This is a genomic window from Paenibacillus sp. J22P90 (assembly GCF_059692195.1).
In genome coordinates this window covers 115343-173013 of the sequence record NZ_JCAUAY010000010.1, presented here as the reverse complement: position 1 = coordinate 173013, position 57671 = coordinate 115343, and the positions used below count along the sequence as shown (strand labels likewise).

Here is a 57671-nt window from a genome sequence, read left to right as displayed (position 1 = left end):
GATTCCATATTTGCAGATGTCCGAAAGGGATCATATCTAGATCCAGCCAAAAACCCGGCACACGCACACTGCTATACTTCTCCCAAGCGACGAACGCCTGCTCTAAATCCTTGCGGTTATCCCATACGTCACGTGTCGTACGGACCAGATTAGCCCCTTGGTACACGTCCATTTGCTCCATGACCGTCTGCCCTCCAGGGGACAGGCTGAGCAGCATGGGCCTACCGCACCGTTCGATAGCAAGCAGCAAAGCTTCGATTTCACGGGGATGACCCGTGATATCGTCAGCTTTGATAAAATCGACACCCCATTCGGCAAACTGATCGACGACTGACTGGTAGAAAGCCTGCGCCCCCGGCTTCGTTGTATCGACGCCATAGTTATAGTGGCACCACTTGCACGTATCAGAGGTGTTGGCGATATCACGCGCTCGGTAAGAGGTACCCAGAATCGGGGTATTCAGCTCTACAGCCTTGCGGGAAATACCTCTCATGAAATGAATGCCGAATTTGAGCCCCAGCTCATGCGTACGGTCGATAATAGACTGAAGTCCATTAGGAAAATAGCAAGCGGACGGGATATATCTTCCGTATTCGTCCAATCGGGTGTCCATGGCGTGCTTTACTCGTGGATACATCTGGCCCGGTTCAAGATCGTATTCCGCAAACCACCCATTATCCACAACGAAATACTCGTAACCGAACGGCTTTAACCGTTCAGCCATCATTTCAAGATTAGGCAGCAGTGTTCTCTCCGATGCGGAGCAGCCATAGCTGTCATAGCTGTTCCAGCCCATAGGCGGGGTAGCTGTACGCTGTGCCAATTTATTTTTGGAAATATTCATCCTTTATTCCCTTTCTATTGTCGATCACAACATTACTGTGACACGACAACATCGTTAAAATAAGTTTTTTGAAACTCTAAGTACAGACCAGGATAACCGCTTGTCAAACTGCTGTCTGTCCCGCTGGCGACCAAAACGCCGTTCAGATACGCGTTGATTGTACTGCCACTGACTTCCAACGTAAATGTATGATATACGCCAGTCGAAAGCGCAGATACCAAAGCCGAATCGAGGGTCGTATTCACACCGCCTACTCGCTTTCTAATAATCACATTATTGTTCGCCTTGTTGTAAAACAAAATATAGCTGTTGCTATTATCGATATATCTAGCCATCAATCCTACCTTGGAATTCGTTGTATCCCAAGCACTAACCTTGAACTTGGCCGTAACCGAATAATTCGTCCACGTGCTTGCACCCGCATAAGATCGTCCGGTAGCACTGCTGTCCGAATTATAGTAAGACTTCGTACTGCCGTCCGTTACAACACTCCATGTGCCTCCGTTAACAGACCAGCCATTTGCATTGCCATCCTCGAAGTCATCACTTAGTAAAATCGTCACCGAAGAGGTGGTTGCACTGGCTGTATTGCTTGCTGAAGACAGATTACCTGCTGGATCGAATGCTTTGACGGTGTACGTATAGGTGGTTCCTGCTGCCAGCCCTGTATCGCTATAAGACGTACTAGTTGCCGAACCCACTTCTGTGCCGTTCCTGTAAACCTTATAACCGGCTACTGCTACATTATCGGTTGATGCTATCCAAGCTAGATTGATTTGGCTCGTGGACGCGGCTGTTGCCGCTAGACTCGCTGGTGTACTTGGCGCCGTTGTATCAATCACTTTCCCGACGACAACCCCTTGCCCGAAGGTAGCAACATAGATATAACCGTCTGGAGCTACGGAAATGTCAAGCGGGAAGCCGCCATTCGCTCGGTAATACGTATCTGAAATCTCGGTAAGCGTCGCTCCTTGATTGGTAGACTTATACAAGCGTCCAGCCCCGCTCGCTCCAGCAATGCTCGTGACGTACAGCGCTCCGTTAGCATCGACAGTAATCGCTGCCGGATCGGTTACCGACAAAGTGGTCACACCAATCTGTCCGCCTTCAACCGTTCCGGTATTAGCGTTATCAAGTCGATACAAGCCATCGTAAGCAGAAACATAAATACGAGAGGATAACGTTGGATCCGCTGCGACAAAGCCTCTCATGTCCTCGACTGTTGTGGCTGTTTTGGCCCAGATCTTCGTCCAGGTAACGCCCGAATCACTGGAGCGCCATATGCCCGTATGACGATCATACAAATAGACCATGCTCGTGCCTTTCACCCAAGAAAGCGTAGCAGTCTTTGTCGTTTGCGCCCCCATCACGGAGGATGACTGCGCCACCTGCGTCCATGTACCTGATGCTTTGCGCCAGATGCCGCCCTCTTGTACAGCCGCTATAATAACCGGGGATCCGCTAATGCGGTTCACGGCGATGGCCAGAGGTCGCTTGCCCCCGGTTTGTGCTAGCAAGCCTTCTGCTGTCCAGACATTCGAGGGATTGGTAGGGTCGGGATTCGAATAAATCTCGCCGTCTGCGTTCGTTTGCTGGTCGCCAATGGACGTATAGACAACGGAAGGTGAAGTCGCCGTATCCAAGGCAATAGCCAGCCCATTATCGACAGCGGCCTTATTCATATTCACATGGCTCATCCGATCCGCGGAATAGACGAACGTCCAGTCCGCATCTGTCGAGTAGACTCTGCCGGCTCCATTCGGATCTGCAGCAATAGCTCGATTAAAGGTGACGTTCAGATTACGACTGTACGGATACCAGTTCCCTCCGCTATTTGCCGATTTCCATACCCCTTGCACCCCTGCCGTATAAATCACATTGGTATGGCTTGGATCGATTGCAAGTCCGGATACTTTGCTCCGCTTTTTCCCCAGCATGGTCATCACTTCACTACTATGCTGGCTTAGCCACCAAGTCGACCCTCCAGCACCGCCAACCGAATAATCAATGTTACTTGCTGTCGTGGTGACAGGGGTAAACGTAAGGCCACTATCCGTTGATTTCAGTACACTTTCGTACATGCTGGTGTCGACAACGTCCTGTGAAGGCTCCCAGACAGCTCCGATATAGATGACATCTTCTGTAGAAGCTCTGTACCCGTTCATCGCATGATAGACGGCTTCTCCGGCAGCGGACCATCGCTGAATCCATGCCCCTGAAATCAGCTTATAGAACGTCGCCGCATTCCCGGAGTTGTTCGTCCCAACGGCGTAGAGCGTGCTTCCGATAAATTTCAGCTCCTCGATCCTTTGAGGAGTTGGATTGCTATCTCCGCTAGCGATCAAGCTCCAAGTCGGAGTCGTGCTTTTGGCATTCGTTGTCTTATAAACGCCTTCTCCATAAACTGCCGCATATAGGGTCTCTACATTGGCAGGATCGAGCGCGATGCTTCGTATATATTTGCCTGCAAGTCCGATCGTTGTCCAGGTTAGTCCATCGTCACTAGACCTCTTAATCCCTTGGTCGAAGGTTCCCGCATAAACACGCTGGGCTCCGGTCGTTTCATCCAGAGCAATCAATGTTCCAGTGGATCGGGGATGCGGTACGGGGAGACTGCCTATATCTTTGTTGTTTCCACCGGAAAACATAGGGGAGCTGGATCCCCCACGTAAACTCCAGGTCTGCCCACCATCTGTCGAGACATATAAGGCTCCCTCCGGCAAGCTTCCGCTCTTACCTACGCCGATATACACTTTATTCGGGGTAACTTTGGAAAATACGATCGAAGCAATGACTAAGTGCGCTTTATTCGTTAAGCCGGCGTTGGAGGGACTCCACGTCGTCCCTGAATCGGTAGAACGCTGAATGCCCCCGGCATCTGCCCCGGCTAACACCAAGCCGCTGTCGAAAGGATCTACAGCAATAACATTATGGAATCCGCCTCCATCATAACCACTGGGACCAAATGAATTTGCAGCTTGAGCGCTTGCGATGCCGGTGATGAAAAACACCATAGCGCACAACATTCCGATCAACAAACGAACCTGCTTTCTCCATGTAAAAGACGCAATCTGACTGGAATATACCCGATCAACCATTAGCTACTCCCCCAATAATCGTATTAGGCTTTCAGATCAAACTTCAACTTCTTCGGACAGTACCCGACGCTGACCGCTTCCCTTCGTAACCGCAGGTATAATTTCAGCTTCTTCTTCCCCAGCCTCAGCCATCCTTCGAAGCAATCGCTCGCGCATCCGCTCCGCTACCGCACGATGTGACTCGAATCCAATCAAGTTGGTCAGCTCATACGGATCGGATTCCAAATCATACAGGAACTCCTCTATGTACCTGTCTGATCCCGGGACTTCAGTGCCATCCTGACCCGGCGCGCTGACAGCATACTTCCAACGCTGCGTACGAACCGCCCGACCCAGTTGAACGCCGCTAATTTGAACGTAAAGGTCGTCTGGCCACTCCATCTTCTCCCTGCGCAGCAGCGGCATCAGCGATCGCCCTTGCATGTTCTCGGGAACTTGTATCCCCGCCGCATCAAGCAACGTTGGCGGCAAATCGATCAAGCTTATTAACTCCGGCAGTCGGCCCCCCCGCTCAAAGCCTGGGCCCCCAACAGCCATCGGCACACGAATGGAGCTTTCGTGGCATGATTGCTTATAGAGCGCATTTCTGGTTTTGAAGTGACACGCATGATCGGAAGTGAACAGGACAATTGTATTTTTATGAATATTCAGACTTTTCAACACATCCAGGAGCCTTCCGAAGTTCTCGTCAAGCCGTTTCACCATTCCGTAATAGCCTCCGAGATGCTGATGGGCCGTGCCTCCGAGCGCAGCCAAGTCCGGGGGCACATACCGCGATTGAAAGCGTTCGCGATAACCATCCGGCGCCACATAATCGTCGACCCGGTTTTGATGATGCGGCTCAAGAAACGAAAGAAACAGAAAGAAGGGCTCATTCTGATGCTCATCGACGAAACGAACGGCCGCATCGGTCAAGGCATCCACACGGTAGCCTGGCAGCTTGACACGGCGGTTCTCATCATCCCAAAGTATGGTGTTATATGGCTCAGAGCTCAGTTCCAGTGCATTCGCACCTAGCCAATACTGGTATCCGCCACGTTTCGATGCGGGGACCGGATTCTCATCAGCCAAATGCCACTTGCCGATATATCCGGTCTTATAACCTGCATCGTTAAAATAATGAGCCATCGTTCTCACATCAGAGGGCAGCGGATTTTTGTTCCGGTAACATCCAGTCACTGTAGGATACAATCCGGTTTGTAAGGAAGAGCGGGCTGGACCGCACAAAGGCTGGCAGGTGAAGGCATTTTCCATGTGGGTGCCACTGTGAGCAAAACGATCTAAATTCGGCGTAAGCCCCAGCGGATTTCCGTGAATGCCTGTCGTATCCCAGCGCTGTTGATCTGTAAAAAACACGATAACATTCGGTTGATTATTTTGTTGCCGTTCCAACGGAGCATCTACCTCTTCCTAACATCAATATTTATAAAGTCAATCTCCAAATAGTCCTGGACCAAACTCAGCCGTAGCTACGGTGACATATTGATTGAAAATGGTATCTTCACTCTCATAGGCATGCTTCCACATCTTGCCATACATTTGTCTGACAACGTCCTGCATATCCGGCCGATCGATCACATTGTTAAGCTCATGTGGGTCTGTCTTCAAATCGTACAATTCGTTGATATCCGTTGCATGATAAACGAATTTATAATCCTTCGTCCTCACCATCCGACTCGTATAGTACACTTCAACACCATTGCACTGGGCATACTGGCTATCGCGCCAATTGTCCGGCTGCTTATTTAACATAAAGGGTATCAAGCTTTGACCTGCGCATCTGTTCAACACCGGCGCTCCGGCGGCTTCCAGAAGTGTTGGAGCGATGTCCATTAGTGTAACAAACGCCTCAACTTGGCGTCCCGGATTTGGAATGCTGTTAGGCCAGCTGACTACAAGCGGGATCCGGTAGCCTTCATCAAACATACTGATTCCCTTGCAGTATAAGCCATGCGCTCCAGCATGTTCTCCATGATCGGAGAGAAATACAATCAGCGTATCCTCCTTCTGACCATTTCGCTCCAGCGCTTGCAGCACTTCGCCGAACATATCGTCCATCATCGAGCAATAGCCCCAGTAATGCGCGATTGATTCCTTCACCTCATCTTCGCTAAGCTGGTCGAAAATGTTGCGCATCTTTCGATATACACCCGGTTTATCCTTCAGATCATCATGATAATTGGGAGGGAGCGGAACGTCCTTAGGGTCGTACATGCTGGCATAAGGCTCTGGAATGATGAACGGATCATGAGGCCCATTCACCCCAATGTAGACACACCAAGGCTCTTGGCTGTCCTTGAGCTGATCTAGCTTCTCGATGCCACTGCGGACGACCTGATAATCCTTCAGGTCCTCATAGGCTTTATCCGTCGCGCCATACAGCTGCTTGTTTCCCCAGCCAGGACGAAGGAGTTCGCCACGACGGCGTTCCACCTTACTTTCAGCTAGATACTTCTCACGATCCGCGTGAAATCGGTCACGACTTATTCCCATATAAGTACCTACGCCAGCGCTAACCTGAAGCTCCTCCCAACCTCGGTCCTTCGGGTTTTCGGTGGCAGATACATGCCATTTTCCGCTGTAATATAAGCCGTACCCAGACTCCTTTAATTTCTCGGAGAACGTCTCTACCCCAGGGTGGAGCGAGCGCCGGATCGCTTGGTCGTTCATATTATTGTTGTATATACCGTGCTGGGACGGATATAACCCCGTCATGAACGATGCTCGCGCTGGACAACAGTGTGCCATGGGCGGATAAGCTTGCGTAAACTGAACGCCCTCCGCAGCGAGCTGATCCAAGTGGGGCGTCCGACATGGATGCCCAGGCATGGCTACCTGCGCCTGCTCTTGATCGGTCATAAAGATCAGGATGTTCGGTCTTGCTTTTTTCAATATAACTACCTCCCGGAAACTAGCTAGCCTACGTGATGCTCCTACCCTTTAACCGAACCGATCAGCATGCCTTTGTTGAAATATTTTTGCAGGAACGGATAGATAATGAGCAGGGGCAGTGCCGTCAGCAGAATAGCCGCCATTTTGGCCGCAGGCGTATAATTGACGCTTTGTTCGATTGAAGCCGCAGTGCTCGATGCATCATCGATCAGCATTTGGCGCAAGTATACCTGCAACGGCCATTTGGTTGCATCGTTCAGATAGAGAATCGCATTAAAGTACGTATTCCAGTTGTGAACGAGATAAAATAATGTGAAGGTCGCAATAGCCGGAAGCGACAGGGGGAGAACGATACTCCAGAGAGTTCGCCATTCCCCACAGCCATCCATATTCGAAGACTCTAACACTTCGTCCGGAACGGATCGAAAAAAGCTGCGCATTACGATCATATGGAACGGCGCAATCGCACTTGTCAGCCACAGCGCCCAATAGCTGTCTAATAGCCCAAGCCCTTTGACCACCATGTAGGTCGGGATCATTCCGCCAGTGAACAGCATCGTAAATAACACCATGAAGCTAATGATTGAGCGTTCTTTCAGCCAAACCTTGGAAAGTCCATAGGCCATCAGTGTTGTCAGTACAATATTGATAAGCGTACCGAAGATGCTGATGATCAGTGCACTTTTAAAGGCGTTGATAAAACCCGGATGCGTAAGCAAATACTGATAGCCTTCCCATGTCCACTTATGGGGAAAAAGAAAGAATCCGCGAGTCAGATACTCTTCTTCCGGCGCAAACGAAGCGGTGATCACATAGAGAAGTGGAAGAAGGATCGCAGCCGTTACGAGGATCAACAGAGCATAAACGATTACATCTACATATCGCTCCGACTTAGAGACCGTCTTGTTCATCTGTCAATACACCCCTTCCTGTCCCATTTTTTTAGCGATCGTATTCGCTCCAATTACCATCATAAGGCCAACAATTGACTTGAAAAGCCCGACAGCTGCCGAAAAACTAAATTCTCCCTTAACGATCCCGTTACGGTACACGTAGGTGTCAAAAACGTCCGACACGCTAAGATTGAGCGGGTTTTGCAATAAGTAAATATGCTCGAATCCGATATCCATAAAGTTCCCTAGACGAATGATGAATACGATGACAATAACATTGCGAAGTGCGGGTAGCGTAATATGCCAGATTTGCCGTAATCGGCCGGCCCCATCGACCACTGCGGCCTCATATAGCGTAGGATTGACAGCTGCGAGCGCCGCCAGAAAAATAATGGCGCTCCAGCCTACACCGTGCCAAATATTTTGAAGAACCCATACCAAGCGAAAGTAGACTGGATCCGTCATTAATTCGATTCGTTCGAAGCCCCAAGCAGCAAGCTGTTGATTGATACTGCCCTTCTGCGTGGCAAACAATAACACCGTCATGCCCACAATCACAACCCATGACAGAAAGTGCGGAGCATAGACGATCGTCTGCACGGATTGCTTGAACCACTTGAGCCGAACTTCGTTCAGCAAGACAGCAAACAGGATCGGGGCGGGAAAAAAGACGAAAATGTCGAGCAAATTGAGAAACAGCGTATTTTTAAGCAGTAAGAAAAATTGTTGCTCTTCAAACAGCCTTTGAAAATGCTCGAATCCTACCCAATCACTCTTCCAAAAGCCTTGAAACGGATTGTATTCCTGAAAGGCGATCGAAATGCCGAACATCGGCACATACTTGAAGATCACAAAGAATAGAACGCCCGGGAGCAACATGAAATAGATCGGTAGTGCCCTTCTAAGGTAGCGTAAGGAATATTCTGTCTTGTACATAGCGACTACACCTTTCTGTCTCCTATTTCCCGCCGTTCTTGTTCGCTGCGTATGCCTCGGTTACTTCTTTCACGATTTGGTCGCCGCCGTTCTTCTTCCAATCATCCACGGCCTTCTCGATACTGTCTACAGGTTCGCGTCCCATGATAATTTTCAACATGGCCTCTTTAAACTTGGCATCCAGATCCGTCGATTTCTTCATATATGTCGAAGACAAATTCGTATATCCAACGGATGGATCTGCTTTCGCTGCATACTTGGCATTCTCAGTCTGGAACTTAACAAGCGCTTCTGGCTTCTTCTGATCGTCCCATTCGCGAGTTTCATATTTCATGGAGGAATTACGGAAGAACCAGTTATTTAAAATATTAACACTGTCTTGTTCCTTCTTGCCCCGCTCCGTCAGCTCAACTTTACCGTCCGCAGTTTTCGAGTAGAAGACCCCTTCCGGTCCGCTCTTGATGATCTTTGTACCTTCCTCGGTCGACCACCAATCGAGAAGGCTCAGAATGCGCTGACGCTTCTTCTCATCCAGTTTAGCGTTGAGCACGATTTTCGTCGTTCCGCCAACACGGGTCGGATTTCCGCGAAGACCAGTCGGCCCTTTTGGCGGCGGTAGTTGGATGAGCTCTGCATTCGGCGCGATCTTTTTCAATTGCGCGATGCTTCGCTCAGCAAGCTGATGCTGTACTACGGCAAGGCCGAGCTGATTAGCGCCTACTTTATCGTTTACGATCGTGCCGGAATTGGTCATAAAATCGCGATCTAGCACGCCTTCCTCGTAAGCCTTGCGCATATAGGCAAGGTACTGCTTTAACTCATTGGTCTGCATGTGACGCGGAGTTAGCTTCCCATTCTCTTCTTTCCATAGATCAGCAAGACCGAAAGCAAGTTCAATCGGCTGGCCACCGTTAAGCAAGCTAATGCCCGGATCGCTGCCCGATGCCGAAAACCCTACCGTGTCGGCCTTCCCATTACCGTCCGGGTCGTTCTTGGCGAAAGCTTTAGCAATGTCATAGAATTGCTCCAGTGTAAACGTATCTGCTGTCGGTACAGGGAGGTTCAGTTTAGTAAGCCAATCCTTCCGCACGACGACCGACAACTGATTGGCCGGCTGGAATTTACCAAAGCCGTACACCTTGCCCGGCGGGTTAAGCACCTCCATCATCTCTTGCGGGATCGCTTTCGCCAGATTCGGATACTGTTTCAAGTATGGCGTCAGCTCAACGAAAACACCTTGTGACTGCCATCTTAGATATTCGAGCTCATTGACAACAAAGAGATCCGGCAGTTGACCTGCTGCTGCCATGACGTTGAGCTTCTCATCATAGTTAGCACCCGGTACCCATTGCATGCTGAAATCAACATTAAACTTCTCGTTAATGTACTGGATAATAGGATGATTGTTATCTGGCCAACCTCCTCCTTTAAAGGAACCAGCCATAGAGTTGATTGTTATTTTGTCTTTGCCGTTATCTACAACTGTCGGCGTATTCGGTGTTTTCGGTGTATCCCCCTGAACAGTCTTCGTGTCATTCGAGCATCCTGCGACTATAGCGGTTGTTACGCATGCGGTCATAGCAATAGCGATCCATTTTTTCATGTGTATCCTCCTCGGAGCTTCTTATCACTGATTGCTTTTCATTATACCGCTCGGAATACCCTTAATAATTTCACGATTCCACGATTATTTATCCGATTTTATGAAGTTATGATCTGAGTATCCTTAATTTGGAATGGAATCCTTATCGATACAACCGTGCCCCGCCCCGGAAAAGAAACGACAGACAACCCATATTGATTACCATATTGCAGCACAAGACGGGTATGTACATTGGCAATACCAAGAGACTGCTGTTCGGCGAACCGATCATCCGCATTTTCACTAATCGCATCCAGCCTTTCTTGCAGCTCTTTGAGCTTGTCTGCTGGAATTCCCGGACCGTTATCGACGATTTCAATAACCAGATCCTCACGCTCCTGATACGCGCTCACCAGAACGGCTGCTTTCCCGTATTTCGGCTCTACAGCAAATTTCACTGCGTTCTCCACCATCGGCTGCAAAGACAGCTTGACGATCATGCAATCCATATATTTGGGATGGATATAGATCTCGCTTTGAAAATGCTTGGAGAACCGCACATGAATAATGTCCAAATATTTTCTCAGATGATCGATTTCCTCTGACAACGATACTTCCAATTCAGCCATTCTCGCCGTATACCGGTAAACACTGCCCAAATTGCCAGCCATGGTAGCAATCCTAGGATTATCTTCCAGATAGGCGATGCTCTTGATAATATCCAATGTATTATAGAGCAAATGGGGATTAATTTGATTTTGAAGAGCTTGTATGGTAGCCTCCTTCTGTTTCAACTGGAGCTTGACTTCCCTCAGTTTCATTCCATATAACGTTTCCCGCAATTCCTTCAGCCGGAATGTCATTCGGTTGAATCTGCGATTCAATTGCTGAATTTCATCGTTCCCGGGGTAAACGTCAGCCTGCACGGATAAGTCATCGTTCTCAACGCGCAGCATCAAGTCCTTCAGCTTCGAGATCGGGCGGGTAAACCAACCAGATAGCCAAGGAACCGTAATCAGCACAAAGATAGAGACCAGGATCATGACAACGATCATGGATTGACGAACGATGGTTAAACCGCTGGCCATTTCATTCAGAGGGACTAACGCAACCACATTCCAGTTCGTAAATTCAGAATGGTTATAGGAGACTAGGTAGTCTTTTCCTTCCCATGTTTGAACATCATTCGGCTTGTCCAGACGCAGCCAACTTAATTCCGTCTCTGACATAGGTAAGCCTGCCAATCCGGTATTTGGATTATATACGATGGTTCCGTCCGAGGAGACGATAAAAAAATACCCCGTTTCGCCAAGTGTAGATCGGCCCAGGATTTTCCCTACTTCGTTCAACGCGACATCAATCACCAGATTTCCAATCAATTTAACCGTTTTTGTGCTAAAAATCGGGACGCTCACGGCCATAACCGGATAGCCAACCGAATTCCTGTACTCGGAAATATAGGTTGGAAATATTTTCGATGTGTCCGATAACGGACTCTGATACCAGGGCTCTTTAATGAACCTGCTTTCGTCGGGGGATAGATAGTCTTCTGTTGAAATAATTCGTTTGTCCAATGAAACGAGAAACATGTCGACGATCTCCGAATAGTTCATCGCTATGGTTTGATTCAATGAATTCTCAATCCAAAATAAATTGTCCCGAGTTACAGAAAGATCCCCCTGCAACCAGTCCTGAATTACGCTGGTGTCATTCCGGGTGACGAGCGGATTCCGCGAAGGCAGCGGTCCCGCTATCGTTGCATGGGTGGACTGAATCAACTGGGTGAAATACGAGTCTGTCTGATGATTGATTCGGGAAACAGCTTGCTGGGCGATTTCAAAGAAATCGTGTTTCGCAGATTTGGCGTAATAGTAATTGGCGAAGCCAACCATGATAAACAAGGAAAAGAAGCTGACCCCGAGAAAAGCTGCGACCATTTTGGTTCTGATCGAAAAGCGGTACTGCCACTGCCACCAGTTCATAGGCCCATGCTCTTTCTATATTCAGATGGCGTTAATCCAACAATCGCCTTGAATACTCTAGTGAAGTAGGGCAGCGACCCAAATCCGACCAACTCGGCAATCAGATATGCCTTATGATCGGATTCCAGAAGCAGCTTTTTCGACTCAGCAATCCGAATTTCATTGATATATTGAATCATCGTGCAACCTGTCTGCTGCTTGAACAAATAGCCGAAGTGCGAGATGCTCAGATTGGCCATGTCGGCCAACTCCGACAACGTGAAATCGTCTCGATAATGAGTACGAATATGGTCGCACGCCTTTTGAACGACAAATTTCAGATTTTGGCTCACCTGAGCCGGACGATGAATGATCCACTGATCAAGAATAGATTGAAAATATTGACGGATTTCGGAATCTTCACCCCAGCCGACACCGTTGTTCCTTTTGACTTTCAGTTGCAGCTGATGCCTTTCTTCTAAAAGCGACTTCAGCTTCCCTTCATATACGGACAATAACGACTGATGTGCGCTCGGGTTCAAATATTTCATTCGGAGGATGGAATCAAGAAGATCCATATGCTTGCGGAGAAGTGTCTTCGATTCCATCGCATAGGCCTGCTCCATAAGTTCTTGAATACGCATCAAATACGCGTTCAATTCCTTGATCGTGGCCAGTTTATCCACCGACTTCAGCAATGCCGTGGATACATGCTCGAATTGAACAGGCTTGAGTAAATATTCGGTTACCCCATAGCTCATAGCCTCTCTAGCGTATTCAAAATTGTCATAACCGCTGATAACCACATGAATCATCGGTATTTTGTCCTCCGTCAAACGGCGAATTAGCTCAAGACCGTCCATTTCGGGCATACAAATGTCCGTTAAAAGAATCGTCGGCCACAGTTCGTATATCAATGCAAGCGCTTCCTCGCCGTTATTGGCTTCTCCAACAACTTCGAATTCCTCCCCAGCCCTCTCCACCATTTCCACAATACAATCCCGAATCCACGGCTCATTCTCTGCAACCAATACACGGTACATCGATAGTCTCCCCTTCAGTTTCATGCGCTTTATCGCTCGTTATTTATCATCGCATTATGATACAAAAAAAACTAGCCCCTGCTATTGTTGCACTAATAGCTAATTCCTTCGCGGAAGAGGGTGAAAATTGGTGTGGAAGAACTAATAGGATAATATAAAATTGTAATTCAAATAACTCTTTTAGGGGGTGTTTGTTTGAAAAACTTGAAGAGGATATTACCGAGGTAACAAATAGGGTTCATAGATTGGGTAACACTTAAGTTTTCTCTTTACTTAAGCGAAAAGCTGAACTGATGGGCATTGAAAAGATGAGTTGGTTTGATCTCCAAACTTCCGTTTCCGCTGCCTCATCCATCCTTAATTTCACCGATGGAGTAAACTTTATCTTGGAGCGATTCAGGGGCTTTCCTTATCCTTCTTATTTTTAATTTTTCTATAAATGATAGTTGGTGCAATCCAAATAAACGATATCAATTGCACTGCAATTAAGAAAGTAATTTCATAATTCTCCAATAAATTGAACTGGATAATAAAAAACCAAAGCCCTGTACCGAACCACCAAAAAACCATACCAACTGCCCCAAATTTGCTTCCATCAGGTTTAAGGCGTCCTTTGATGATATAGTTGACCAGCCAAATAGCACCCAATATCGGTAAAATTCCAGCGATAAAATAGGGCTTCGAATCCATGCTCTTCATTACAGCAGAAGTTAATACAAAAGCAAATGTTGACGCAATAAATACAAGTGATTTTTTCTTCATAATTCCTCCTAAAAAATTAAACTTCAGCCCGTTATTTTAACGAACTAAAGAGGAGCCGCCGCGATTTGAATAAATGGATAATGGTACTTCCTATACATCTCACCTCACTATTCGTTCAGCAGTGCTATTTTACCTGCAATCTGTTTTCTTTTCGATGCTATTTGTAGTGGGGCCACTTAACAAAAAAATCCAGCCATAGGCTGGATCACTAACTCCTTATTCATTTGTCTGAATCAGGACACCAAACTATCCCTGACGATTGAAACCATTTCCAATGCCAGGGAAAGAGGATTGCCGCGCCCCGTATACCGGGTAAGAAACCTGCGTATATGGCTCTGCCTGTGGTGGGTAGCTGTCAGTTCGAGCCTGATGATGCTTCGGGCAATCGACCGGAGGACCGATCGTTGTCGTACTCTTGATCGGCGCTAGCGCCTGTGTCACTGTTGCTTGATCCAAGCAGTACGTATGGGCGAGCATGCTTCTCGGGATCAGTCTGAGGAAGTCGGATACCGCGATGAATTCCGGTACTGGTGCGTCGAAAATAGCGAGCAAATGCGTATCGTCTTCCGTAGCGATCTCCCAGTGGAACCACCCCTGAGGAATATTTGCCACCTGTCCGGGCGTGATAGTGAAGTTAAGTACGGTTTTGGTGAACGGATTCAGGATCGACACCACGGCTGCTCCTTGAATGCAATAGACCAACTCAGAAGCGTTCTGATGAACATGAGGCTCGACAACATTTCCTTTCGATAAGTAGATGTCGAGCAGAGATACATTGCCCAGCGTATTCAGTTGCTGAATACCCAGTGCGTTAATAAAATTGTTCCCATCCTTCGTGAACGAACGATTGTTCTTCAGATCGAAGAAATATTGTACGTTCGGAGAAGTGAAATCCATATAGGATACCGCCATCCGCTCATCCTCCCAAATTTTTTTCATCTTTACTAAACCTATTCCAATGCATCTGTAGGCATGACTATACTCCTAATTTCTGGACAACTGCAACCTATTCGCGACAACCTCCGTCTGGTAATTTGTCAACATGATTGACGATAAACTTTTAAAAATCGGAAGGAGTTTTTTGAGATGAAGAAAAAACTAACTGTTATATTAACTTTGGCTGGGATACTCGGCACAACTGCCGCAGTCGGAGCTGAGGATTTCGTAGAAAAGGTTACAGGTTACTTACAAAAAGATGTAAAGATTGTTGTTAATGGACAAGACAGTGCGCTTACGCCTGTTTACATCGATGGCAAAGCGTACCTCCCTGTACGCGACGCTGCAACTAAGCTTGGATATACAGTAAATTACGATGAAGCGAACAAAGAGATTGAATTGGACGAAGCAGAAGTTGCTGACCTGATACGTGCAACTGGTGTAATCGTAAGCGTACAGACGAAGGATGACGGGAATACTCGCATCGAGCTGCTCGGCAGCACATGGGTGATTTTAAACGTGGACAAATCAACTGTCATTAAGAGCCTAGATGGTAAAACGTTAACTGCAGCCGATCTGAAAGCCGGAACTCAAATCGACGCTGGGTTCGGACCAGCTATGGCAATGAGCTATCCAGGTCAAGCGCAAGCCGTAAACATTAACGTTCACGCAGACCGCTCTGTTAAAGAAGATACAATTAAAGAAGTAAAACATACAGATGATGGCTGGCAAGTTCAGTTAGACAATTTGGTACTTAACGGCGGTAAAGAAACTCGTGTCATGACGTCTCAAGGCGAATCCGTAAATTGGGAAGACTTGAAAGCTGGCACGAAAGTAAAAGCTTACTATGGTCCTTTTGAAACGAAAAGCCTACCTCCACAAAGCCCTGTGTTCCTCCTCGTTGTTCAGGGTCAATCGGCTGTAATCGGTACTCCGAAAATGTCGCCAGAGTCAGCACAGGAATACCGCAACTTGGCATGGGCACAAGTGAAGGAGCAAGTCTCCCATATTACAACGAAGCAAGACGAAGCAACCGTTCAAATCGTCTCCACTAGCGAAGTAGGCGTAATGGGCTCCACAGACGAGCAGAAGAAATTGCTAGCAGACATTAAAGCTGCGAACGGCAATGTCGTAACGGTTACTTACAACACCGACCAAGATGAAATTCTTGGACCATTAACTGCTGTGTTCGATTTTAATACAAAAGCTTTTGTTGGATTCAACATTAGAAAATAAATGAATACTAAAAAGCCATGAAATTCAACCTTAAGTTGATTTCATGGCTTTTATTATTTTTCAGGTGTAGAGCTAGGAAGAACCGCATCAGTAACGATGTCCCACTCGTGAATTTCATACCCTCTTGCCTGATGAATTACGTAGGGATCTTGCTTTACGATTTCGAGCACTTCCTGCTCAGTTTGGGCCATATAGATGACGAGCCCCCCTGCACCATCAACAAACCGTCCGTTGGCAAAAATCTTTCCTTCACTGCGACGTTGTGCCAAATAATCGAGGTGCTGCTGACGGAAGTCCTGGCTTTTCTGCACATCGAGCATAGGTAGAAATACGGCAAAATGTTTCATCTTTACACTCCATCCTTCTCTAATAAGTTACATCACTATATTTCCTATTTATAACACAATATACGCCCAAAAATTGTGTTATGCTTGAACTAAATTAACTTCAAGGAGAGATGCCAGTGTCTGAGCTTTCTTTGACTTTTGCATGCGGCGATTATGACCGGATGCAGGCTTTGGCCGATGGAACTGTAAAACCCGAAGGGATTAATTTAAACTTCTTGAAATTGTCCCCCGAGGATATATTCTTCAGAATGATGCGGTTCGAGGAGTTCGATGTATCCGAGCTTTCCGCTGCTTCTTATCTGATTGCCAAGGATCGTGGATATCCAGAATTTACGGCAATTCCTGTTTTTCCTTCCCGTACGTTTCGTCATTCTGCTATTTATGTCAGTCCTACTACTAGAATTCGTAAACCAGAAGATTTAAAGGGCAAACGGATTGGAGTTCCAGAATATCATGTTACAGCATTAGTTTGGGTTCGGGGGATGTTAGAACATGAATACGGCGTTCTTCCCTCTGAAGTTCAATGGTATTGGGGAGGTGTGGATACCCCCAATACTCAGGGAGCAAGGGTTACTATTCAATTGCCCGAAAACATCAGCTTGAAAGCAATTGCGCCAAACCAATCCTTGAACCAAATGCTTTTGGATGGTGAGCTTGATGCGATTATTTCACCACGAGCTCCATTAGGATTTACTGAGGGTAGCGGGAAACTCGTTCGGCTATTCGAGGACTACGCCACAGAGGAAAAAAAGTATTACCAGGAAACGGGGATTTTCCCGATTATGCACGTAGTAGTTATTAAGAATGCTGTACTTGAGAAACATCCATGGGTGGCATTGAATTTACAGCAGGCTTTTACGAAAGCGAAAGATAAGACCTATGAAGCATTAAATCAAGTTGGATCTCTGCGGGTTACTCTTCCTTGGCTTGCTTCGGAAGTAGAGCGCACCAAAAAACTAATGGGTGATGACTTCTGGCCTTATGGTGTCTCCAAAAATCGAAAGACACTGGAAACACTGGTTCAATACGCATATGAGCAAGGGATTATTTCACGAAAGCTGCCTATTGAAGAACTTTTCTCACCATCTACAATTACGGCTCCTTATTAATGTAATAAGGCAGCCGTCAAATTCAGCAAATCATTCCACACGAAATACGATACTATTCCCTCTCGGTTTATCCTTCAAGGGAGAATCGATCTCCCTAAAGACAAAATCCGTACCAGATAAATCATCAGGTAGTGCCGGCGAGACAACGTAGGTAAAGGAAAAATGACCTGAACTACCGCCTCCACTATCCATCCGGCATTGGTAATTTTCTCCCAGATACAACTCGAAATGTCTTGTATTATTCGGCTTTGTTAAGGGATCACTCCCCATATCCCAATCGATAGTAAAGATAATTCTGCTAGCGTTACTATATTGTCGCATAGCGGTCACTGTATAGAAAAACTCTTCGTGTTCCATCGATTTCAATATGGGGACGTGTTTTCTGAATCCAACAGGTTCAACAATCGGTTTATAATTCTCCTCATTCCTCAGAACGTGGAAAACAGATTTCAAGTAATCTTCGTAGAGGTCAAAAGAAACTGCCCATTTCTCAATATATTCGAATGGAGGATAGCCTGGATGATTGTTGGAGATATCTTTGCGTTGTTTTAGCAATTCGCAAATTTTCTCATCAATAGGGAATAGGCGCTCATCATAATGCTCAGTTGGACGTTCAAATGGCATCCGTTTCACTTACATTCCTCCTCACAAATTCCTCTTCATAACTAAACCTTCGGATAATCCACAACAATCACATCCGCCAAAATGCCATCCAACGATTTCACAAACGCCTGATGAACCGGATGAGGACCGTAGGCACGCAACGAATCCAGATCTTCAAAAGTAACGCGTAGTCCGAGCGTGAAACCCTTGATATTCTCTGTCTCTTCCGTTACATTGAGGCCTGCGCTTATATCACAGATCCCAGGAATACGATCCCGAAAGTCTAGCAATTGATTAACCAATTCCTGCTGCTTATCTTCACTGACATTGGCATTGAACTTGAATATTACAAGATGTTCGTACATGGGACATAGCTCCTTTTTGGTTTTACATGAATTAATTCTCAGTTTACACACTATTCATCATTTCAACGCTTTTCTGTCCAATTTACCTAAATTCGTATACGGCAGGTGATCCACAAAAATGACTTCTCTCGGCAACTGAAACCGTGCCAATCGTGTGCGCAGCCAATCCATCAGTTCATCTATTGTCAATTCCGCTTGTGGTGCTAGGAGGACGTAAGCCATCAACCGCTGTCCAAAAAGTTCGTCCGCGACTCCAATGACGGCTGCATCCTCAACTTCAGGATGAGTTCGCACGATTTGTTCCACTTCCAGAGGATAGACGTTCTCCCCGGCAGAGACAATCATACTATCCGTTCTCCCGCACAAAAAGTAATAGCCCTTCTCATCACGATAGCCCAAATCTCCACTTTTGATCCAAACATTTGCCTTGTTTTTCATAGACCATCTGTTTTTCATACACAATTGACCTATGCGACCAGCCTCAACTTCTTCCATCTGCTCATTCATGACTTTAACATGGACACCTTTCATCTTCCGGCCAATCGTATGCGATGCGTAAATCAAATCCTGCGGCACCGCGATCATATTCAAACCCGCTTCTGACGTACCATACAGATTGTACAACACTTCGCCCAATTGACTCATCGTCTCTTGGACCAACCTAGGATGAAGCTCTGCTCCGCCTGAAGCGATACAAGTGAGCGATTTCAAATCGTCAGCTTTGGTTTTTAACATTTTATGCAGCATTAAAGGAACAACGGTTACAATATCAACTTGATGCTTTCGAATTAAGGAGCATGCTTGCTGTGCATCGAAACCACGATGAATCACAACTTTTTTTCCCAGCGCGCAGAATAAAAGCAGCACAGCTACACCATACCCATGATAGATGGGGGTTGCAATATAGGCAGTATGCTTTTTCACCACTTGTAACCGTGATAGAAATCCCGCAAAAGGATCCAAATAATTAAACAGCGAGGGTTGATGCGCCGCTTCTTTGGCCTGTCCTGTGGTTCCGCCTGTCAGCAGAACTAGCTTTCCTGAAGAGGCTCGGCGTTGTTTTTTCTTTTCAAAATGGGTTGTAAAAAGTAAGTTATTTATCGCTGGCAAAGTTTCATGATAACTCAGTAATTTGGCATTCGTGTACGTTGTTTGCTCAAGCATTGAGCTTAACTCGTGATCATAGATCAAGAGATCCAAATCTTTTCGCTCCACAATCGCTTGCAATTGCCCCATGCTCATCTCTGCATTCAGGAGATAACTATCCGCCCCTGTTGCAGATACTGCATAAATCGCTTTGACCAAAGAAGCGTGATTCTTGCCCCAAATGCCCACCTTCTTGCCGCGCGCTAATTGATACCTCATTCTCAATACAGCAGCTAGCGCATCAGATTGTGCAAACAATTCGTTGTAGGTAAGGGTTTCTGTTTCATCTACAACAGCGATTTTGTCCCCGTAGGTTCTAGCTGCAAAATGCAGCAGAGCCATCAGATTGATTCCTGAACGATAGATAGCTGCAGCTAATCGGAACATCGCAAACGGCGAGAGCAGTCGAATTAAATAAAGCACATAGATCAATTTAAATATGCTCATTGCTATTATCCTTTTTCCGCAACATGCTCGGCATCGCTTTGTCCCAATATCTGCTGAACATGACGGAAGCGAGTTGTCCAAAAATCAACCACCACGGCTTTACCGTGTGCCTACGCGTATAGATCGCCTTTCCAATCATCTTGGCAACGTGCTGAGGCTGCATGGCAGGCACTTTACGATATGCGATAGTTGGCAGAATCATAGGTGTTCGAACGAGTGGCAGATAAATGGAGGTCGTGGCGATCCCCATTCCGTTAAACTCCGGAGCTGCCGAACGAAACCAGGTGTCAAAAGCCGTCTTCGATGCTTGATACGCCGCCCAATAAGGCAAAGGAAGCAGCTTCACATTGATCGTTGAGACATTGATGATGTGGCCTTGGCTTTTTTCAAGAAGGGGCAGGGCCCACAGCAGCAGTTGAACTGGGGCAAAATAATTGATCGCCATCGTGCGCGTAAAATCATGATAACGTTCCGTCGAATCCCGAATTGAACGCTTAATCGAGTGGCCCGCATTGCTGATGATCATATCCAACCCATCTGGAAGCTGATGAAGAAAAGCCAACAATCCCGCCATCTCATTCTGATCTCGAAGATCAGCAGGAAACACACTCACTCGGGCTGCTGCTTTCGTTTCGATTTCATTTTTCATCGCTAGCAACCGTTCCCCTCGTCGTGCGACCAAAATAAGGTGGACCTTTGTATCGGAAAGCAGATAAGCAAGCTGTTCACCTATCCCTGAACTCGCACCTGTGATAAGCACCGTCTTTCCTACAAGCTGCTTCTCCAGCTTTTGTCTATTCAACAACGTAGGTGGAAATAAAAGATACTCAAGCAAGCTGTAAGTCTGCATGGGGACTCCTTTCTAGCCTGAAGGAAACGTGTTACTATAATGAAATGAAAAGGCTGCAAGGGGATACAAACATGAAAATTTCAAATGAAGCTTTAAACGGATTAAGAGGATTTCTAGCTTTATCCGTACTTATTTATCATATCTACCATTCCGGCGTTTTGGAAAGCTATATCGTTGAAAGCCCTATGAACTCGCTGCTCTACCATTTAAACTATGCGGGGCCGATATCTGTTAATTTATTTTTCGTCATTAGCGGTTACTTAATCATCAAGAGCTTGGTCAAGAAAAGAACTCTAAAAGAATTCGTTCTTAATCGGATTTTGCGTATCTATCCTGTATTTTTAACCATACACTTGATTATTTTCGGGGTTGGTCCCCTCATTTCATATAAATGGATGCAGGATATCTCGGCAGGCCAGTATGTCATTCATTTCTTCTCGAATTTATTTCTGTTACCAGGGATTTTCCCATTACCAATCGCACAAATTGTGGCGTGGTCATTAAGCTATGAATTTGCCTTTTATTTGCTGGCGGGATGCTTGTTTTTTATTTACAAACACGCTTTACCAAAATTCTGGAAATATTCACTTTACGCGCTAGTTACTTTCATTTGTCTGATCACAGTCTACAAGTATCCTAATACATTATTTTTCATTGTCGGTACCGTTATTTATCTAGGCGAAAAGAAAATCTACCAGCTCTACAGGCCTAATGCGCTATTATACGTAACGAGCACTCTATTCCTTATTTTGATCTACGTATCCTACGGCATGGAAAATTTCCACATTATCATCCCAACGCTGTTGGCCTTCCCAGTCTTCATACCACTCATCATGGGACATGGATTGTTGGCCGATTTCCTAAAGCTTAGACCCTTCAGATACTTAGGCAAAATCAGCTATAGCTTGTACATGTGGCACACGTTCATTATGTTTCCATTGAAAAGAATAATGCCCAAAATTCATGTATATACAAACAATTCGTTCCTTACTTTTTTCCTGTATGGTTTGTTAACTCTCGTTTTATCATTAATTATTTCACATCTCTCGTATCAATACATTGAAAGTAAATTTACAAACTATTTGAAAGCTAAGCTGGTCAGCAAAAAAATCAATAAATCAGCTGTTTCTGTTGCTCAGTAACTGCCTTCAACCCAATGTAAACACCGTTATCTCAGGTCGGCACATGAACCGAATAGGTTGCACGGACACACCGATTCCTCGATTTGTATAAAGGGTAAGCGACTTATTCGTCCCTACATGATACAGTCCGGCTGGATATTTGACACCATAGGGCACGGAAGCCATTGCACCGAGGATCGGGAGTCTGACTTGACCACCGTGGGAATGTCCTGACAACTGCAAGTGAATAGGTTCAACAGCAGCAAAATCGGCGAAATCTGGGGCGTGGGATAGCAGGAGCACCCACTCTTCTTTTTTTACCGACTTCATGGCTGCTTTAAGATCAGGTGTCCCCTCCCACATATCCTCTATGCCCGCAAGCCAGATAGATTGGTTGCCTTTTTGTATCCGCATGCCCCTATTACGCAGACAGTGGAAGCCACCCCCCTCGAGCACTTCCGCTACTTCATCCGCATTCCCATAGTAGTCATGATTGCCGAGCACGGCATAACAGCCGTATGTTGTTTTCAACGTACGCAGTACGTTTTGTATTTCTTGACCGTACTTACCTACCTCATAATCAACTAAATCACCTGTAAAACACACAATGTCCGGTCCTTCTGCCTGAATTACCTCAACGACGTGTGACAACTGCTTCACATCCAAATGAAAGCCAAAATGAAGGTCGCTAAATTGCACCACACGCAGTCCTTTGAATGCTTCCGGCAGTGTAGGAAAAGACAGCGAAATCCGCTCAACTTGCAACCAGCGAGGCTCCACCCATGTGGCATACCCATAACTTAACGGGGGGACTGCTATTAAACTACCGCCAACTATAAGACTCTTCTTCAAAAAGGAACGACGACTCATTTTATCCATATTTTTCATAATCCTATCATATATCAAAATGGGTAATAGTAGCTATTTTCAGCCTCGCAAAAATATTTTAAAATGGGTGAAACAAATTTGCCATGCGATCCGTTAAGTGGATACAGATTAAAATATTGGAAACGAACACTAACTAAACAAAGGATGAGATCGATGAAGAAAAAGGTTTGGGCCGCTGGCCTCCTGCTTACCGCGATAATCTTAACATCCGCTTTTACTCCTGTGACTACGAATGCTGGTCAGGGAACTGTCGTCAAGCTTGAAGGCCAACCGATCTCGTTCTCCATGCAGCCTCGCATGATAGACGGGACTCTCATGGCATCTGTGCGGGAACTTGCAAACGCTTTAGAAATGGATGTGACCTGGCAAGAAGCTGAACGAGCAGCCCTAATCACTGGCAACGGCTACGAGCTGAAAATGCCAGTAAAATCAGACTATGCGTATGTAAACGGAAAAGTAACCACTATGCACGGCATCACTCAAATCGTGGATGGCTCTCTTTACGTACCGCTGCGTTTCTTCATGGAAAGCGTCAATCATGTTGTACGCTGGGATTCAGCAACTAGCTCGGTGAACATTACGAAGCAAGCAGACAGCTTGCCGGTTGTGGGCACCTATGACCACTTGGTTACTTTGTTGACGCAGAATGAAAGCAACGGATTCCGTGTCGGTGGCTTCATGGGCAACGAATTCAAACAATCGCTAAGCGTCACTTCCGATTCTGCTGTAGCTGGAAATGCTACTATCGCAGTCCAAGATTCGGCCAAGTCCGTATCACCGGAATACTCTGGCACGAACGTGCAAGTTCAAGGCGTGGATGAATCCGATGTCGTCAAGTCAGATGGAAAATACATCTACACCGTGAACAAGCAGCGAATTGTCGTCACAGAGGCTTATCCAGCAGAGCAGATGAAAGTGCTGAGTGTCCTCAATTTCCCTAAGACACAAGACACACAATTCCAACCTAGCGAAATCTACGTGGACGACAAGCACCTAATTGTGCTGGGCCATTCTTATCAGAACCTGAAGCCGATCCCTTATAATGAGGCAAGCAGCAGCGTCGGTATCGCGGAAAAGAAAATGATTGCCCCCTTCCGCTCGCAAGCTACTACGAAGGTGATGATTTACGATCTCACAGATCGGAGCAACTTAAAGCTTGTGAAAGAAGCTGAACTTGAAGGAAGTTACATGTCTTCTCGGAAAATCGGATCATCACTCTATTTTATCGCCAATAAATATGTTAATTACTATCAATACAGGGAAATGCCTGATAAGGCTGCAGCTCAAAAAGAACTAGCCCCATCTTATCGGGATTCCTCAGCTGGTGATGCCTTCACTTCGATTCCGTTGGATCGGATCTATTATTTGCCCAAAGCCCTAGAGCCTAACTATGTGCTTATCGGCGGCATTAATCTGGATGATTTGACACAGACGATGGACGTTACGTCGTACCTCGGATCCGGGCAGAATGTATATGCTTCTGAAGAGAACCTATATGTGGCAGCTAGAAGCTATGAACAAATGCGTATCCAACCGATGATTATGCCGATAGATGCCTCTGCACCAGCTGTCCGCGCAGGCGATTCAACCGTGGCTAGTCCACCTTATGAAGCGCCAAAGCAGGAGACCATCGTCTATCAATTCGGACTGAACACAGGAAAAGCCGTGTACAAAAATACAGGAAAAGTGCCTGGACATCTACTCAATCAATTTTCCATGGATGAGCATAATGGCCACCTGCGTCTTGCTACGACAACCGATCTGGGATTGTGGAAGAACCACGTGTATATTCTGGATGGGAACCTTAAGGAAGTAGGCAAAATCGAAGACATTGCACCAGGTGAGCGCATCTACTCCACCCGTTTCATGGGTGACCGGGCTTATATGGTTACTTTTAAAAACACCGATCCACTCTTTGTTATGGATTTGAAGGACCCTGCTGCGCCTAAATTACTAGGAGCCTTAAAAATTCCTGGCTACAGCAACTATCTGCATCCGTATGATGAGAATCATATCATTGGCTTCGGAAAAGATACCGTCGAGGTTGACACGAAAGGCTCGCAATCCATCGCCTATTATCAAGGCATGAAGGTGGCGCTGTTCGATGTTTCCGATGTGAATAATCCGAAGGAAAAATTCAAAGAGTTGATCGGTGATCGGGGAACCGACTCGGAGCTGCTCCACAATCACCGTGCGCTGCTCTTTTCCAAGGAGAAAAATCTGCTCTCCTTCCCAGTCAACGTCATGAAGCTCGATCCGAATCAGGCAGCGAGCAATCCGAAAAATTCGGCAGCCGCATACGGAAGTTTTGCTTTCCAAGGGGCGTACGTCTACAACCTCGACTTAGAAAAAGGTTTCCAGTTCCGCGGCGGCATCACACATCTCACTTCGGATGAGCTGAAGAAAGCGGGCCAGCATTTCTACGCCGGTGACAAACAGGTGCAGCGCGTTCTCTATATCGGCGATACGCTGTACACCGTCTCGAACGGTTTGATCAAAGCGAACGACTTGAGCACGCTGCAGGAGAAAAATGCGGTGGTTATGCCGTAGGAGCGTAAACGCCAAAAAGCCTCGATTCCATTATGGATCGAGGCTTTTTCACATACCCTTTATATAGCTAATACGCTCCTCAAATAAACAGCCAGCGAATCAAGCTGGTTCCCAACGGAACGATTAGCTTGCTTTCCAGCAGCCTGCGCAGCTGGCACCATCGAAAGCTGGGCGGCCATCACGCGCTTCGTTGAGTTTTGCTCCAGCATATGGATCAAACCTTGAGAGACAGCTTGGATGTACGCACTTTTTTTACCTTGCATAATAAGGTCAAACGTATTCTCCACAAGGAATGGCTCAACATCCAGCGTAATACCCTTCTTTTTCGCGTAGGCTGCTAATTGATTCATCGTGCCTTGAACGGTGCTCGGATTCGTAAAAGCCACAAGTGCAGGCTGATTCAGCTGACAAATGTCTTCGAACAGCGGATCATCGATTTTGATGATCGGGATCGGAAAGCGATGAACTTCTTCATCGTAGATAGCTGTAAAAAACGTACACGTAATCAAGATCGCATCCACATGACAATTGGCTATCCAATTGAGGGTTTCCAGCACTTTCTTAGACGCGGTTTCATCCGTGAAATCCGCATCCTTCTTGATCCGATCCAGACCTGGATCGACAAAGTGAATCAATTCCACTTCCAAGCCGCTTAACGCTTGTTCAATATGTTCAATATTCGAGTGATGGGCGTGGAAGCATCCAATTTTTTTCATCGTTATTCCTCTAAAATGTATGTTTTTAAGAATGCATTGCGGAACTTTCCTTGGGGGTCACATTGACGGAGCAGCTGCTGAAAATCTGGCAGCCTCTCGTAGAGCGACTGTACGCGTTCCGGCGGCGTCGTGAACAGCTTGCCCCAGTGCGGGCGGGCTTGAAATGGCTGCAACTTCTCCTCGATGACGTGCAGCAGCTCCCGAACAGCCTCCCAATTCGGCTTCCACGTAAAATGGAACGCAACAGACGGCTGTTTGTAGCAAGGGCTCATCCACAAATCGTCTGCATCGATTGTACGTACCTCAGAAACATACAGCAGCGGAGATATCTGCTCCTTGATGCTGTCGAGCGCACATAATGCCTCGTAAGCATGTTGACGGGGAACGTAATATTCACTCTGCAATTCCTCCCCGGCACTCGGGGTAAAATCCATCCGGAAGTGCGGCATCCGCTCATGCCAAGGCCCTGGAATCCCTAGCTGTTCGCTGCAATTTTCGGATGTGTGACCTGGCACAGGATGACGATGCACATCGGCAAGATTTGCTCCAAAGAACGCTGGAGCCATTTGCTCGGTGACGGAACCAGCACCCTCATCTTTTCGTTTTACCCATAGTTGGTTAAACGTCGATTCCTTCCAGTCCGTGAACAAGCTCACACTATAGCCGCTTGAATATATATCATCGAAATGCGCCTCCAGCTGGGCCAAAGGCAGGTTATCGTAAACGTATTGTTTCATCTGAAACGTCGGAACGACATCCAAGGTGATTTTCGTGACTACGCCTAGTCCGCCTAAAGCAACAGCTGCTCCGGCAATAGCCCCGTCTCCAAGCTCGCGGGAGAATGAGACGATCTGTCCATCTGCCTGGACGATTTCCATCGCATAAATCGCTGTCGCCAGATTGCCGTTGCGATCACCGGATCCGTGTGTAGCGGTTGCGCAAGCGCCTGCAACTGTAATATGAGGTAACGATGCCAAGTTATGCAGCGCATAGCCATTCTCGTGAAGATATTGGCCTAGCTCGCCATAGGTAATGCCTGCTTCAACTGTGACTCTATGATTCGTACGATCCAATGCGATTACGCCATTCAGCTTCTGAAGCGAGATCAAGCTTTCCGTACAATCGGCGATGCCATTAAAGGAATGGCGCGTACCAAGCACCTTGATCTGGCTGCTGCGAGCGACCAAAGCTTGTATCTCTTCCACGCTCTCAGGAACATGAAATTCCGACGCGCTGTACGTATAGTTGCCTGCCCAATTTCGATTATTCTTCACCGATAACACTCCCATCGCATCTAGTCTACTATCGAATTTTACCATAACCAGCCAACGAAAGGCTAAATCTGCCCCGCTCCCGTGCTCCCTGATCCAACAAAAAAGACACCCTATAGCGAACTATAAGAGTGTCCTCGCAAGTTAAACTTGATTTAATTGATACACGAGCCCATCGAGCATTTCATCTGTAAATGCACCTTGGCTGAATGCAACAAAATTGCGCAGCGGCATATACTTCATCATTTCAGCGAACATTTCACCCATACCCTCCGCAGATTCAAGCGAAGCCATCGAAGCGCCCATACCCTCCTGAAAATTCCGAATCAAAGCATGCACGATCGGAGCTCGCTGCGGGTCACTCAATAGATCGAAGAGCATTGTGTTTCTGTCGCATTGGATTTTCAGCCTAACGGTCGACTCCACGTGAATCTTAGCGCTCAAAGCAATGTCCTCCGAAGAGCGCCCGATCATAATGTCAAAATCACCCGTTTCCACGTGCCAATCTTTAAGCTCGGCATTGTAATAGGCGAAGGAGCGTTTATCCAGCGTAAACGTTACCGTCTTCTTCTCTCCTGGCTGAAGCTCCACTTTGGCAAAGCCTTTCAGCTCTTTGTGTGGACGAATGACCGTGCTTTCCACGTCGCGGACGTACAGCTGGACAATTTCTTTTCCAGTGCGAGCTCCTGCATTTTGCACCGTAACATGAATGTTAACTGTATCTATATCCTTGATTTCATTGCGCTCGATGACAAGATTCTCATAGGTAAACGTCGTATAGCTAAGTCCGTAACCGAAAGGGAACAGCGGCTTCACTTGTTTCGTATCATAATAACGGTATCCGACAAAAATTCCCTCTCGGTACTCAACCCGATTGCCTTCTCCTGGGAAAAAGAGGAACGATGGATTGTCGCTCAGTTTCATCGGGAATGTCTCCGCCAGCTTGCCGCTTGGATTCACTTCGCCGAACAGGATATCGGCAATGGCCCCGCCTACCGCTTGACCGCCTAAATACGCTTCGAGAATCGCGCTCACCTTGCCCACCCAAGGCATCTCGATCGGTGAACCGTTCATCAAAACGACAGCCACATTGCTTTGCACGCATGCCACCGCTTCAATGAGCTGAGTTTGATTGGCCGGCATTTGCAAATGCTTGCGATCGTACCCCTCGGACTCGTAACGGTCGGGCAGACCTACGATCACGATGACGACATCCGCCTCACGAGCCGTCCTCTTCGCTTCTTCGATCAGTTCCTCATCGAGGTCATCTTTATTCGCATGATAGCCTTGCGCATACACCACCGATGCGGAGTCTCCCGCCAGCTTCCTTATTTCATCAAACGGTACATCCATTTGCGTCGGTTTAATATGGGAGCTGCCACCGCCTTGGTAGCGCGGTTTTTGCGCGAACTCACCAATAACAGCCAACTTCATCCCTTTAGACAAAGGGAGTAAGCCGTCTTCGTTTTTTAACAGCACCATCGTTTCACTTGCCGTCGAACGGGCCAATTGGTGATGCTCGTCACGGTCATACGTGGCATTTGGTTTTTTATTGTCTACACTCATAAAAATAATGCGCAAAATCCGTTCAACCGCGCGATCCAGCGCCTCCACGGATAAGTCGCCATTTTGAACGGCTGCCACGATTTTACGGTCGCCAAGCCCGCCGCTTGAAGGCATTTCCAGCTCTTGTCCAGCCGCCAGACCGTCTACCCGATTGTTGGTAGCGCCCCAATCCGTTACGACAAAGCCTTCGTGGCCCCATTCTTCTTTTAAAATATCACTGAGCAAATATGTGTTCTCGGAAGCAAACGTTCCGTTGACTTTGTTATACGCGCTCATGACCGTCCATGGTTGGCCATTACGCACAGGACCCTCGAAGCTTGCCAAATAAATTTCTCGCAGCGTGCGTTCATCCACAATGGCATCCACACCCATGCGTCGGTGCTCCTGGTTGTTCACCGCAAAATGCTTCAGCGACGTTCCGACGCCTTGGCTTTGCACACCTTGAATATGGCTAGTTGCCATTTCAGAGGAGAGGTAGGGATCCTCCGAGAAATACTCGAAGTTGCGTCCGCACAACGGCGAGCGTTTTATGTTAGCCCCAGGTCCCAGAAGAACAGCAACGTCTTCGGCCTGACACTCTTCGCCAAGTGCCACGCCTACCTTGCCTATCAACGCTCGATCCCACGAGCTAGCCATACCTGCCGCCGAAGGATAACATGTCGCGGGTACGCTATCGAAGATGCCCAGATGATCAGTGCTGCCTTGTTGCTTGCGCAGCCCGTGTGGGCCATCCGTAACCATAATACTTGGAATGCCGAGTCGCTCCACACCTTTTAACCGCCAAAAATCCAACCCCGAGCACATCCCGGCTTTTTCCTCTAATGTCATTTGAGCTATGAGTACTTGAATATCCCGTTTCATTGACCGTATCCTCCTTGTGAAAAGCGAAGTATGTACACTTCGTATTATTTCATGGATACGCTTACTTATATGGTAAAATTCATAGATAAATTGTACAAATTCTTAAAAACAAAAGGATGCCCCCTCCCTTTAGGAGAAGTCATCCTTTTATATCTTACTTACGCTTCGTGCTGTTGGTCATATTCCATTTCTTTTTTTATTTTGTTCGGCATCATGGTAGGTTTGCCCCCGAACCACTTCGTATACAATTGTTCATAAGTGCCGTCCTTGGATACGGATTGGAGCGCTTCGCTGAGCTTCCCGAGGTGCTTGTTTTTCTTTTTGGCAACGATCGCAAGATTATCTTTGTTGAACGGATCTCCTACAACTTTCACCTTGCCTTGACCGGCGTTCTTGATGTAATCCTGCGCACTGTGTTCATCTACAACAACTGCGTCTGCGGTATGATTCGTTAATTCAGCGTAAGCATCGGCAATGTTGGAGAAGCTATGGATTTTCACGCCTGGAATTGCACTCGCATAGTAAAAACCCATAGATCCGTTTTCAGTAGCCACTACCTTTTGCGCTAAGTCATCCTTCCCCTTCATTGTCCCGTTCTCGGCAGCCGTCACCATGACTAGATTAGTTTTTAAGTAAGGATCTGAGTACTCCAGATCGTTGCTCTTCGCATTTATAACGGTCTTCCCCGCAATGGCCACGTCGATTTTGCCGTCCTTTAGCGCTTTCGTCATTTCGCCCATTTCCATTGGGACCAACTCATACGTAAGCTTTGATTTTTTGGCAAGCGCTTGCCATAAATCGACCTCAAAGCCCTTCTTCTCTCCCCCATCCACATATGTAAAAGGACGATCACTGGGATCCATGCCGACTTTAACCGTTTTATTCTGCGAGCATCCTGACACAATCAGAGCTGCCGACAGGGTGATGAACAGGACGATGCCTCGTTTGCTTTTAGCTCGTACATTCATTGCTTCCATACCCTCCTCAATAGATAAACATAGGTATTATTTGTTAATGTTGTTATGGTTATGCAAAAAGAAGGAAGGAGCCACCCTTAGAGTAAGGATTTAGCTGGTCTATTCTCGGCCCGCAGAGCTCCTTTTCTCTTGCGTAACTCGATTTTTTCGAGTTGCGCGACCGCGGAGTGTCTTATCTCTTGCGTAACTCGATTTTTTCGAGTTACGCGACCCGCGGAGTGCCTTCTCTCTCGTGTAACTCGATTTTTTCGAGTTACGTGACCTGCGGAGCGCCTTTTCTCTTGCGTAACTCGATTTTTTCGAGTTACGCGACCCGCGGAGTGCCTTCTCTCTCGTGTAACTCGATTTTTTCGAGTTACGTGACCTGCGGAGCGCTATTCTTACGAGTCCCCTTCTATCCCTTGCATCCAAAACCAAATACATACGTATACGATATGGAAAGGAGTTGCACAGCATGAATGATCTTGAACGCAATCACCATCCGGAAACAAGAAATGAGCTGCAGAAAGCACTTCATGAGATAGAAGCCTGGGAAGCTGAACAGAAAGACCTGTGGTTTTGGGAGAAGCTTGGACGGCTGCCCTTCCAAGTGCTGGATCGCTTAACGCCGAAGTTTTTGAACAAAAAAATAGGTGAAGCCTTGGACGAGCTCGGGAATTATTTGCAAGCGGGAGGACGGTATTTGATTTCGGAAAAGGGGACCTTGCGGCGCCTTGAGGAAGTGTCTGAGCGCAATAGAGGTGTGCGAGATGAGGGGCTTACGATTGCATCCGTGGGCACATTGCCGCTGCAAGTGTTGGATCAAACCGCCGATGAGATTGTCCTGAATCGGTCTAAAATCGCTACCCTGCAAGGCGCAACGACGGGGATTGGCGGGATTTTGACCCTCGCAATCGATATTCCAGCGATCCTTGGCCTGTCCTTGAAAACCATTCAGGAAGTCGCCATCTGCTATGGCTATGATCCTAAAGACAAGCAGGAGCGGATCTTCACGATCAAAGTCCTGCAATTCTCCTCCTCCGACATCGTCGGCAAAAAGGCCATTCTCGAAGAGCTGGCCAACTACGCCGCTGCGGATAAAGAGAAGGTCCAAATGATCTCACAGCTTCAGGGCTGGCGGGAGGTGTTCGCCACGTACCGCGATAATTGGGGATGGAAGAAGCTGTTCCAGCTCATCCCGATCGCGGGTATCCTCTTCGGCGCGTGGATCAATCGCGGCACGCTGAAAGATGTCGGCGAAGCAGCGAAAATGCTGTATCGCAAGCGACGCATCCTTGAACGGTTGCACGCCCAAGTGGATGGCTAGCTGAAACCACCTGCCCCCTTTTTCGTATGTAAAGTAACAACAAAAGGAGGAATACAAGGTGATCAAATATTTATTGCGCAAACTGCTTGGATCTCTTCTCCACTCTAAAAGAGGCCGACATTACCGACATAGCAGCTCTAATCATAGAGTCGTACACGTTACACGACGCTACTCTTCAAGTGACCGTGGAGGATACGGACACAGACACCATGGACAGCGTTATTATCAACATAGAGGTGGCAGCTCCAGCTAACCTAAAGCCGCGAAAGTGGCTTTTTTCTTTTTATACGGCAAGTACTGCATCTAGCTCCTCCATACAGGCCTGTGTACTCGCGTAAGGTGGATCGATTTGCAACAATTTCCGAATCATCTGCTTCGTCTGCGCGGAAATCGACAACTCCTCCTCCCATCCCCGTACAGCTTCCTCCTGATCACCACTCGATTCGTAGGTCGAATACAGCATATATAGTAAAAAATGACCGATAGCGTATAGATCTGAAGTAACCGCTACAGTTCTTCTGAGGATCTGCTCCTCATCGGCATCTTCCGTTAACCGAGCAGGTTCTCCTAACCGTGCGGCCAAGCCAAAATCAATCAAACACATGCGCTCTCCATCTAGAATGACATTCGGAATGCGAATATCCAAGTGAACAATGCCATGCTCGTGAATGAAGTGTACGATGTCTAGTAAACGACGTATGAGACTTAGGGCATCCTTTTCCGCAAATCGAGCTCCCTGTTCAAATATTAAATCCTCCACCGTCTGGCCTTGGATATATTCGGATATCAAGTATAGTCGTTTCGATTCTTCAAAGGATGTGTAGCACTTTGGAATAGCGGGATGTGCCAATTCGCTCATAATCGCTGCCTCCCGGCGCAGTAGGTCTCGCCCCAGCTGCCCTTTACTCGGTTTCGCCTGCTTCGCAACGACCTCCTGGTTGGTCTTCCTATCCTGACATAAATAGGTTAGACCATAGCTTCCCATCCCCAAGAAACGCTCAATCTGATATTGATCCCGTATGACCTCGCCCCGTCTTCGCGGATAGTCAATCCATGCTTCATATACTTGTTTTAAATAGGCTATCAAGATATGAGGTCCTCCTTTGTCGTATTAATTTACACCTGCAGCCGAAATGCCAGTGGTCCTGTACCATGATGCTTGCGGAATACGCGATAGAAATAGGTAGAGTCACAGTAACCAAGCTCTAATGAAATCTCTTCAATGCTGCGATCCGTCGTCAGCAGCAGTTCTTCGGCTTTAACCAGCCTTAGCTTATGCATGAATTGCAGCGGTGGACAGCCAAATGCTTGTGTGAAACAAGTGATGAGATAAGAAGGCGTCTTGCCAACTTGATCTGCTAGCTCCTTCGACGTTAGCGCAGAACGGTAATGCTCATAGATATAGTCCCGAACCTGATACACAAAATGGGGGTGCCGCCCCTGTAAGCCTCTGTTAAGTTCAAGACTCACCTGCGACAAAATTTCCAGCATGATCCCCCTGCACATCGGCATATAGTACATGTCCTTCATTTTCCATTGTTGAAGTAATGCGGAAAACCGCTCTTCCAAGAAAGGCAGCCGTTTTGAAAAGAGCTTCATCGGTTTGCCTGACTGCAGGATGCTAAAATCGTCATCTCCTGCATCTTGAATGAACCGGATACCGTATTTGCTATGGGAATACTCCTTGTCCTGCAGCCCGATCCTTACCGTTCCGTTCGGTAAATATAGAACATCCCCTTTTTCCAAGACGTACAAGATGCCGTTTACGAGATATTTGAGCCTGCCGTTCGTGATGAGCAGAAGTAGATCATAATCTTGTACGAATTGATCATGATGCCATTCTGGCCCCGATTCGTAGTGCATCGACTGTGTTATTTTCATCTACCTTACATCCCCTGATCCTATATCATTGTGATTCATTAATTATAGTTAAAAATCGTAATTTTGTTAATGTCTCCTCATTAATATCCATGGTTAATCCTGACTTTGTCATCTACAATTAATGAATAACAGTAAGGTGAGGGAGAAGAGAACATGGCTAGTAGCTTTACAACGGGACAGGCAAAAGAAACCTATTTGGATATATTGGAGATTGCTTTCAATTGCTATACACGGCAAAACATTGAACAAAGAGTGTGGCAGGACGGCACAACTCGCATGGATTTGCAAACCTACTCTCGCATTTTGACTGTGCTTGGATGCTTGATCGCAGGAGGACGTCGGCAAGAGCTACAGCCATTATGGGAGCACATGATGACGGAGAGCTGTCACGAAATCACAGAGTTGAAGCGCGACCCTGTCGCTGACTTCTCCATTAAAGAAATCATGTTAGCACTGCATTTTATGGAACCACGGTGTACCAAGGATGCTACGGCTCACTGGCTTTCCCTTTTGAGTGAGATCAATCCCTACACTCATTACGGCTTCGTCATTCGAGATGAAGAAAGCAAGCAGCATTTGCACAACATCAATATTTACAATATGGCGGGAGAATTCCTGAGGGAAAAAGAAGGACTGACGAATACGGACGCCTATTTCCAAGAGCATTGGCCCGTTCAATTGACCCGATTTGATGAAAACGGTATGTACCGCGATCCTGGCAACCCGATCCTGTACGATCTGACGACAAGGGTGCAGATTCAACTGCTGTTGGGTCTTGGTTATCAAGGGGAGTTTGCTTCGTCGCTCGATGAGCACCTGCGAAAGTCCGGGCTTTGGACACTTCAGCTGCAGTCTGCTGCCTATGAACACCCTTACGGCGGCAGAAGTAACCAATTTCTGTTCAATGAAGCCTTGATCGCAGCGAATGCCGAGTACGAAGCATTACGATACGCGGCGCTGGGAGATCACGAGCAGGCTAGAGTGTTTAAGCGAAGTGCTCGGCTAGCTATAGCAGCCATTCAAAGATGGCTTGACCAATCGCCCGCCCGTCACATTAAAAACCTGTATCCGATCGACAGCCGCTATGGCATTGAATCCTACGGATACTATGACAAATACATGATTACGATGGGAGCCTTCCTAAGCATCGCGTTTCTATTCGCAGACGATACCATCGCAGAAGCTCCTTGTCCGGCAGAGGTCGGGGGATACGTCGTTGCCACCTCGCCATCTTTTCACAAAATCATGGCAAATGCTGCTGGTTATTCCATACAAATAGACACCTCTGCCGATTCGCATTATGACGCTACAGGCTTAGGCCGTATCCATCGCTATGGTGTGCCAACAGAACTGGGCTTGTCGGTTCCGTTATCGTCGGGCGATGTGTTCCAATTACGGGACGGAATTGGGCGAACCTGTGCAGCCATAGGGCCGGGATGGAAACGGGAAGATGGACAGCTGCAGTATTTATCCGAATACTGCGATGGGAGCGTTCAGGGCGAACTCACGATCTTGGAGGAAACTGCAGAACGCATTCAATTTACAGTCACCTATACTGGCAGCTTGCCTGCTGTAGAAGCAGTGAAAGAACATTACCTGCTCAGTGCGGATGGCGTTACCTTAACGGTAGAACTCGTCAGTCCGACCTATCAGGAGTTGTATTTCAGAGTGCCTCTCCTACATACCAATGGCCAAGACGAAACATCGATTTCCACAACGGATCGATCCATCCACGTCTCCATGGAAGGACATACATACTTGGTTGGCTATCAGGGTGAGTTGGACATCGCGTCCGACTTGTACGGTAATCGCAACGGAGAGTACCAACTAGCCGTTATTCGAACGGATGGGCCGCGAGCAACAACGATCCACCTGCAATTGATTCCGTGAAGCTCCCTCACATCCCAGCTGATTGCCTGTTCGCCATGGTTGCCTTATAATCAGAGACAAACGACGAAGAACGTCCCTTTCCGATCTACTGATTGGAAACGGGACGTTTTTTTTAAAAAAGGGGAGTGAGAGAGTGACTTTGGAAGAAGCACACGCCACAATTATCCGTCAGCATCTCGAAAGCAGAACCGGGGAGCGCCGAGATAGACTGGAGAGAGGGCACAGGCATGCGGAGTCTCTGTTTGTAAGCAACATCTGGTGGCCGCTCAGAGGAAGTTTCGAAGATCTCCACCCGGAATACGAAGTGCTTGATTGGCGAGGGAGATCTTACTTTGCTGATTTTGCTTGGCTGCCGGGATATGTGAAGCTTTTATTCGAGATCAAAGGCTTCGCCACGCACGTACGAGACATGGACAGGCACAAATACTGCAACGAGATGAACCGAGAAACATTCCTTCACGCGATGGGTTATCATGTCATTTCCTTCGCTTACGACGATGTCGAGCAAAGACCTGAGCTGTGCATCACCTTACTGCGCATGGTGCTCAGCAGGTATCAACCCAGCCAAGCACCCATCTCACGCGCACGGTTGGCTGAGAAAGAAATCATCCGACTCGCGCTCCAACTGGCTCAGCCGATTCGGCCAAAGGATGTGGAGCAGCATTTTGAGATCGATCCCAAGACCGCCATTATGATGCTGAAAAAGCTGTGTGCAAAAGGTTTACTGCTTCCATCCCTTCGCGGTAATGGAGAGCGAGTGCTCCGGTATGAACTGACTCCTTTCGCACTAGACTCCCTTCTTAACTAGCAGGAAAACCTCCTGCTAATTGCTCCGTTTGATCGCCTTTCGATCCCTATAACGGGAAAACCTCCAGTTAATTCCGACAATTCTGAACTAAATCACACAAAACCTCTAAATTAAAGGGAAGTTTTACCGTTAGACCCAGCACGCACGCGGTACAAGTCAAACTAACAGGAGGTTTTCCCCCTAGCTCCCGCTGGAGCTATCAGCCCTCCACCTTCGTCATTTCCCGCTCCCCTTTTTGCAGCAAAAAAATAACGGTTCCTATGCACCCGCAAATGGCAGCTGCAATTAACAACCCTGAAATCGGAATGTAATCGGATAAACCGGTGCTGATTAATGGAGCGATCGAGCCTCGAATACCAAACAGCATTAAATGCAGTCCGAACACAACTGCCTCTCGTCCAGGTACAACGCGAAAAATATAGGCAAGAATGCCAATATCCCAGATTGCATCGCCTATTCCCTGGATTCCGCTACCAATAATCACAGCTGGATAATTCCCGAAAATCCCATAAAGCAAAGGAACAATCGCGAACGCCGCCAATCCATAGACTAGCGTTTGCTTCGCAGAAAATCTATCAATCACCCAACCAACAACGAAATACGACACCAATAAACACACATAATAGGAAATACGCGCAACGCCAATCTCAATGTTGTTCAACTGCAACTCTCTGACCTGGATGATTTGATATAGAGGACTCGCCAGTATGTTGCCAAAGCCAGTCAAGGTTGTTGCTGCAAAAAATATGACCAGCTCCTTGTGATCCTTCACTAGCTTGAGCTGTTCCTTAAATGAAGATTTGCGTGTCGATACCGCCCTTGGTAAGGCTATCTCCTTAACGCGGGCTAAGAAAAGAATCGATATGACACCCGTGATGGCCGCAGTGATTAGCGGTCCACTCGGGCCTGACTTATCCGTCCACGAGCCTACTAAGTAAGCGAGTGGAATCATAAGAGCCCCCATCGCAACTCGAACGTAGCCCATTAGTCGGCCTCGCAATTCAGGCTGATACATACGTGTAACTAACGCAGGATACGCCGGTGCTTGAATTCCCATTAAAAAGTAAAAAACGATTGCCGTCACAACATAGACGCTGGGAGCACCAAAAAATGCCGGCAGCAACAATAGCGCTCTTCCAATTACATTCGGGATGATGACAAATGGTTTGGGATTCGATTGTTCGATTCTCCCTGCCCAAATCGGCGAGAACAGCAGTCCGATCGCCGGAGCGGCTGCCAAAATCCCGACTTCCAGATTCGTAGCCCCTTGCCTAATCGCAAGTGCGATGTAAAACTGATTAAAGACCACATTAAAGAGACTAAATAAACAGGCTGCACCAAAATCACTATACAAGTTATGCTTCGTTGTCGGGCTCATCTGTAAGCCTAGTTTTTGAAACATTTTGTTTGCCAGCATGGCTTTACTTCCCCTCTTGCTTCTCTCATTCTAAGCTCGATATTACCTTCATAATAGCAGGTTTTCCTGTTCGTTTCTCTCTAAAAAGTAAGACTGTGCGGACATACAAAAGAGCTCACCATTCATAAATGGTTGAGCTCTTTATGTCTACCTTCACAGCTCTATCATGTCTGCCCTTCCAGTCTCCGATCCAGCATACCTTGTACGAGCCATGTATAAACGACATATCCGACCAGCAGCGCAATCGCCGTCATTAGGAATGGCCAAGCATAGTGATTACCGGCCAAAATATAACCCGCCCAGTAGGAGGCAATCGTATTGCCGACACTGCGGGAAACCGTCCGCATACCAGCGAACAAATTGCGGTCTTCTTCCGCTACGGCTGACATGCATTGGCTGTCCGTCAAGTTGTTCAGCATCGTGAAGCCCGTCCCGCGAATGAGCAGCAGCATCCCGAAGACGGCGGCTGGCATCGCGATGGCCATCAGCCCCACGATGACGATGTTATAAAGAAAGAGGAAGATGAAGGTCCTGCGGCCTCCCCATTTATCAACGACATACGGCATAATGATCGATCCGATAAAGAAGAAGAATCCGGACAAAGCGAGTATACCTGAGATGCTGCCGTCTTCCATCCCAAATCGGAATTTCAGAATGACGTTCAAGAACGGACTAAGCAATCCGAACGTGAAACCGGAGTTAAAAATAAGCAGAGAAAGCAGCAGCAGAAAGTAGATCGCATGTCTTCGCTTCGGCGGCTCCGAAGACTTCGCTCGTTGAGCATCGCTAGCCTTCTCTGCGCCCTTGGCTTGCTCCGTTGTATGAGAAGCAGGCAGCAGTATCCAACGTAATATGCCTGAGAGCCCTAAGCAGCCACCGGCAATGAAGAAGGCATATTGATACATCGTGGTATGCCCAGGCATCCAGTCCGGCAAATAACCACCAAGCCATGTGCCGAGGCCAGTAAACAACGTAAATATGGCGAACAGCAGCGAATATGCGCTTGTTTCTTCTTTTTTCGAACGGCAATATTGGAAAATCAATTGAATTTCCGAATTCACAATCGCTGTAACGCCCAGCGAATAAATAATCTGCGCAGCTGTAACCGCGCCAAGGCTAGTTCCGATCCCGAAAAGGAAGAGCGCCAAAAAAGTCAGCAGCATGCCGGTTACGAGCATTGTTTTGCGCCCGACACGCTTCACGATGAAGCCCGCTGGCAGACTGCCCAAACCAATGGTCAAGGCGCCCAGCGACGTTATTCGGCCGATATCCCCTTTGGAGAATCCTAGATCCAATAAATGCAAGTTAAGAATAAGGCTAAACACGCCTGCTCCGATGCCAAACAAGCTTTCCGTCGCAATAAATCGCTTCACGCTAGGCGATAAATCACGAAATAAGTTTACAATATAACTCCACATAGATGTACCTTTCTTCTAGCTAGTATGTGCTCTATCTTACATGGCGGCAGCATCCCATTCAACTTTATTTTCCAAATGGACATCAAAGAAATTGCCATTCGTTCATTCGCTAAAACTAGTGATAATTCGCCTAAGCTGAAATGGAAAATTAGCCCATTCTTCTCATGGACAGCGAACAAGTTGACTGTTATGCTAGCTGCAAAATATTGATTGACGGTAAATAAAGGAGGCTGGGTATGTATTCATTTTGGAGAAAAGCTACACTGCTCCTGACTGCCAGTGCACTACTAGTGACAGGTGTAACCGTAGGGCAATCTAGGGCTAGCGCAGAGGCAGACATTTATAGCATGCACCTGCGACCAATAGGGGGTGACTATGAACATAGGCTTCGATATGTGACCGCAGAGGTTCCCTTCGTTATTATGTACAGTGCAAACACGGTTGTGTCTACAACTATAACCGATGCCTTGTTCTATTCGCGTGATAATGGGGTAAGCTGGATTTCACTCACACGCGGGGAAGGCGGCGCGCTAACGCTCCCGATTGATGCCAGCCTCACCTCTGTACGCTTTCGCATACATGCTTGGTTTGATCCCCTCGTAGGCAGCAACAGTGATGACGATTATGTATCGGAAGCTTTCGCCGTGAAACAGCCTGGCGGTCCAACCGATCTGAAAGCCTCAGTCAACTCCAATGGATCCGTGACACTCACTTGGCTGGATAATTCGAATATGGAATCTCGCTACGACATTACGCGAACAGGACCTGATGGCAAAAAGACGTTCACACTTACAGGTAAAACGGATTCGATCGGCCAGGTTTCCTACATAGATACGCAAACCAGTAAAACCCAGGACACTTGGTACGTGTACCAAATCAAGCCCATCATTGACCAATATACTATTCCTGAATATCTAACTCCCTCTGAAGCTGTAACAATTGTAGAATCTTCGGCTCCTCTCAGCGGAATTAATGACGTCGTCAAAATTGATGCGCCACTTTTGAAGGGATCAGGTATACAAACCATTTTGAAACCAGGCAAAACGAAAATAAACATCCTCGATGATATTGCGCAAATCAAGGTTTCATCTGATCTCATTTCGAAAGTGGACGGCGTTATTACGAATGTGCCGGATATCTTTGCCGGCGCTAGCTCATGGGCACTGCCTGAGTTGAAGCAAGCGTTTGGGCTCGGATTGACGACCAGTGAAACATTGAGCAAGTATACGGAAGCGATTACTAGAGAGGATTTCGCCGGACTCGCGGTTCGGCTCTATGAGAAGTTGTCGGGGAAAACGGTAGCACCTGACTACAATCCTGTATTTAAAGATACGAACAATGTACATGTGAACCAAGCCTATCGGTTGGGAATTGTGAATGGCTTAACGAACGATACATTTGGGCCGAAGAATCCCATTACCCGCCAAGAGATGAGCGTCATGCTGCTGCGGACGGTAAGATTAGCAAAGCAAGGCGTAGTGTTGGATACAACTACGAAAACCTCCTTCACTGACTCCAGCTCCATCTCGAGCTGGGCGCAGGATGCAATGAACTTTGTTGTGAATTACGGCATCATGAATGGCGTTGCTGGCAACAAGCTCGATCCGCACGGTAATACCACGCGGGAGCAGGCTATTCTTCTCTCGCTGCGCACGTATTTGGCAACAGCGGTGCTTCATTAGAGGTTCCCAGCGCGCCCCGGTCAACACATCGGGGCGCGCTTTTTCTATCAATCTAATAAAAAGCACACCCTAAATAGAAAAAACACAAGTTGTTAAAGATTAACTTTGTTACACTCAATTTTGAAAGCGCTGTCATTACCTACGAACAGCGACTACAATTTTAAAGGAGGTTTAATTATGTTACAAAATAGTGGTATCTCAAGTGAATTCGCAAAAAAGTGGCTTCCCGTGTTCGTTTCAATGCCTTTAGTGCTGGTATCCATGGGGATCGCACCGGCAAGCTCCAACGCAGCAACGACAACCTGCAGTACCGTATCTTGCGTCACAACGGCGGTTGCGAATGCAGCGCCTGGAGATACCATTATTTTAGCAGCTGGCGTAACCTTTAATGGTAAGTTTACTTTGGCGGCGAACGGAACGGCAACGAATCCGATCACCTTCAAAAGCGCCAGCTCCACCAACCAGGCCATTGTTAATGCGGGTTCCACCTCTACCGGTTATGGCTTGACCATGACAGGGGACTATTGGGTTGTCAAAGATGTGAAAGTAACGAACGGCAAAAAGGGCATCATGCTAGACAATGCAAACAACACCTTAATCGATAATGTGGAAGTGTATAATATCGGCGAGGAAGGCGTCCATTATCGCGATGGCAGCTCCTATAACACGATCCAGAACTCGAACATTCACGATTGCGGCGTACTCACACCGGATTATGGCGAAGGTGTTTATGTCGGATCCGATGTGGGCAAGTGGGGCACTTATAATGCAGCCACAAACTACAACACGATTAAAAACAATATGATCGGCCCGAATGTAAAAGCGGAAAGCATCGATATTAAAGAAGGCTCGACAGGTACGATTGTGGAGTACAATACCTTCAACGGTACGGGGATTAGTGGTGCGAACTCAGCCGACAGCTTTATGGATGTAAAAGGCAACAACGATATTATTCGCTACAACACCGGATATCGTAATAACAACAGTATCATCGTGAATGCGTTTGAGGTTCATCAACGCTCTGCAGGATGGGGATTAAACGCGGACTTCCATGACAATACCGTTTATCTGGATAATGCTACTCCGAACGTCGTGTATACGGATAGTAATGCAACTGCGAAAGCGCATAATAATACGCGCAGTCCGGCAGGTAATATGTATTCGGGAAATGTAACAGTGTACTAAAGATGGCCGAACTAAATTGACCCGAACGGTCTTTCCTCAAAAAAAGGAGCTAAGCGCGAAATAAATCGCCTAGCTCCTGCTTTAATTTTATGCTAACTGAAGCTTTATCGTTTTAATTTCAAAAGGATTCATCGTCACCGTGAGTTGATCACGATCGAAGTCTACTTCCGTTTCCTTGATTCGTTCGACAAGGTCACATTCCTGAGCATCCTCAAGCGACGGAGCAAATGAAAGCTTCACTGTGGAACGCTCATCGAGCAGATTCTGGAATCGCAAGATATAGGCATCGCCATGCTCTGCTTTTTTAAAGGCTAAGATGTTGACGTTCTCTACGCCCTCCTTCAGCAAACCATACCTAGCAGCTCCAGCAGATTGCCAACCTTCATTCACCTGAGCCGGCAAAAATGCTTCCGCAGCCCGCTGTTGCACACGCCCTTGCTTCCAGTCACCCGCATGCGGAGCAATCCGGAATGCATACTGGAAACTGCCGCCAATCCATTGCGGGAAGTTCGTTCCCCACTGATTGTTAAACAAATTAAAATGCAAGATTGGCTGTTCCGGTACATACGTTTTCGAATATTGGTAAATTCCCTTTTCACCAATGGAAAACAACGGTGTATCTAATGGAATAATCGTCAATCCTAGGCGACCATCCTGGACATCCACCCATTGGCTTGCACAGTGAAGACGTGTATTCGCGCCTACCTCAATATCTTCCAGCGGATTCACCACACTGCCTAATTTTTGAAAACGATACTGCGGCTGCTCCGCATTCAGCGCAAAGGTGAAATGTCCGCTCTCGGCAAACGCGGAAGCTGCTTTACGATCAACGGCAACTTGGATATCAGCAAAAGGTTGACCCGCTTCCAAGCGAATCGCAATGCGAATCTCCTCGCCATTCCCAAACTCTTCGTAGCTTCCACTCGGTGTCTTGAAGCGGATCTCGACACTGCCCCATCCTTCACCGTTGGCTACTGCAACATCACGGACTTGCAACCCATACTGCTTATGACCGATTCTCGGATATCCTGGTTTACCAAAATCGTTAATATACCAATCTGTCAGATCATAGCTGTAAGCTTTTACAAAATCCAGAATTTCCTCTTTGCCGTAAACATCGTACTCGTAGTGGCCAAACTTGCCATCTTGAGCCCATTCCTTCTCATTCTGCTTGTCATAAAAGCTCGTTATACAGCCCGTCGACGTGTTAACTACGATACGTATCGCCTGATTTTCCAAAATGGCGTTCTCTGCGCTCTTATCAGCGATGGGGCTCGCAGGCACAGCTTCCAAACTTTCCGCCGCATACTCAAAAGTACGATACCCCATTGGACCCAATTGTCCAATATACGCCTCACCAGATTCATTCACGGAATAGGCTTCCTTCGTTTCTCTATCCGTGAGTGTGCCTCGCTTATGATTATCAAGCGTAATCTTCGCATCCTGCCGCTCCCAACCCAGCGGGTTATAGACACCAATCACATTCGAATCTGAGGATGTACAAGGTTGAACCTCCCGCAGCGCTCTCTCTGCTCGATCAACGTAGTTCTTTTGCTCAGCCCAAGAGGCTTCTGTCTTGAGATAGGATTCTGGGAACTTCGCGCGGTCTTTCGCGATGTTTTCTTTCCCGAACGCACGCTGGCTATTACGGCCTGGCAGCAGATTCGATTTAATATCAATTCCCCACGTATGCTCGCCAAAAAGCAGCGTGTGCTCATACGCCTCTGCGATGGCGTTCCTATAATCACTACCACTATTTCCTTGCAGCTGCTCCAGTGTTGATAAGCTTTCCTGTGTAGCAATCTGCGAACGCAATTTCCGAACACGGGATACTTCTTCCGGATAGGTGCCGATCCCGTGAATCCAAGTGTCCGCTAAATCCTTGCGAATGACAGGTATATCCTGAAAGTCTCTGGCGATAAAATCTTGCGCAAAATCGTCCATCGTCCCGATTTTGACTTCGGTATTCGGAAACTTCCTCGCCACCTCATCCAACAAGTCGCGCACCACACTGCCATCCTGTGGGCCGTAGTTGTCTTGCGTTTGCAGCAGCGCGATCCAAACCGGATACGGCCAGTCCTCAGGAGGCGTCAGGTCCGTCCCGTACGCCCCTTTGGAATAATACGTTAATACCCTGCTGCCATCGGGGCCTTCCCAGTGAAACAGTCGAGGTAAATCCACAGGAGAAGAACACGCATTTACACCCAAATGCAAAAACTCAATGCCTGCCTGCTTCAATAAGGTTGGCAGCATCCAAGTATGACCGGGTACATCCGTCATTTTCGCGGAGATGGCTGTGTGCTCGTATTGCTCACGAAGCTTCTCAGAAATATAAAGCCCTCTTATGTATTCTTCCGTACCGCAAAATTCAGTATGTGTCGTAAACGGAAGCCCATGCCAGCGCAGCTGTCCGTTGCGAATCAGGGCCTCCAGTCTTTCCTTCTTATCTACATTCGGCGTATCCAGACATTCCTTCAGCATCCATGCAGGGAGCGTCCAAACATAATGATGGTCCGGTCCATCCTTCTTCGTATCTTCACATACCGCAAGAACGTCATTCATCATCTTTTCTCTATATTGGGTGACAACGTTGCTCGCCAAGTCAGTAAAACCCAAGTCTACGTGCGTTTTGAACACAACATAAATTTTTTCTAATTGTTTCACTGTTCTCTCCTCCGATACTTCCGTGATGAGCATTGCATTATTGTTTTATTCCAATTGTTATAATCTCGCAGGAGCCCACAGGCACCTCCATCTGACCCTCCGTATCTGTAGCGATTTGGGCAACGTGGTCCTCAGCAATACTACTCTTGTAAAAATCGTTACATGCCAAATTCGAGCGAAGCTGCAAGCTAGCGGATTCAGAGCTCATGTTGTACCAGCGCAGAAACAAATCATTGGTTTCCTCGTTTATTTTCATCGAAGAGAACGCTAGCTCACTGCCTTTCCACTGAAATGACGCAAACGTTGGTGCAATCCGTCCATGGTGAATCTCCGTCTGGCACAATGTCCAAGGAGTTTGGAACTGGTAGGCTTGGCTATAAGCACCTGACTGAATGCCATTACCGTTATGTGGAATGAGGGACATATGGACAGTCTGAACGCCTAGACATTGCGCTTCTGGCGTAGGGAACAAGCCCCAGTCACCAAGCTCGCCGACTGCACGAAGCAGCGTAATCGCAATCGTATTGCGACCGTCACGTAAAACCTCGTATTCGTTCAGTCCTAAATTAGCGACTACCAAGCCTGCCGCAGTCTCACTGGCGTCCACAAACGCTTGCTGATGCTGCGTATTGCTTGGATTGATCCACTCTTCTGCTGGAACATTGTCCCGCTGCGGCACTTCAAACATCGTGTCCACATGATGAATCGGTGTGTTCAGATCAGTAGGGAACAACATCCGTAACCTGTGGTCTTTGGCTTGATTATTGAACGTAGATGTAATCTCTACGCCTTGACCTTTGCGGCTCAAACTAACAACGGTACGAATCTGCATAGGTACCATACGCTTTGAACGCTGGGATTGGCGAGTCCCAAAGTAGCTCAACATCCGTTGCTCTTCATCCAGCATGTCATCCGCAGAAGCAGGTACTTCCCACTCGTGGACAATTTCGATGGACGCTTGGAACGGAGTATCCTGCAGCACGCGAATTTGTGCGGTCAGACCACTGGTGGTTAGCGGTACCTCACCTTCAGGCTGTTTATACATATACTCATTTCCGATATCTCCTGTATTCTCATAGATGCCTAAATCGCGATAAACTCGACCATTTCTCTTATCCGTCAAGCTAAAAGAACCATTCGCGCCCACTTCGATCTGCAGAAACTCATTCTCCAGCACGCGGTCTCCCGCTAGCAATGAAGAAACAGGCAATTCTGCTTCTCGTTTCACCCAAGCATACGTCTTCAGCCCCAAAGCAGGAACATTCTCCGCTTCAAAGGTAAGCTTCACTCTGCGGCACATATAAGGCTGACGGAATTTGTCTTCCGGCAGATCGTATCCGAACTGCAAGCCAAGATCGTCAGATGTGTATGGAATAGCATCGCCGTTCTCATTCACCAACACCCTGCCTGAAAGGTCCACAGCCTTCACCATTTCGCCTGCCTCTTCAGGCGTGTATCCATCACGGAAGTACACACGCAAGGCGTCCAGCTCCATACTGACAACACCGCTGCGTTTCCATCCGGTCGTATTCATTACAACCAGGGGCAAGACATTTCCGCCCATGCCTGCGAAGCTCGACGTATCGATCATGTCGGCGATCGCTCGTTTGCTTTCCGCTGCGATGGCTTCTGCCACATGCCGGCTTTTCTCGAAGCGCGTCACCATTTCACGGTGCACTTCGTCTACGGAGCAGCCGCAAATGCTGTCATGCGGATGATTTTGCATGAGCGTTTTCCACGCATACGTGAACAGATGATGCGGGTATTTCTCCCCGGTACCGAGGATATGAGCCAATGAGGCCAAAGGTTCTGCCACTTTTTCCAGCATGGCTTGCCCGAGCTGATTCATTTGCTTCAAATACACGCGCGCTGAAGCGGTATTTACCAGCGTATTCCAACCGTCTGTACGTTGGCTGCGCAGTTCCCCTTTTACAACCGATAACTGATGGTTCAAGGAGCGCTCAACAGCTACTAAATAATCGTCAAAATTGGAATGAATAAACGTGACATCCGGGTATAGCTCACTCGCAACTTGCAGCGCTTCTGACAAATTCGGCTGGATCGGCTGATGATCGCAGCCATTCATAAAGAGCAGCTCGCCCATCGATGCATATTTCTCCGCATCCGCCAGCTTTTTATCCCAATAAGCAACAGCTTCCTCGCGATCAACAGGAATTTCCCAACCATTGTTATACCAATTGGCAAAAAGAATACCAAGAACCTGGGAACCATCAGGCCCTTCCCAGAGCAGTTCGGAGAAGGAGGATTCGTATCCGCCATCCGATACCGTATTATTAAAGCCCGTTGGCTTCACGCCACGACCAAAGAACGCATTATTAATTCCAAATTGACGCATCAATTGCGGCGTCTGCCCGACTAGACCGAACGTATCCGGGTAATACCCGATTTTCGAAACAGGGCCAAACCGCTTCGCATCTTGATGTCCAATCTGCATATTTCTCACGTTAGCTTCACCGCTGGTAAGAAACGCATCCTGCAGGATGTACCAAGGACCAATCAGAATTCGGCCTTCCTGAATATAGGCAGTCAATCGCTCCTTTTGTTCCGGACGAACCTGAAGGTAATCCTCTAGAATTATCGTCTGTCCATCCATAAAGAAGCTGCGATAATTCGGATCTTGGTCCAATTTATCCAGCAGCGTATCTACGAGCTTTACGAGACGAACGTGATGTTTTTCATAAGGTAAATACCATTCCCGATCCCAATGTGTGTGGGAAATGATATGTGCTGTTCTTTTAGTCGTCATCATCCTGCTCCTTGCCATGTGTGTATGTATGTTTAGATTTCTGTTAGACGCTCTTGCTTCACTTTCACTAAAGCCGCAATGTTGCGAGAAGTAATGGACTGAACGCCCATCTCCATAAAATGTCTCATGTCAACTTCTTCATTTACCGTCCAAATGTATACCGCAAGCTCATAACGCGCCGCAAGCTGGAGAAGCTCAGGCTTAACATAGCGATAATTAATGTTGAGACCAAAACAATTTGCGCTTTTAGCATCCTCACAGCTGATCTGTGCGGCTATCGTCTCCGTATTCGTTTCAAATAAGGAAGTATCCACGTTCAGCAGCTTGCGTAATTGTGGATTCGTGTTGTTCACTTGATGGGCACGCTTCGTCTGACATCCACTAAGAATAACCTGCGCTATTAACCCTTTTTGCTCGATTAATTGGGAAACAGGCTCCACGCATGCGTCTGATTTAATATCTAGATTCATAATTTTCCCCGACGCCTGTACGATGGGAAGAACCGATTCCAAGGATATGATACGAATCGTCTCGCCTAGTGACCCATGATGAGCTTGGATATCCAACGTAGATAGCTCTGCATAACTCGTTTCGGAAATCCGAACTTCGGTTCCATCGGTCAAATGAACAAGATCGTCGTGGGATAGCACAAGTACCCCGTCAGAGGTAATTAAAATATCTTCTTCTATAAAATCAGCACCGTGCTGAATCGCTGTCTCGATGGAAAGTAAACTGTTATCGTGTGTACCCATACACCCTGTATGTGCGGTTAGCAATGGAAATGGCTTCATGACTTTCACCTCAATAAAAAGATAATGCTTGCGAATCCAATCCTTCCAACCCTCTGAATATGATTGCATTCGCAAGCCAAACAGCTTCTTTCACTGAGAAAGAAGCTTGTTCTGACGTTTACTTCTTAATTTCTTCTAAAGGTTGATGGTGCCCGTAGAACGTTTTTTCTCTTTTCACCGGGGCTGTCCACTTCACTGCATTGGCAATGACGCGTTGGACATCTTTGTTATGATAGGTAGGATACGTTTCATGTCCTGGGCGGAAATAGAAAATTTTCCCTTGACCGCGACGATACGTACATCCACTGCGGAACACCTCCCCACCCTGGAACCAACTGACGAAGATCAATTCCTCCGGTGTCGGAATATCGAAATGCTCGCCGTACATTTCTTCCTCTTCCAAATCGATATAAGGGCCAATTCCCTCTGCAATCGGATGGGATGGATTAAGGACCCATAGACGCTCTTTTTCGTCCGCTTCTCTCCATAGCAGATCGCAAGAAGTTCCCATCAATTTGCGGAACAGCTTGGAATGATGACCGGAGTGAAGGACAACGAGTCCCATACCCTCATGCACACGTTTACAAATACGATCAACGACGTTATCCTGAAAACCTTTATGCTCAACGTGTCCCCAATAAATAAGAACATCCGTCTGATCCAGTTTCTCTTGCGTTAACCCATGCTCAGGCTCATTGAAGGTTGCACAGCTAATCTCAAAGCCATCTTGGCTAATTCCGTCGGCAATGGCACCGTGCATCCCTTTTGGATAGATGCGAGCTACTTCTTCTTTTCGTTGTTCTTGAAGAAATTCATTCCAAATCGTCACTCTGATCATAAGAGCACTCCTTCATCTATTCGAATGGATTTATAAGCTTCTCGTCACGCCGTCTTGCGCTGAATCAATGATCGCTTGCAGCACTTGTTGGTTACGGTACCCGTCCATTAATGTTGGAAGGAGCGGCGTTTTCTCTTGCTCCAAGTAATCCACGAAATCCTGCAGCATAGGCTTCAGTTTTTTGTCATCCAAGTGGATAACGCTCTCGGTCAGTTGTAGATTTTCGCCTGATCTAAGCGTCAAATGAACTTCATTCGGCCGTTCCACTGACATGCGGACCGTGCCCAAATCGCCAAATAACGTCACATTAAATTGATTGCCCGTACCGATCGCATTTTTATGCGTATAAAACGACCCCATCACTCCGCCTTCAAGCACGCACTGAAAACCAGTATAATCGTCCACATCGACTTGGGCATATTCCCCGGTCCGCTTATCCAATCGGCGATCCGTGAATGTGGTCATCATACCAGACACCTGTTTAAATTCACCTACAAAAAACCGTGCCGCATCGACCATATGTGAACCGATATCCGCTAGTATACCGGATCCAGCCATCTCTTTATTAAATCGCCACGTGTACTCTTTATTGAACATTGGCGCGTTTTCTTCTTGTAAGTAATGCGCAGCGATATGCCGAATTGGACCTAATGTACCATCCGTAACGAGCTGTTTGACGTATTGAAAGCAAGGTCTATAACGATACGAGAAGCCAATCATACAAGGAATCGGATTTGCTTCATATAATCGTAGCAATTCATCCGCTTCTTCCATCGTACGCGTAAATGGCTTCTCCGAGAAAATCGGCTTACCGAACTCAATCGCACATTTTAAGATGTCATAATGGAATTTATTGGAGACACCTGAAATGAGAAAATCGATGTCAGGATCAGCGATGATGGCTTGAAAATCACTGTATCTTTTCTCTGCAGGCAGATTCAGACGATCCCCGGCTTGTTCAACAGCTTTCGTATTCACATCACAAATGGCAACTACGCTTGTATTGGGAATTTTCGCAAGATTGTTCATATGATAATCGCCAATACCGCCAAGACCAATAATGCCTACGTTCCATTGTTTCTTCGTCATTCAGCTCTCTCCCCTATTTGTGCTCTTCCTCATGATCAATCGTTGAAACGGAGTTTCTTTCGATAATTTTGCCTTCAACTATTATATTTTCAGGGCAATCGCCTTGCAGCACGCCTAATTGGTGCATTAACAAGCGGACAGACTGAGCCCCTAATTCGGATGGCTGCAAGTCCATGCTAGTTAGCGACGGGTTCGATTGCACCATCATCGAGTGATCTCCACAGACCACAAATATAGATACATCCCCTGGTACACTGAGGTTGAGGTCCTTGATCGCATTGAGTGCACTAAATGCAGTGCGGTCATCATCCGCAATAATCGCGGTTACTTTTTTGTTCATCTTTCCAATACTAGTGATCGTCTCTTCATAGCCATAATCCATGTATTCACTAGAGTTCACTTCAGGCGGCTTATGATGAATCATGTGTTCCTCGACGTCCAGCCCATGCCTCTTCATGGCATCAATAAAGCTAGCTTTTCGATCGATGGATACCGTCATGTGCTCATTCGCATTCAAAAACATAATATCCTTATGGCCTTTATCCACTAAATAGTTGCAAATGTTGTGCATCATCTGGGCATTATCGTTATCCACACTCATCGAGTGCTCAATATTTTCATTCATCACGTGACCTACTGTAACAAAAGGGATCTGTCCCATATGCATAAGGTTGATACGCTCATCATTTGCCGTAGGCCTCATCACGACAGCCCCATCGATCGGATAGCTTGTTAAGAAAGGTGTTTTCACCTCTTGTACAGGAATGATATCTAGCAAGACCCTATATCCGTAAGCAGCGGCTTCCAGAATGACCCCGTTGATAAACTGTGTATGAAATGCGCTGAAGAAGAAGCTTCCGTGCGGGATGGTTAACCCAATCGCCATCGTCTTCTTGGTAACCAAGCTGCGCGCTGTATGATTAGGGACATAATTCAATTGTCTGGAAACACTCATTACACGCTCTCGGACTTCCGTGCTCGTCGGTCTTTTTTGGCTAAAAACGTTAGAGACCGTCCCTTTGGAGACTTTCGCTAATCTTGCAACATCATCAATTTTAGCCATGGTTCGATAATCATCCCTTCATTAACAATATCCATTTATTGCAATTGTGCATTAAGCTTCTCGACTAAGTCAATCAAATCTACAGGATTGCTAATGGTATAGTCTGGTCTTTGGCTTTCGTCTTCATGCACCTTCGGATAGCGAGGCGTCCAGCTCAAGAATACGCTCGTAATCCCCATTTCATTCGCACCTTTTACATCTCGACTCAGGTTGTTGCCTACCATAATGATCCTTGGGATATCCTGCTCCGTGAGCTCCAACGCCCCCATTGCTGCCTTAAACATGCGAGGATGTGGTTTAGCCGCTTTAATCGTTTCAGAATAAATCATCGTTGTAAAATAATCATATAAGCCATGGTCTGTCAGCATGTTTTTAAACGATTGCGCTCGGCCATCCGCTACAAGAGCTAGGGTATAGCCGCGTTCAGCAAGCGTCTTCACCATAATGTCTGCCCCTGGAATAATATCCGCTTTGATAACAACATCATAGTCATCTCTAATTTCAGTTGATTCATCAATAATGGTATCTCCACAGTCTAGAAATACAATTAGTTTCTTCGCATTTGGGTCTACTGCAATATGATCATTCGTTACTCGTTTATTCATGAACAACACCTCTTAAGTTTAATTCGTCAGCATAATGACATGCCGCAAAATGATTATTACCGATGTCCCGCAGCTCAGGTTCTTGCTGAACACACTTGTCGGTCTTATACATACATCTAGGATGGAAGTGGCATCCGCTTGGCGGGTTGGCCGGGTTCGGAACTTCGCCTTCGAGAATAATCCGTTCCTTCTTATAATCGGGATCAGGCTCAGGTACGGCCGACAGCAGCGCTTCCGTGTAAGGATGCTTCGGATGATCAAATAGCGCATCCACAGGTGCTAATTCTACGATTTTCCCCAAGTGCATAACAGCCACACGGTCGGAAATGTTTTGCACGATCGATAAATCGTGAGAGATGAAAATATACGTAATTTGAAGCTGCTTCTGCAGGTCTTTTAACAAATTAATAATTTGTGCTTTGATCGAAACGTCCAAGGCGGACACCGCTTCATCGCACACGATCAGTCGAGGCTGAGAAATCAAGGCCCGCGCAATCGCGATCCGCTGTCTTTGCCCTCCAGAAAAGGCATGCGGGTACCGTTTGAGGTAGCTGACATTCAACCCTGTCTTTTCTGCGATCATGGTTACTTTTTCGTCCAATTCCGACTTCGTCAGCTTAAAGTTGGCGAGCAGCGGCTCAGCGATAATATCGTATACGCTCATTCTAGGACTTAAGGAGGAATAAGGATCTTGGAAAATCATTTGAATATCTTTTCTGAATTTTTTAAATTCTTTCCCCCGAAGACCTAGAAAATCAAGCTTCTCATCGGCTTCCGTATGGTAAATGACTTCCCCAGATGAAGCGCTCATTCCCCTAACGATGCAGCGGCCAAGTGTCGTTTTGCCGCAGCCCGATTCACCTACGATACTTAGCGTCTCCCCCTCCATCAGCTCGAACGAAACGTCATTCAACACACGAACGGAGGAAGGCTTGCTGAACAGCTTATTTTTATCTTTGACTTCAAAATTTTTGATGAGATTGTTTACTTTTAAAATCGGTTTAGACATCCTTATTCACCTCCCCTTCATTCGTGTAAAGGAAGCATCTCACCATATGGTCATCGTTGATTTGCGTTTTCGGCACGGCTTGTTTATTGCATACGCCTTCAATGCGGTCCTTACACCGTTCATAGAAACCGCACATTGGCGGCATATCAATCGGCATTGGAACCGTACCATCGATCGATTCCAACCGCGCATTGCGATTGCCAGATAATTTGGGCATGGAATTGAGCAGGCCTTTTGTATAGGGGTGTTTCGGATTTTTGAATATTTCCCCTACCGTCGATTGCTCAACAATTTTCCCTAAATACATAACAGCGACTTCATCACACATCTCAGCGATAATGCCAAGATCATGTGTAACCAGCAAAATAGCCATGCCAAACTCTTTTTGAAGCCCCTTCATAAGCTCCATCACTTGGGCCTGAATCGTCACATCAAGTGCAGTCGTTGGCTCGTCGGCGATCAGCAACTCCGGATTACAGGATAGGGCCATAGAGATCATCGCCCGCTGACGCATCCCGCCTGAGAATTCATGGGGATATTGGTCAAACCTTTTCGCTTCATCCGAAATGCCCACTTTGCTTAACATTTCCAGGGCAATTTTTTTGGCCTCTTTCTTATCCTTGGTACGGTGAATGAGAATCGATTCCATGATCTGATTGCCAATCGTGTACATCGGTGAGAATGCCGTCATCGGCTCTTGAAAAATCATCGCAATTTTTCGGCCGCGAATGGATCGAATCTGTTTTCCGCGTGTATCTAGCGATAGCAGATCTAACTGGTTTAATGCCTTCTCCGAGTTAGAGTGATAAACTATCTTACCGGAGGTTTCGCACTCTTTTGGATTAATGGAGATAATGGCTCTGCTCGTTAAGCTTTTCCCACAGCCAGACTCGCCAACAAGTCCCAGTGTTTTTCCTTTTTTTATCTCAAAATCTACCCCATCTACGGCTCTCATTTCCCCATTATCCATTTGAATACGAATCTTGAGATCTTGAACAGACAGTAGCGGTAATTCGGATTGTGAATTAACAACAGCTTTTGATGTCATGACATTCCCCGCCTTACTTTGGTTTATTTCTTGTATGGATCGGCTGCATCACGCAATCCGTCGCCTAGAAAGTTAAAAGTTAATACGGTAACAATGACAAATCCTAGTGGGATTAGCTTCCATGGATACAAAGCGATATTCTCAATTTGCTGTGCTTCTTGAAGAAGTACGCCCCAGCTGGTCGCAGGAGAACGAATACCTAGCCCTAGAAAGCTCATTGCGGTCTCTCCCAGAATCATACCCGGAATGGCAAGCGTCGTCGCCACAACCAAATAACTGATAAACCCTGGCAACAGATGCTTGATAATAATTTTTGCGTCGCTAACACCGGCGATTTTAGCTGCCAGCACGTATTCTTCATTTTTTAAGGAGATGAATTTTCCGCGCGCTACCCTCGCTAAATCCGTCCAACCTATGAACGCAAAGATGATGACGATGTAGAGATACATGGTGACGACAGGAACCCGTGCCGGTATCGCAGCCGACAAAGCCATCCATAGAGGAAGCGTCGGAAAGGAACGAATGATTTCAATGAACCGCTGGATAACCGAATCGATCCATCCGCCGAAATATCCGGAAATCCCGCCGATAAATAATCCAAGCACAAAGCTAATTCCTACCCCGATGAGAGGAATACTTAGTGAAATTTGGCTGCCGAGCGCTACACGCGACAACAAGTCTCGACCCATTCCATCTGTACCAAAAAGGAAGATACGACCTGGCTCATCAACACCAAATAGGTGAGTTTTCGTAGGGATTAAGCCCAGAAATTTGTAACTTTCCCCTTTTACAAAGAAACGAAGCGGATGGCGGACGCTCTCGTCCTGCACAAATTTTTTCCGCAATGTCACAGGATCTCGGCCTGATTTCAACTCATTGACGAACGGTCTAATGTGAAAATTCCCATCGGCATCCTTAAAGCTTAACTTTGTTGGCGGAGCATTCACATATTTACTGTCATAGCTCTCCAAGCCATAAGGCGCGATAAACTGAGCCAAGAGGGCTAAGATGTAGAAAGCAGCTAAAATAATTAAACTGACACGAGCTAATTTATGTTTTTTCAACCTGCGGTACATAAGACGCCACTGCGAGCTGTAATAGACATCGTTATTTTTGGGACGCTTGAATGTGGTTACGAGTTGGTTGCGAATTGTCGCTATTGTTTTCATAGGTCACACACCTCTGAATGCAGTGCGAATTTTTGGATCGAGCCATGCTAACAAAATATCCGAAATTAAGGTACCTACAACCGTTAGCACTGCCATAAACAATAACCACGTGCCCGCCAAATACATATCCTGGGCTAATAATGCGTTATACATAACTGGACCTTGAATCGGCAAATTCAGAACAATCGCTGTAATCGTCGAACCTGTAAAAATGGACGTTAGCGACCACCCCAGCGTACTTACAATTGGGTTAAGTGCTGCACGTGTCGGGTACTTCAATAGTATCTTCGTTTCGGATAAGCCTTTGGAACGTGCCGTTACGACATTCGGCTTATTCAATTCATCCAACATTTGACCTCTCATTACACGAATGAGCTCTGCCGTGTTCGCCAAACCAATAACGATGATTGGAATAATCATATGCTTCAGCAAGTCAACAACTTTGCCCCATGACCATGCAGCACTTGCGTATTCACTTGAAAATAAACCTAACAATGGATCGCCAAAATACACATAGGACAAATACATAAGAATGATTGCCATCAAAAAGTGAGGCGTCGCCATACCAAGAAAACCAAAGGCCGAGAAAATATAATCACCAATGGAATATTGTCGTACTGCACAGTAAATCCCGATCGGAATCGCGATTGCATACGTAAACACCATCGTCGCCAGAGAGACGATCAGCGTTAGCGCCATAAATTGGTTGATTACGCTCAAAACAGGTTTGTTATAGCTAAATGAGTATCCGAAATTAAAATCAGTAAAAATGTTTTTCATCCAATCCAAATATTGAATGAACCAGTGTTGATCCAACTTCAAGCTTGCTCTCATTTCAGCCATATCAGCTTGTGTCATGACCTCACCTGCCGCGGACATCTTCGCCGCATACGATGAAACATAGTCGCCAGGAGGCAATTGAATGATATAGAAGACGATGACGGATATCACAAAAACAACGGGTATGACCAAAACAATTCTTCTTAAAATATATTGGAGCATCTCGATCCTGTCCTCTCCGGTGAATTCGATGATCCTTTTAAAACGCATACTGGGGAAATCATTTTCCCCAGTATGGAGTTATAGAAAGATCTATTGTTTGATAAAGAATTGAGAAGGATGTCCATGCCCTAGGTTACGGAATTCATCTGCATAGATTATACTCTTAGGCACGTTTCCAATTTTATTTGAAGCAACAACCAGCCTAGGTGTTGGGCCGGCATATCCAATCAGCCATTGATTCTTCTGATTCAGTTTAATGATTTCATTGCTCCACTTCGTGATATCTTCCTTCGTTGTGGAGGATTTCACTTTATTCCAGTAATCCAACACTAGCGCGATGTCGCCTTCCGGTTTAACACCGTCTTTCCCATTGGAAGATGTGTACAAGCCGTAGTTTCCAAGCCAAGGTGTAAGTACACGCAGAGGAACGAGTGTATCCGGTCTGAACGCGATGTTAACAAGTGAAATGTTCTCGGTTGTTACTGGAATTTTATTGGCATATTTGAGATCGGTATGCGTACCGGTATCAACAACCTTGATATCTACCTTCAAGCCGACTTTCTCATAATATTTTTTAACAAGTTCTAAGAACGACGCTGTGCTCGTATTCGGCTCAATGATCGTGATCGTTAAATCAGAACCGTCAGCGTTCATACGGAAGTTATTCTTATCACGCTTCGTTAAACCAAGTTCATCCAACAATTGATTGGCACGCGCTTGATCGAATTTACTCCATTGGTCTGCCCAGCCTTTTTGGTAGCCTACCAGACCTTCTGGAACGGAAGCTTGCTGTGGTACGCCTAAGCCATTCGTTACAATTTCAGAAATCTCTTTGCGGTCAACCGCTACGGAAACAGCCTCTCTGAACTTAATGTCTTGGAACAGCTTGCGCAGATTCGGATCTCCGATCGTTTGGTTAAATTGAAGACCTGCACTTGACCAAGTCGGCGTCGTCCAATTCATAACGGTGAACGCTGCTTTCTTCTCATTTTCTTTCAACACTGTGAAATCTTTGAAGTCAAAATCAAGCAGATTATAG

General features: G+C 46.8%; 46 protein-coding genes (2 of these 46 running past the window's edge). 9 read left to right on the top strand and 37 right to left on the bottom strand.

Annotation, left to right across the window (positions count from 1 at the left end; translation table 11 throughout):
• The 11 genes from AC58UX_RS27220 to AC58UX_RS27170 all read right to left on the bottom strand — a co-directional run.
• Nucleotides 1–844 carry the 5' portion of an alpha-amylase family protein gene (locus AC58UX_RS27220; protein WP_497258590.1) on the bottom strand. The gene continues 497 nt to the left of window position 1, outside the view, so only the first 844 of its 1341 coding nucleotides appear in the window; the start codon lies at nt 842–844; its stop codon lies off the left edge, out of view.
• A 32-nt stretch (nt 845–876) separates the two neighbouring features.
• Entirely contained in the window at nt 877–3942 is a 3066-nt protein-coding gene (locus AC58UX_RS27215; RefSeq protein WP_497258588.1) for a 3-keto-alpha-glucoside-1,2-lyase-like domain-containing protein, read from the bottom strand.
• Nucleotides 3943–3978: 36 nt separating this feature from the next.
• Nucleotides 3979–5334 carry a sulfatase family protein gene (locus AC58UX_RS27210; protein ID WP_497258586.1) on the bottom strand — a complete coding sequence of 452 codons (1356 nt, stop codon included), beginning with the start codon at nt 5332–5334 and terminating at the stop codon, nt 3979–3981.
• Nucleotides 5335–5373: 39 nt separating this feature from the next.
• A complete protein-coding gene (locus tag AC58UX_RS27205; protein ID WP_497258584.1) occupies nt 5374–6834 on the bottom strand; it encodes a sulfatase family protein in 1461 nt (486 codons plus the stop codon).
• Nucleotides 6835–6875: 41 nt separating this feature from the next.
• A complete protein-coding gene (locus AC58UX_RS27200; protein WP_497258582.1) occupies nt 6876–7745 on the bottom strand; it encodes a carbohydrate ABC transporter permease in 870 nt (289 codons plus the stop codon).
• Between the two features lie 3 nt (nt 7746–7748).
• Nucleotides 7749–8663, bottom strand: coding sequence for an ABC transporter permease (locus tag AC58UX_RS27195; RefSeq protein WP_497258580.1), 915 nt, complete (start codon nt 8661–8663; stop codon nt 7749–7751).
• A 22-nt stretch (nt 8664–8685) separates the two neighbouring features.
• On the bottom strand, nt 8686–10266 hold the full coding sequence (locus AC58UX_RS27190; RefSeq protein ID WP_497258578.1) for an extracellular solute-binding protein: 1581 nt from the start codon (nt 10264–10266) through the stop codon (nt 8686–8688).
• Between the two features lie 98 nt (nt 10267–10364).
• Nucleotides 10365–12227 carry a sensor histidine kinase gene (locus AC58UX_RS27185; RefSeq protein ID WP_497258576.1) on the bottom strand — a complete coding sequence of 621 codons (1863 nt, stop codon included), beginning with the start codon at nt 12225–12227 and terminating at the stop codon, nt 10365–10367.
• Entirely contained in the window at nt 12224–13249 is a 1026-nt protein-coding gene (locus tag AC58UX_RS27180; RefSeq protein ID WP_497258574.1) for a helix-turn-helix domain-containing protein, read from the bottom strand. The genes AC58UX_RS27185 and AC58UX_RS27180 overlap by 4 nt, the downstream gene beginning before the upstream one ends.
• Before the next feature lie 396 nt (nt 13250–13645).
• The gene (locus tag AC58UX_RS27175) at nt 13646–14011 is read right to left on the bottom strand and encodes a hypothetical protein (RefSeq protein ID WP_497258572.1); all 366 of its coding nucleotides are present in this window, start codon (nt 14009–14011) and stop codon (nt 13646–13648) included.
• Nucleotides 14012–14257: 246 nt separating this feature from the next.
• Entirely contained in the window at nt 14258–14923 is a 666-nt protein-coding gene (locus AC58UX_RS27170; protein ID WP_497258668.1) for a cupin domain-containing protein, read from the bottom strand.
• Nucleotides 14924–15097: 174 nt separating this feature from the next.
• On the opposite strand from AC58UX_RS27170, the gene AC58UX_RS27165 reads away from it, so the two are divergent.
• Nucleotides 15098–16183, top strand: a complete 1086-nt coding sequence (locus AC58UX_RS27165; RefSeq protein ID WP_497258570.1) for a stalk domain-containing protein — start codon at nt 15098–15100, stop codon at nt 16181–16183.
• 53 nt (nt 16184–16236) lie between these two features.
• Here the strand turns inward: AC58UX_RS27165 and AC58UX_RS27160 are convergent, their stop codons facing one another.
• Nucleotides 16237–16530, bottom strand: a complete 294-nt coding sequence (locus AC58UX_RS27160) for a YciI family protein (RefSeq protein ID WP_497258568.1) — start codon at nt 16528–16530, stop codon at nt 16237–16239.
• 116 nt (nt 16531–16646) lie between these two features.
• Between AC58UX_RS27160 and AC58UX_RS27155 the strand changes: the two genes are divergently transcribed.
• Nucleotides 16647–17639: a PhnD/SsuA/transferrin family substrate-binding protein gene (locus AC58UX_RS27155; RefSeq protein WP_497258566.1), complete on the top strand. Its 993-nt coding sequence runs from the start codon at nt 16647–16649 to the stop codon at nt 17637–17639.
• A 30-nt stretch (nt 17640–17669) separates the two neighbouring features.
• Here AC58UX_RS27155 and AC58UX_RS27150 read toward each other — a convergent pair whose 3' ends face one another.
• Genes AC58UX_RS27150 through AC58UX_RS27135 form a run of 4 tightly spaced genes read right to left on the bottom strand, consistent with a single transcriptional unit; the run spans nt 17670 to nt 21035 of the window.
• Nucleotides 17670–18263 carry a hypothetical protein gene (locus tag AC58UX_RS27150; RefSeq protein WP_497258666.1) on the bottom strand — a complete coding sequence of 198 codons (594 nt, stop codon included), beginning with the start codon at nt 18261–18263 and terminating at the stop codon, nt 17670–17672.
• Nucleotides 18264–18304: 41 nt separating this feature from the next.
• On the bottom strand, nt 18305–18607 hold the full coding sequence (locus AC58UX_RS27145) for a Dabb family protein (RefSeq protein ID WP_497258564.1): 303 nt from the start codon (nt 18605–18607) through the stop codon (nt 18305–18307).
• 57 nt (nt 18608–18664) lie between these two features.
• On the bottom strand, nt 18665–20200 hold the full coding sequence (locus AC58UX_RS27140; protein ID WP_497258562.1) for an AMP-binding protein: 1536 nt from the start codon (nt 20198–20200) through the stop codon (nt 18665–18667).
• Nucleotides 20187–21035, bottom strand: a complete 849-nt coding sequence (locus tag AC58UX_RS27135; RefSeq protein WP_497258560.1) for an SDR family NAD(P)-dependent oxidoreductase — start codon at nt 21033–21035, stop codon at nt 20187–20189. The genes AC58UX_RS27140 and AC58UX_RS27135 overlap by 14 nt, the downstream gene beginning before the upstream one ends.
• Nucleotides 21036–21121: 86 nt before the next feature.
• On the opposite strand from AC58UX_RS27135, the gene AC58UX_RS27130 reads away from it, so the two are divergent.
• Entirely contained in the window at nt 21122–22192 is a 1071-nt protein-coding gene (locus AC58UX_RS27130) for an acyltransferase family protein (protein ID WP_497258558.1), read from the top strand.
• A 6-nt stretch (nt 22193–22198) separates the two neighbouring features.
• Here AC58UX_RS27130 and AC58UX_RS27125 read toward each other — a convergent pair whose 3' ends face one another.
• Entirely contained in the window at nt 22199–23050 is an 852-nt protein-coding gene (locus AC58UX_RS27125; RefSeq protein WP_497258556.1) for a metallophosphoesterase, read from the bottom strand.
• A 162-nt stretch (nt 23051–23212) separates the two neighbouring features.
• On the opposite strand from AC58UX_RS27125, the gene AC58UX_RS27120 reads away from it, so the two are divergent.
• Nucleotides 23213–25609, top strand: a complete 2397-nt coding sequence (locus tag AC58UX_RS27120; protein WP_497258554.1) for a beta-propeller domain-containing protein — start codon at nt 23213–23215, stop codon at nt 25607–25609.
• Between the two features lie 59 nt (nt 25610–25668).
• Here AC58UX_RS27120 and AC58UX_RS27115 read toward each other — a convergent pair whose 3' ends face one another.
• From AC58UX_RS27115 to AC58UX_RS27100, 4 genes are all read right to left on the bottom strand, one after another.
• Nucleotides 25669–26325 carry a hypothetical protein gene (locus AC58UX_RS27115; RefSeq protein WP_497258552.1) on the bottom strand — a complete coding sequence of 219 codons (657 nt, stop codon included), beginning with the start codon at nt 26323–26325 and terminating at the stop codon, nt 25669–25671.
• 2 nt (nt 26326–26327) lie between these two features.
• On the bottom strand, nt 26328–27599 hold the full coding sequence (locus AC58UX_RS27110) for an FAD-binding protein (protein WP_497258550.1): 1272 nt from the start codon (nt 27597–27599) through the stop codon (nt 26328–26330).
• A gap of 141 nt (nt 27600–27740) precedes the next feature.
• Nucleotides 27741–30023 (bottom strand): beta-glucosidase, encoded by a 2283-nt coding sequence (locus tag AC58UX_RS27105; RefSeq protein ID WP_497258548.1) that lies wholly within the window; start codon nt 30021–30023, stop codon nt 27741–27743.
• A gap of 158 nt (nt 30024–30181) precedes the next feature.
• A complete protein-coding gene (locus AC58UX_RS27100; RefSeq protein ID WP_497258546.1) occupies nt 30182–30991 on the bottom strand; it encodes a transporter substrate-binding domain-containing protein in 810 nt (269 codons plus the stop codon).
• 463 nt (nt 30992–31454) lie between these two features.
• On the opposite strand from AC58UX_RS27100, the gene AC58UX_RS27095 reads away from it, so the two are divergent.
• Nucleotides 31455–32306 carry an EcsC family protein gene (locus tag AC58UX_RS27095; protein WP_497258544.1) on the top strand — a complete coding sequence of 284 codons (852 nt, stop codon included), beginning with the start codon at nt 31455–31457 and terminating at the stop codon, nt 32304–32306.
• Between the two features lie 283 nt (nt 32307–32589).
• Here the strand turns inward: AC58UX_RS27095 and AC58UX_RS27090 are convergent, their stop codons facing one another.
• Nucleotides 32590–33393, bottom strand: coding sequence for a serine/threonine protein kinase (locus AC58UX_RS27090; RefSeq protein ID WP_497258542.1), 804 nt, complete (start codon nt 33391–33393; stop codon nt 32590–32592).
• A gap of 29 nt (nt 33394–33422) precedes the next feature.
• Entirely contained in the window at nt 33423–34187 is a 765-nt protein-coding gene (locus AC58UX_RS27085; RefSeq protein WP_497258540.1) for a helix-turn-helix transcriptional regulator, read from the bottom strand.
• A 153-nt stretch (nt 34188–34340) separates the two neighbouring features.
• Between AC58UX_RS27085 and AC58UX_RS27080 the strand changes: the two genes are divergently transcribed.
• Both AC58UX_RS27080 and AC58UX_RS27075 read left to right on the top strand, forming a co-directional pair.
• Nucleotides 34341–36077: a hypothetical protein gene (locus tag AC58UX_RS27080; protein WP_497258538.1), complete on the top strand. Its 1737-nt coding sequence runs from the start codon at nt 34341–34343 to the stop codon at nt 36075–36077.
• A 133-nt stretch (nt 36078–36210) separates the two neighbouring features.
• Nucleotides 36211–36885, top strand: coding sequence for a putative endonuclease domain-containing protein (locus AC58UX_RS27075; RefSeq protein ID WP_497258536.1), 675 nt, complete (start codon nt 36211–36213; stop codon nt 36883–36885).
• 199 nt (nt 36886–37084) lie between these two features.
• Here AC58UX_RS27075 and AC58UX_RS27070 read toward each other — a convergent pair whose 3' ends face one another.
• Both AC58UX_RS27070 and AC58UX_RS27065 read right to left on the bottom strand, forming a co-directional pair.
• Entirely contained in the window at nt 37085–38302 is a 1218-nt protein-coding gene (locus AC58UX_RS27070) for an MFS transporter (RefSeq protein WP_497258534.1), read from the bottom strand.
• Between the two features lie 164 nt (nt 38303–38466).
• On the bottom strand, nt 38467–39675 hold the full coding sequence (locus AC58UX_RS27065; protein ID WP_497258532.1) for an MFS transporter: 1209 nt from the start codon (nt 39673–39675) through the stop codon (nt 38467–38469).
• A 281-nt stretch (nt 39676–39956) separates the two neighbouring features.
• Here AC58UX_RS27065 and AC58UX_RS27060 point away from each other — a divergent pair, with 281 nt between their 5' ends.
• Both AC58UX_RS27060 and AC58UX_RS27055 read left to right on the top strand, forming a co-directional pair.
• On the top strand, nt 39957–41402 hold the full coding sequence (locus tag AC58UX_RS27060; RefSeq protein ID WP_497258530.1) for an S-layer homology domain-containing protein: 1446 nt from the start codon (nt 39957–39959) through the stop codon (nt 41400–41402).
• 177 nt (nt 41403–41579) lie between these two features.
• Nucleotides 41580–42587 carry a right-handed parallel beta-helix repeat-containing protein gene (locus AC58UX_RS27055; protein ID WP_497258528.1) on the top strand — a complete coding sequence of 336 codons (1008 nt, stop codon included), beginning with the start codon at nt 41580–41582 and terminating at the stop codon, nt 42585–42587.
• A gap of 87 nt (nt 42588–42674) precedes the next feature.
• On the opposite strand, the gene AC58UX_RS27050 is transcribed toward AC58UX_RS27055, so the two are convergent.
• The 12 genes in view from AC58UX_RS27050 to AC58UX_RS26995 are tightly spaced (at most 49 nt apart) and all read right to left on the bottom strand, a layout consistent with a single transcriptional unit that may run on beyond the window.
• Nucleotides 42675–45251 carry a DUF5054 domain-containing protein gene (locus AC58UX_RS27050; protein WP_497258526.1) on the bottom strand — a complete coding sequence of 859 codons (2577 nt, stop codon included), beginning with the start codon at nt 45249–45251 and terminating at the stop codon, nt 42675–42677.
• 37 nt (nt 45252–45288) lie between these two features.
• A complete protein-coding gene (locus AC58UX_RS27045) occupies nt 45289–48018 on the bottom strand; it encodes an alpha-mannosidase (protein WP_497258524.1) in 2730 nt (909 codons plus the stop codon).
• 32 nt (nt 48019–48050) lie between these two features.
• On the bottom strand, nt 48051–48878 hold the full coding sequence (locus AC58UX_RS27040) for a glycerophosphodiester phosphodiesterase (RefSeq protein WP_497258522.1): 828 nt from the start codon (nt 48876–48878) through the stop codon (nt 48051–48053).
• 49 nt (nt 48879–48927) lie between these two features.
• Nucleotides 48928–49647: a ThuA domain-containing protein gene (locus AC58UX_RS27035; protein WP_497258520.1), complete on the bottom strand. Its 720-nt coding sequence runs from the start codon at nt 49645–49647 to the stop codon at nt 48928–48930.
• Nucleotides 49648–49677: 30 nt separating this feature from the next.
• Nucleotides 49678–50736, bottom strand: coding sequence for a Gfo/Idh/MocA family protein (locus AC58UX_RS27030; protein WP_497258518.1), 1059 nt, complete (start codon nt 50734–50736; stop codon nt 49678–49680).
• 13 nt (nt 50737–50749) lie between these two features.
• Nucleotides 50750–51799: a LacI family DNA-binding transcriptional regulator gene (locus AC58UX_RS27025; RefSeq protein ID WP_497258516.1), complete on the bottom strand. Its 1050-nt coding sequence runs from the start codon at nt 51797–51799 to the stop codon at nt 50750–50752.
• A gap of 35 nt (nt 51800–51834) precedes the next feature.
• The gene (locus AC58UX_RS27020; RefSeq protein WP_497258514.1) at nt 51835–52404 is read right to left on the bottom strand and encodes an HAD family hydrolase; all 570 of its coding nucleotides are present in this window, start codon (nt 52402–52404) and stop codon (nt 51835–51837) included.
• Nucleotides 52397–53413 (bottom strand): ABC transporter ATP-binding protein, encoded by a 1017-nt coding sequence (locus AC58UX_RS27015; protein WP_497258512.1) that lies wholly within the window; start codon nt 53411–53413, stop codon nt 52397–52399. The genes AC58UX_RS27020 and AC58UX_RS27015 overlap by 8 nt, the downstream gene beginning before the upstream one ends.
• Entirely contained in the window at nt 53406–54461 is a 1056-nt protein-coding gene (locus AC58UX_RS27010; RefSeq protein ID WP_497258510.1) for an ABC transporter ATP-binding protein, read from the bottom strand. Before AC58UX_RS27010 ends, AC58UX_RS27015 begins: the two co-directional genes overlap by 8 nt.
• 23 nt (nt 54462–54484) lie before the next feature.
• Nucleotides 54485–55630: an ABC transporter permease gene (locus AC58UX_RS27005; protein WP_497258508.1), complete on the bottom strand. Its 1146-nt coding sequence runs from the start codon at nt 55628–55630 to the stop codon at nt 54485–54487.
• A 3-nt stretch (nt 55631–55633) separates the two neighbouring features.
• Entirely contained in the window at nt 55634–56680 is a 1047-nt protein-coding gene (locus AC58UX_RS27000; protein WP_497258506.1) for an ABC transporter permease, read from the bottom strand.
• 42 nt (nt 56681–56722) lie between these two features.
• On the bottom strand, nt 56723–57671 hold the 3' portion of the coding sequence (locus tag AC58UX_RS26995) for an ABC transporter substrate-binding protein (protein ID WP_497258504.1). The gene runs 989 nt beyond the window's last position; the window shows 949 of its 1938 coding nt (coding positions 990–1938); its start codon lies beyond the right edge, outside the window; its stop codon occupies nt 56723–56725.

Bases quoted from the DNA above. Each gene is read 5' to 3' on its own strand.
- AC58UX_RS27200 (WP_497258582.1), bottom strand. From the start codon at position 7,745: ATGAACAAGACGGTCTCTAAGTCGGAGCGATATGTAGATGTAATCGTT.
- AC58UX_RS27005 (WP_497258508.1), bottom strand. From the start codon at position 55,630: ATGAAAACAATAGCGACAATTCGCAACCAACTCGTAACCACATTCAAG.
- AC58UX_RS27095 (WP_497258544.1), top strand. From the start codon at position 31,455: ATGAATGATCTTGAACGCAATCACCATCCGGAAACAAGAAATGAGCTG.
- AC58UX_RS27010 (WP_497258510.1), bottom strand. From the start codon at position 54,461: ATGACATCAAAAGCTGTTGTTAATTCACAATCCGAATTACCGCTACTG.
- AC58UX_RS27045 (WP_497258524.1), bottom strand. From the start codon at position 48,018: ATGACGACTAAAAGAACAGCACATATCATTTCCCACACACATTGGGAT.
- AC58UX_RS27145 (WP_497258564.1), bottom strand. From the start codon at position 18,607: ATGTACGAACATCTTGTAATATTCAAGTTCAATGCCAATGTCAGTGAA.
- AC58UX_RS27035 (WP_497258520.1), bottom strand. From the start codon at position 49,647: ATGATCAGAGTGACGATTTGGAATGAATTTCTTCAAGAACAACGAAAA.
- AC58UX_RS27180 (WP_497258574.1), bottom strand. From the start codon at position 13,249: ATGTACCGTGTATTGGTTGCAGAGAATGAGCCGTGGATTCGGGATTGT.
- AC58UX_RS27030 (WP_497258518.1), bottom strand. From the start codon at position 50,736: ATGACGAAGAAACAATGGAACGTAGGCATTATTGGTCTTGGCGGTATT.
- AC58UX_RS27015 (WP_497258512.1), bottom strand. From the start codon at position 53,413: ATGTCTAAACCGATTTTAAAAGTAAACAATCTCATCAAAAATTTTGAA.
- AC58UX_RS27040 (WP_497258522.1), bottom strand. From the start codon at position 48,878: ATGCAATCATATTCAGAGGGTTGGAAGGATTGGATTCGCAAGCATTAT.
- AC58UX_RS27185 (WP_497258576.1), bottom strand. From the start codon at position 12,227: ATGAACTGGTGGCAGTGGCAGTACCGCTTTTCGATCAGAACCAAAATG.
- AC58UX_RS27190 (WP_497258578.1), bottom strand. From the start codon at position 10,266: ATGAAAAAATGGATCGCTATTGCTATGACCGCATGCGTAACAACCGCT.
- AC58UX_RS27160 (WP_497258568.1), bottom strand. From the start codon at position 16,530: ATGAAACATTTTGCCGTATTTCTACCTATGCTCGATGTGCAGAAAAGC.
- AC58UX_RS27115 (WP_497258552.1), bottom strand. From the start codon at position 26,325: ATGAAAAAAATTGGATGCTTCCACGCCCATCACTCGAATATTGAACAT.
- AC58UX_RS27165 (WP_497258570.1), top strand. From the start codon at position 15,098: ATGAAGAAAAAACTAACTGTTATATTAACTTTGGCTGGGATACTCGGC.
- AC58UX_RS27055 (WP_497258528.1), top strand. From the start codon at position 41,580: ATGTTACAAAATAGTGGTATCTCAAGTGAATTCGCAAAAAAGTGGCTT.
- AC58UX_RS27175 (WP_497258572.1), bottom strand. From the start codon at position 14,011: ATGAAGAAAAAATCACTTGTATTTATTGCGTCAACATTTGCTTTTGTA.
- AC58UX_RS27070 (WP_497258534.1), bottom strand. From the start codon at position 38,302: ATGCTGGCAAACAAAATGTTTCAAAAACTAGGCTTACAGATGAGCCCG.
- AC58UX_RS27215 (WP_497258588.1), bottom strand. From the start codon at position 3,942: ATGGTTGATCGGGTATATTCCAGTCAGATTGCGTCTTTTACATGGAGA.
- AC58UX_RS27170 (WP_497258668.1), bottom strand. From the start codon at position 14,923: ATGGCGGTATCCTATATGGATTTCACTTCTCCGAACGTACAATATTTC.
- AC58UX_RS27195 (WP_497258580.1), bottom strand. From the start codon at position 8,663: ATGTACAAGACAGAATATTCCTTACGCTACCTTAGAAGGGCACTACCG.
- AC58UX_RS27140 (WP_497258562.1), bottom strand. From the start codon at position 20,200: ATGAGCATATTTAAATTGATCTATGTGCTTTATTTAATTCGACTGCTC.
- AC58UX_RS27000 (WP_497258506.1), bottom strand. From the start codon at position 56,680: ATGCGTTTTAAAAGGATCATCGAATTCACCGGAGAGGACAGGATCGAG.
- AC58UX_RS27100 (WP_497258546.1), bottom strand. From the start codon at position 30,991: ATGAATGTACGAGCTAAAAGCAAACGAGGCATCGTCCTGTTCATCACC.
- AC58UX_RS27060 (WP_497258530.1), top strand. From the start codon at position 39,957: ATGTATTCATTTTGGAGAAAAGCTACACTGCTCCTGACTGCCAGTGCA.
- AC58UX_RS27150 (WP_497258666.1), bottom strand. From the start codon at position 18,263: ATGCCATTTGAACGTCCAACTGAGCATTATGATGAGCGCCTATTCCCT.
- AC58UX_RS27025 (WP_497258516.1), bottom strand. From the start codon at position 51,799: ATGGCTAAAATTGATGATGTTGCAAGATTAGCGAAAGTCTCCAAAGGG.
- AC58UX_RS27120 (WP_497258554.1), top strand. From the start codon at position 23,213: ATGAAGAAAAAGGTTTGGGCCGCTGGCCTCCTGCTTACCGCGATAATC.
- AC58UX_RS27130 (WP_497258558.1), top strand. From the start codon at position 21,122: ATGAAAATTTCAAATGAAGCTTTAAACGGATTAAGAGGATTTCTAGCT.
- AC58UX_RS27125 (WP_497258556.1), bottom strand. From the start codon at position 23,050: ATGGATAAAATGAGTCGTCGTTCCTTTTTGAAGAAGAGTCTTATAGTT.
- AC58UX_RS27105 (WP_497258548.1), bottom strand. From the start codon at position 30,023: ATGAAACGGGATATTCAAGTACTCATAGCTCAAATGACATTAGAGGAA.
- AC58UX_RS27085 (WP_497258540.1), bottom strand. From the start codon at position 34,187: ATGAAAATAACACAGTCGATGCACTACGAATCGGGGCCAGAATGGCAT.
- AC58UX_RS27080 (WP_497258538.1), top strand. From the start codon at position 34,341: ATGGCTAGTAGCTTTACAACGGGACAGGCAAAAGAAACCTATTTGGAT.
- AC58UX_RS27020 (WP_497258514.1), bottom strand. From the start codon at position 52,404: ATGAATAAACGAGTAACGAATGATCATATTGCAGTAGACCCAAATGCG.